Genomic DNA, 41,697 nt, shown 5'->3' on the forward strand with positions numbered 1-41,697 from the left:
ATGCTTGCTCGTGGTCATGGTTTGCCCTCCTTCAGGGTTCAAGGTCGATCTCGCAATCAACCTCTTACCATGACCACCCGCCCGCTTACTACCCCAGGCGATTTTGCACACAAGTCAGCACACTACCGCACGACGCTGGCCATGCAGGCCTACCGCCCCGAAGAGAAGGATCGCGCCCAGGCGGCGATCAACTTCGGCGTCTTCGCCACGATGGCGGTGACGGCCTTCGCCTCCGGGGCGTTGGTGACGACCCAGGGTTGGTGGTGGCTCAACGCCTTGTCCACCATCCCGGTGGGTCTGACGGGGCTGGCGCTGCTGGCGTTGGCGCTGCGGCAGCGTGTCCGCACGGCCGCCTCTGGCGTCTGAAGCGGCGCCGACGGCGCGCCGCAAGGTCACGGCATACGGGCGAGGACTTCGGCCACGGCAGCGGTGAGCCGCTGGGCGTACGGCACGTGCAAAAACTCGTTCGGTCCGTGGGCATTGCTCTTGGGCCCCAGCACGCCGCACACCATCATTTGCGCCTGCGGGAAACCGGCGCTGAGCATATTCATGAGCGGAATCGTGCCGCCCTGGCCGATGGCGCCACACGGCGCGCCGAAATGCGCCCGGCTGGCCGCGTGCAGCGCCTGCTCGAACCACGGTGCAGCGGCGGGCGCATTCCATCCATTGGCCGCCCCTTCGGGCTCGAAGGTCACACGCGCCTGGTAGGGGGCGTTGTCCTCCAGCAGTGCCTTGAGCTGCTGCACCGCCTCGGCGGCATCCACCAGGGGCGGCAGGCGCAGGCTGAGCTTGAAGGCGGTGTAGGGCCGCAGCACATTGCCGGCATCACGCAAGGCTGGCAACCCCTCGGCGCCAGTGACCGACAGCGTCGGCCGCCAGGTACGGTTGAGCAGCGCCTGCACGGGGTCGGTGGTGGTGGGCAGCGCAAACACCGAGCTGCCGGCGCAGTCGTGGTGCGCCCACGGAAAACGCTGCCAGACCGCCTCGCCAAGAATGGCCGCCGTGGCGCGCGCCTGCGCGATGCGCTCGGCCGGAATCTCGCAGTGAAACACGTCGGGCAGCACGCGGCCGGTGGCGCTGTCCTCCAGCCGCTCCAGCACGTGGCGCAGGATGCGAAACGACGACGGCACCACGCCCGAGGCGTCGCCGGAGTGCACGCCCTCGGTCAAGATTTCCACTTTCAGCACGCCGCTGATCATGCCGCGCAGGCTGGTGGTCAGCCACAACTGGTCGTAGTTGCCCGCACCGCTGTCCAGGCAGATCACCAAGCCGACGTCGCCCAAGCGCGCGCGCAGCGCGTCGATGGTGGGCAACAAATCGGGTGAGCCACTTTCCTCGCCGGTTTCGATGAGGCCGACGATGCGCGGATGGGGGCGCCCGCTGGCCTGCAGGGCTTCTACCGCCGCCAGCGCGGCATACACGGCGTAGCCATCGTCGGCGCCACCACGTCCGTACAGCCTGTCATCGATCAGGCGTGGACTCCATGGACCGAGGTCGGCGCGCCAGCCAGAGAACTCCGGCTGCTTGTCCAGGTGGCCGTACATCAGCACCGTCTGGCCGCTGGCGGGCGCTGGGGCGCCGTCAGCACCGGCGCGGGCGGGCACCTCGAACAGCAGCACCGGAGTACGCGGTGTGCCATCGGGCCGTTGCAGGCGCACGATCTCCAGCGTCAATCCGTCGATGGGCTGGCACGCTGCCCAATCCGCCGCTTGACGCAGGACGGTATCCAGGTGGCCATGGGTCACCCAGTCGGGGTCGAATAAGGGCGACTTGGCCGGAATTTCGATATACCGATGCAGCGCGGGCAGAATGTCGCGCTGCCAGCGCTCGTGTACCCGCGCTCGCACGGCTGCGGGGTCGAGCACGGGGGGCTGGGCAGCGGTGGGCAAGGGGGCGTTCATCGGCCCAATTGTGCGCCATTCCGCCCGCTTGTGGGGCATCGGCGGCGCCGTCGGCTTGCCTGCGGTGGCGGCGCCACCGCGCCGCCTCACAGCGGCGCCGGGCGACCGAAGTGGTATCCCTGAAACAGCCGGCAGCCCATGGCGCGTAGGGTATCGAACTGGGCAGCCGTCTCCACCCCTTCGGCCACGACGCTCAGGTCCAGGCTGGCGGCCAGCTGCAAAATGGTGCGGGCAATCGCCGCGTCGTTGGGGTCGTCGAGCACATCGCGCACGAAAGTACGGTCGATTTTGAGCTGCGCCAGCGGCAGCCGCTTCAGATACGCCAGCGACGAGTAGCCGGTGCCGAAGTCGTCCAACGCGAACTGCACCCCCATCTCGGCCAGCGCCTCCATCTTGGAGATCGTGTCTTCCACGTCGTGCAGCAGCTGGCTCTCCGTCAACTCCAGCTTCAGGCGGCGGGGATCGGCGCCACTGGCTTTGAGCGCGGTTCGCACCGTCTGCACCAGGTCGGCTTGGCGCAACTGGCGAGCGCTGAGGTTGACCGCCAGGGTCCACGAGCAGCGGTGCGGATCGTTGGCCCAGGCAGCCAGCAGCTCGCAAGCGCGCTGCAGCACCCACTGCCCCAGCGGCAGGATGAAGCCCGACTCCTCCGCCAACGGGATGAACTGCATTGGCGACACCAGACCGCGCACCGGGTGCAACCACCGCAGCAGGGCCTCTTGTCCACGCACGCGGCCGTGTTCATCGACGATCGGCTGACCGTGCAGCACGAATTCGCCTGCCCGCAGACCGTGGCGCATCTCGCGCTGCAGCGCCACCCGCAGCAGTGCACGCTCCTGCAGCGCCGGGTCGAAGAAGCGCACGGCATTGCGCCCAGCGGCCTTGGATTCATACATCGCCATGTCGGCACGCTGCAAGATGTCCTCGACGGACTCCCCCTCACCGGCGAACAGCGCAATACCGATGCTCGGCGTGGCCACCACCTCCAAATCGCCGATGGTCAAGGGCTGCTCCAGCGCAGCACGGATTTTTTCGCCCACGTGTTGGGCGCGCCAAGCTGCTTGCTCACGATCAGCGGACAAATCCTCCAGCAAAACGATGAACTCGTCACCGCCCAGACGGCCGATGGTGTCCTCGGCCCGCACCGTGGCTTGCAAGCGCCGGGCCGTCTCGCGCAGCACCTCGTCGCCGGTAGCGTGACCGTAGGCGTCGTTGATATCTTTGAAGTTGTCCAGGTCGATGAAACACAACGCCGCCCAGGCGCCGCTGCGCGCCGCCGCCGCCTGTGCCTGTTGCACCCGATCGTGAAAGGCGCGTCGGTTGTACAGCCCGGTGAGGCTGTCGTAGAAGGCCAAGCGGTGCACGGCGGCCTCGGCCTCTTTGCGCGGGGTGATGTCGCGCCCCACGCCGCGGTAGCCCACCAGGCGACCCTCGGCGTCATGCATCGGCATGCCGCTGAGCGCAAACCACGCGGTGCGCCCGTCGGCCAACTTCCGCTGCACCTCCCAGCGCCGAAATACCTCGCCGCGCGCCACCGCCTGCTGCAGCGGGGCCCAGTCCTCGGGGCGCGGCAGATTCAGCGCTGGGACATCCCACGGACGCCGCCCCAGAAAGCGCTGCGCCAATTCGCGCGTCATGTCGTCGTGATCGATCGAGCGCCCTTCGATGCGGGTGTAGCGAAATTCGGCGTCGGCCTCCCAGTACCAGTCAGCCGACAAGGCCGTCAGGCTGCGAAAGCGCGCCTCGCTGTCGCGCAGCGCCGCCAGCGTCTGCGCGTGCTTGCTGATATCGGTGTAGGTGCGCACCCAGCCGCCACCGGGCAGGGCCATCGTCGCCCCTTGCAAGGTGCGTCCGCTGGCGGTGGTGTAGGTATAGACGTGCGGCTCGCCCGTGGCCTGTACCTGCTCGAGGTGGTACCACACCCGCCGCAACAGATGGTCCAGATCCCCCCGCAAATCCCCGCGGGCGTGCTGCCAGCGCACCACTTCGTCGATGGCGGGCTGCGTCACCATCAGGTCTTCGGGCAGCTCCAGCAGCTGCAGCGCCGTGTGGTTGTAGCCGACGACGCGAGCCTGGGCGTCGAGCACCACCAAGGCGTGGCGCAAGTGATCGAACAGCTCCGCCACCGACAGTCGCCCGCTGCGCGCCGCGCCATCGACCGCCTCACTGGCTGCCGACGACCCGGGCAAGGTACTGGCAAAAAACGGCGTCGTCACGATGGGATTTCACAGGCCAAGGCGGCCCGCCCGGCCGATGGGAGCGGGCCGTAGTCGGCATACCCGCAGCGATAGGCGCTGAGGGCGGATATCAAAATAGCGTCATTTTCCCACGAGCAGGGGTACCGCAGCCGAGGCGCCAACTCAGGGAAAACCCGAATGACAGGTGCTGCCCAACGGCCACCCGTACCCAAGCGGGCGCGGGGGCCCCGCCTCAAAAGGTTTCCCAATCGCCATCGTCGGCCGGCGCCGCGGCCGCCTTGGGCGCCGGCCGCGCCGGCGCCCCACCGCCTGCGGCGGCCGCACGGGCTGGCGGCGCGCTGGCAGACACCGCCCCCGCCGCAGCCGGGGCTGTGGCGGCCGGCTTCGCCGACGCCGCCGCACGCGCTGCGTTGGCCGCCGATGCGCCACCGCGGGGCACGGACGCGCCCGCCGGGGTGGCCGCACGCGCCCCCGTCGTGTTGCCCAGCCGCGCCGCCGGTGCCGGCGCAGCCACGCGCGGGGCCGACGCCGGCGCCGGCGGCGCACGGCGCACCGAAGGCGCCGCCGGCGGCAGCACGTCCGCCGCCCCCGTCTTGAAAAAACCCACCGCCTGCTGCAGCCGCGCCGCCTGCTCGCGCAGACTCTGCGCCGCCGCCGTCGCTTGCTCCACCAGCGCCGCATTCTGTTGCGTCATCTGGTCCAGCTGCCCCACCGCCGCATTGACCTGCTCGATGCCTTCGCTTTGCTCCGTCGCCGCCGCCGTCACCTCCCCAATCACGTCGGCCACGCGCTGGATCGACTCCACGATCTGCTCCATGGTGGATCCGGCCTGCTGCACCTGCGCACTGCCCGCTTGCACCTTGCCCACGCTTTCTTCGATCAGCGCCTTGATCTCCTTGGCCGCCTGCGCACTGCGCTGCGCCAGCGAGCGCACCTCCCCGGCCACCACCGCAAACCCACGCCCAGCCTCCCCAGCACGCGCCGCCTCCACCGCCGCATTCAGCGCCAAGATGTTGGTCTGAAACGCAATGCCATCGATCACCTGCGTGATGTCGGCAATCTTTTGGCTGCTGGCCTGAATCGCCTGCATCGAGGCCACCGCCTGCTGCACCGTCTGCCCACCCGTGCGCGCCACATCCGCCGCCTGCATCGCCAGCTGGTTGGCCGTGCGCGCCGACTCCGCACTGTGCCGCACCGCCTCCGTCAACTCCTCCAGGCTGGCAGCCGTCTGCTGCAGGCTCGACGCCGCCGACTCCGTTCGACTCGACAAATCCTGGTTGCCTTGAGCGATTTGCGCCGAGGCGGCGGCCACCTGGTCAGCAGCAGCGCGGATGTCGTCGATGGCGCGGCGCACCGTCTCGACGAATCGCGCCTTGCTGCGCAAGATTTCCCCGAATTCATCGGTCCTCGCGTGGTCGATCTGCACATCCAGCCGCCCTTCGATGAGCCGTTGGTTGAGCGCGACGATGGTCTGCACGGGACGCCGGATGCTGCGCACGATGGAGACCGCCAAGCCGAGGCCGATTATCAAGGCCAGCAAACCGAGGGCGATTTCCACCCCCAGCATGCGCTGATGCAAGGCTTTCAGTTCGGCGCGCTTGGCCTCGGCCGCTTTCTGTACTGCCTGGGTCAGCTTGGCCTGGGCATCGAGGTATGCATCGACCAGCTTGGCCCACGTGCTGTCGCGCAGCGCCCGCGCGCCATCCATGTCGCCTGCGCGCACGCGCGCCATCACTTCGTCCCGCGCTGCGATCTGCTGCTGGCGCAGCGCCATCACGGTGCGCAGCTGCTCGACCAGATCGGCCCGTCCCATCGACTCGATACCCTCAAGCACGGCTTTTTCGTACTCATCCACCTGGGCGCGGGTGGCCTGGATTTGGCGCTGAAAATAGTCCAGCACACCAGGCGTGTCGCCAAACTGCACGATGACCTGGGTACGCTCCGCCTGCAAGGTGGTGGCGCGGTTCCAGCGATCGACGGTCAAGGCCAGTTGATCGAGTCGTGCGCTGTCGGCGGTGGCCGCGTGCGTCACGTGGCCGGCATACCACGCCGCGCCCAGCACGACGAACAACAACGCCAGCACCGCACCAAAGGCGACATAGAGTCGGGCAGTGATCGAGCCAGAAAATAGCTTCATGATGAGGCTCCTTAGACGGTTGGTCGGGTCAAACGATAGAAACGGAATTGCAAATGCGCGCACAGCGAGCTGACACCCAGCGCCGCGCGCACCGCACTGGCAGCAACGGCATACCGCTGCGCCCAAGCGTGCTCACGCCGCCGGGGCACGCCGCCGCTCCGGGCCGTGGTAGCTGGACGGGTCGCCGTGCCCGCGCACGGCCGCCGGCATCAGCGGCGGGTGGCCGGCGCCGTCGGCCAGGCGGAAGACGGCTACCGAGTCGGCCAAGCGCTGCGCCTGCGCACGCAACTGCTCGGCGGTCTGCGCGCTGCGCGCCACCAGGGCGGCGTTTTGTTCGGTCATTTGGTCCACTTCCGCCACCGCGCCATTGACCTGCACCAAGGCCTGCGCCTGCTGCTGCGTGGCGTCGGTGACGCTGCGAATGAAGGCCGAGACTTTGTCGGCGTGGGCCACGATATCGCGGATGGTGGCGCCGGCCTGGTGCACGCGCTGCGTGCCTTCGCTGACCTGTTGCACGCTGTCGGTGATGAGCGCCTTGATCTCGCGCGCCGCCTGCGAGGTGCGCTGCGCCAGCGCCCGCACTTCGCCGGCCACCACCGCAAAACCGCGCCCGGCTTCACCGGCGCGCGCGGCCTCGACTGCGGCATTGAGCGCCAAGATATTGGTTTGAAAGGCGATACCGTCGATGACGCCGATGATGTGTTCGATCTTTTGGCTGGCGGCCTGGATGCCGTCCATGGTGGCCACCACCTGGGCCACCTGGGCACCGCCGCGCTCGGCCGCTTCGGCATTGTGGCGCGCCAGCTCGATGGCGGCCTGCGCCGCTTCGCTGGAGGCGCGCACGTTGCCGGTGATTTGATCGATGCTGGTGGCGGTTTGGCGCAGGTGCGCGGCGGTCTGCTCGGTGCGTGCGCTCAGGTCGGCGTTGCCCGCCGCGATGGCGGCGCTGGTGTGATGGATGGTTTGCGCGGCGGCGCGCACTTCCCCCACGGTGCGGGCGAGCGACGCCTGCATGTCAGCCAAGCAGCGCATCAGCTCGGTGAGCTCGTCTTGTCCGCCGAGGTCGGCGCGGGTGGTGAGGTCACCGCGCGCGATCGCCACCGCCATACCCTGCGCCTGTTGCACCGGCACCACGATGCTGCGCAGATTGGCCCAGGTGGTGGGCGCCACGATCAGCAGGGCCACGAAAGCGGCAGCCAGCAACGCGCCGACCGCCTGCCATTTGATGGTTTCGCCGCGCTCGGTCAGGCGGATCATCTCATTGGCAAACGCCTCACCGGTCTTGCCCGCCGTGGCCTCCCAGGCCAAGGTGAGGGCTTCGTGTTGCGCGATTTGCATGTGGTACACCGCCCACACCCCTACCCCAGCCACGGCCAGCAGCAGCGCCATGACGACGCCTATGGCGCCGAGCATACGCACGCGCACGCTCCAGGCCCGCATCCATCCGGTCATCGTGTCCTCCGGTCTCAGGTTGCGTCCATCAGCCCCATGTCCGGGCTGCTCATCAGCGCTTCGATGTCCATCAGGATCAACATGCGCTCGCCCACGCTGGCGATGCCGGTGATGAAGGCGGTATCGACGGTGCTGGAGGTCATCTCGGGCGCCGGACGGATGTGCTCGCGCGGCAGCTCCAGCACGTCCGACACCGAATCGACGACCACGCCCACCACACGCCCTTTGACATTGAGGACGATGACCACCGTCAGGCCGTTGTACTCGACGCTGGCGCAGCCGAGCTTGATGCGCAGGTCCACCACCGGGACGATGACCCCGCGCAGGTTGACCACGCCCAGCATGTGCCGCGGCGCGTTGGCGATGCGGGTGGGCGCTTCGTAGGAACGAATCTCCTGCACGCGCAGGATGTCGATGCCGTACTCCTCCGCCCCCAGGCGGAAGGTGAGGTATTCGGCACTGGCGGAAGACGCCCCGGCAACAGGCGCGGCGGCAGCGGCGACGACAGACATCGGTTCTCCTTCGGTCATGGGGTCAACCCACCCGCGCGACGGCTGCAGCAACGCTGCGGCATGGGCGAGTGGCGCACCGGTGTGGCCGAAGGTTACCGCAAAATGGCGACAACGCAAGCAAAAAAAGCGCTCAGCGGTGGTTCAGGCAGGCCCCGCGATGACGATGCGCACGCGCAGCGTCAATCTGGCCGCTGCATTCCATGGCGCCGATTCAATGGCCCTCGAAGCTGACCAGGGTGAACAGCGGCAGCCCCGCTTGTTGCAAGCGTTGCACGCCGCCCAACTCCGGCAGGGCGACGATGGCCGCGCCCTCACGCACCGTGGCGCCGAGTTTTTCCAGCAGCTTTTTGCCGGCCATCATGGTGCCGCCGGTGGCGATCAGGTCGTCGATGAGCAGCACGCGGTCGCCGGGCCGCACGGCGTCGGTGTGCAGCTCGACGGTGGCGCTGCCGTATTCGAGTTCGTAGGTCTCCTCCACCGTGGTGAAGGGCAGCTTGCCTTTCTTGCGAATCGGCACGAAGCCCACCCCCAGCTCGTAGGCCACCACCGAGCCGATGATGAAGCCGCGCGCGTCCAACCCGGCAACGACGTCGGGCCGCATGTCACGATCCATGTAGCGGTGGACAAAGGTGTCGATGAGCACCCGAAACACCTTCGGGTCTTGCAACAGCGGCGTGATATCGCGAAATTGCACGCCCGGCGCCGGCCAGTCGGGGACGGTGCGAATGTGCGCTTTGAGGTAGGCAGAGGTGTCCATGGCGCGCATTATCCGGCCAGCAGGCGCGCTTCGGCCAGCGCCAACGCCGCCGGCAGACCGAACAGCACCACCGCGTCACCGCCTTGCAACGTCACGTCGTCCGTGGGGTGCAAGCGCTCGCCGTTGGCGCGCCGCACGCTCATCACCTGCACGCCCAGCGCTTCGAGTGCCAGTTCGCCCAAGCGGCGGCCCACCGTGGGGCCGGCGCGCGGCAGCACCACGGTGGCCAGGCGTTCGTGCTGTGCCTCCTCGCTGTCGTCGTCATCGGCGCCATGGAAGTAGCCGCGCAGCAGTTGGTAGCGCGCATCGCGCTGCTGCTGCACCAGGCGCACCACGCGGCGCAGCGGCACGCCCACCAAGGCCAGCGCGTGGCTGGCCAGCATCAGGCTGGCTTCCAGCGCCTCGGGTACCACTTCGGTGGCGCCCGCGGCTTGCAGGCGGGCCAGGTCGGCATCATCGACCGTGCGCACCACCACCGGCACGTGCGGCGCCTGTTGCCGCACATGGTGCAACACCTTCAGCGCGCTGGGCGTATCCAGGTAGGTGATGACGACCGCCGCCGCCCGTGACAAGCCGGCAGCCTTGAGGGCCTGCAAGCGCGCGGCATCGCCAAATACCACCGAATGCCCGGCAGCAGCGGCCTGCCGCACGCGGTCCGGGTCGAGGTCCAGCGCCATGTAGGGGATGGCCTCGGCGTCGAGCAAGTTGGCCAGATTCTGCCCGCAGCGCCCGTAGCCGCAGATGATGACGTGCCCCTGGGTACCGATGGCCTTGCGCGCGATCTGCGTCATCTGCACCGACTGCAGCAGCCAGTCGCTGCCCACCAGGCGCCCGACGATGGCATTGCTGTGCTGCACGATCAGCGGCGTCAGCAGCATCGACACCACCATCGACGCCAGCGTCGGGTTGAACAGGGCCGGCGGCACCAGACCGTTCTGGTTGGCCAGTTGCAACAACACCAGCCCGAATTCGCCGGCCTGCATCAGGTACAAACCAACGCGTAACGACACCCCCAGCGGCGCCCCAAAGGCGCGCGCCACGGCGGTGATGAGCGCCACCTTGAACAACAGCGACAGCGCCAGCAACAGCAGCACCAGCGGCCAGCGCTCCAGCACCACGCGCCAGTCCAGCATCATGCCGATGGTGATGAAAAACAAGCCCAGCAAAACGTCATGGAACGGGCGGATGTCGGTCTCCACCTGGTGCTTGTACTCGGTCTCGGCGATCAGCATACCGGCCACGAACGCCCCCAACGCCAGCGACAGGCCGGCGTGCTCGGTCAGCCACGCCAGCCCCAGGGTCACCAGCAGCAGGTTCAGCATGAACAGCTCTTGGCTCTTGCGCCGGGCCACCAGCGTCAGCCACCAGCGCATCAGCCGTTGCCCGCCGGTGAGCAGCAGCGCCAACAGCGCCGCCGCCTTCAGCAGCGCCAGCGCCAGCGAAGCCATCAGCGTCTCGGGTGGGGCCCCCAGTGCCGGGATCAGCACCAGCAGCGGCACCACGGCCAGATCCTGGAACAACAGGATGCCGATGATGCGCTGGCCGTGCTCGGACTCCAGCTCCAGCCGGTCGGCCATCAACTTGACCACGATGGCGGTGCTGCTCATGGCCATGACGCCGCCCATGGCCAGCGCCATCTGCCAGTGCATCTGCCACCATTGCGGCAGCAGCCAGCCCAGCAGCAGCGACGCCAGCGTGGTCAACAGCACCGTCAGACCCACTTGGGCCGCCCCCAGGCCAAATACGTGGCGCTTCATCGCGCGCAGCTTGGGCAGGCTGAACTCCAAGCCGATGGCGAACATCAGAAACACCACCCCGAACTCGGCCAAATAGCGCAAACCCGCCGAGTTCTGGGCCAGCGCCAGCGCATGCGGGCCAATGAGCACGCCGACGGCCAGATAGCCGATCATCGCGGGCAGATGCAACAGCCGGCACACCACCACCCCGAGCACGGCAGCCAGCAAATACAACAAGGCCAAGTCGAGGGCGTTCATAGCCGCGATCTTACGGTGCCCGTCAGACACGGATAATGCAGCCTATGCCGCAGCCACACGTTCCCACCGAAGCGCACAGCGCTGCCGCCGCGACCCCGGCCAGCGCCGCGCCCACGCCTGCCCCCGCCGCGGCCACGAACATACCCGCTCCCAACGCAGCGGGCCTTGCCGCACCGTTGCACACGGCGGCTGACGACGACGACGCGCTGCTGGCCCATGGTCGGCAAGCGCTGGCCATCGAAATCGAGGGCCTGCAGGCGCTGGCGGCACGGCTGGATGGGCGCTTTGCGCGCGCGGTGCGCACGCTGCTGCACTGCCGCGGGCGGGTGGTGGTCACCGGCATGGGCAAAAGCGGCCACGTGGGGCGCAAAATCGCCGCTACCTTGGCCTCCACCGGCACGCCGGCGCTGTTCATGCATCCGGCCGAAGCCAGCCACGGGGACTTAGGCATGATCACCCCGAGTGACGCCGTGCTGGCGATCAGCAATTCCGGCGAAAGCGACGAGCTGACCGCCATCGTGCCGCTGATCAAGCGCATGGGCGTGCCGCTGGTGGCGATGACTGGGCGCACCGACTCCACGCTGGCGCGCCACGCCGACATCGTGCTCGATACCGCCGTGGCGCGCGAGGCCTGCCCGCTCAATCTGGCCCCCACCGCCAGCACCACCGCGCAGCTGGCCATGGGGGATGCGCTGGCCGTGGCGCTGCTGAGCGCGCGCGGCTTTCAGCCGGACGACTTCGCGCGCTCGCACCCCGGCGGGGCGCTCGGGCGGCGCTTGCTGACGCTGGTGCGCGACGTCATGCGGCCGCTGGCGGCCACGCCGCGTGTGCCGCCACACGCCACGTTGACCGAGGTGATGCGCGAGATGAGCGCCAAGGGGCTGGGGGCGACCGCCGTGGTCAACGCCGCCGGGCGGCCGATCGGCATCTTTACCGATGGCGATCTGCGCCGCCTCATCGAGCGCCACGTCGGCGAGGATTTACGCTGCCTGACCGCCCAAGCCATCATGCACCCCGACCCACGCACGGTGCGCCCGGGTATGCTGGCGGTGGAGGCGGCCGCCCTGATGGAGCAGCACCGTATCACCAGCGTGCTGGTGGTGGACGACGACGGCGGTTTGGTGGGCGCGCTGAACCACCACGACCTGATGCGCGCGAAGGTGATTTGATGACGCCCGCCCTGAACTTCGCCCCCGAGGTGCTGCTGCGCGCGCAAGACGTGCGGGTGGCGTTTTTCGATATCGACGGGGTGCTGACCGATGGTGGCCTGTACTACGGCCCCGAGGGTGAGCAGCTCAAACGCTTTCATACCCTGGACGGGCACGGACTGAAATTGCTGCTGCGCGCGGGCATCGAGCCGGTGGTCATCACCGGGCGCGACTCGGCCGCACTGCGGCAGCGCCTGCATGCCTTGGGCGTGCGCCATGCGCGTTTTGGCACCGAGGCCAAGCGCGCCGCGGCACAGGCGCTGCTGCAAACGCTCGGCCTGGACTGGTCGCAGGCGGCGGCCATCGGCGACGATTGGCCCGACTTGCCGGTGCTGCGTCGCTGTGCACTGGCTGCAGCGCCGCCCACCGCGCACATCGAGGTGCGCGCGCACGCGCACTACATTACGCACGCGCTGCCCGGGGCCGGCGCGGCACGGGAGTTTTGCGACCTGCTGTTGGTGGCCAGCGGCCACTACCGGCCTTTGCTGCAGGAGGCTCTGGACGCATGAAGGTGGCCCGCCCCGACCTAGGCGCCCGCCTGCGGCGCTTGTGGGACCAGGCGTCGCTGTATTTGCCCGTGTTGCTGATGGGGGCACTGGCGCTGGGCAGTTATGCAATCGTCCAGCGCACCCCCATGCCAGCGGCGCCGACGCCACAGCCGCCGCTGACCCAAGGCCAGCCCGACACCCGGCTGCAACACTTCGAATGGCACCGCTACCGCGCCGACGGTACGCGGGAGCTGACGCTGCGGGGACGCCAACTGGACCATTTCCCGGCCAGCCGCGACACTCGCGTGCTCGACGCCTATTTGCTGCGGCGCGATGCGTCCAGCGGCGTGCAAACCGAGGCATGGGCCCGCACACTGCACACCGACGACGACCGCCGCACCTACCGGCTGGACGGCGCGGTGCGTGTGGTGCGGCAGACTTCGGCGCCCGGCTCGAGCGCATCGCGCGGCGCACACGAAAAAGCCACGCCGCGCCTGACCTTCGAGGGTGAGACGCTGACGTGGCTGACGCAAGAGCGGCTGCTGCGGTCGGATCAGCCGGTGCGCATCACACGCGGGGCCGACACACTGCTCGGCAACCAGTTGCGCTACGACGAAGCGCGCGGAACACTGGATTTGCAAGGACAGGTGCGCGCCACGCTCGTGGCACGCCGCACCGCCGATCAGTAGCTGTCGCGGCGGCGACCCGCGCCATAGGGGCTGCGGAATTGGCCTTCGCCGCCACCGAAGCCGCCGCCATCGCGACGGCCGCTGCCAAACCCACCGCTGCGCGGCGGCCGCGGCTCCATCGGGCGCGCCTCGTTGACGACCAGATTACGCCCGCCCATCGACTGCCCATTGAGGCCGGAAATGGCTGCCTGGGCCTCGGCGTCGCTGCCCATTTCGACGAAACCAAAGCCTTTGGAGCGGCCGGTATCGCGCTCCATCATCACCTTGGCACTGGCCACCTGACCATAGGCGCTGAAAGCTTGCTCGAGATCGCCATCACGCACCGAATACGGCAGATTGCCGACGTACAACTTGTTGCCCATCTGGGACTCCTGAAAACACACGAAACAACGAAACAAGGGACGGAGCCCCGACGGCACACAAGTCAACCAACTGCAGCACGCGAAACCAACCGGTCACCTCACGCCAGATGTCGCGGACATCTGACTGCGCCCATTATGCGCGCTTTCTCACCGTTGTGGGTAGCGACGTCGACGAAAGGCAGCCATGCCTGCACAACTTTGCGCCAAAACAACACTCGGGGGTCAGGGATGCGGCGGCGCAGCGTCGGCGGACGGCGCCGCGCCGCCCAGGCCGCGCCGGTAGATCAGGTGGTAGGTCAACCCCACGAATACACTTCCGCCGACCAAGTTGCCGGCAATCACCGGCACCAGGTTGGCCAACATGCCGCTCACCGTCACCGGCGCGCCCACCGCGGACTCCGCCTGCACCCACATCGCCAAGGGGAAGAAAAACATGTTGGCGATGCTGTGCTCGAAACCCGCCGCCACGAACGTGGCAATGGACGGCACGATCGCCACCGCCTTGTCTACCACGCTGCGGCCGGCCATCGCCATCCACACCGCCAAACAAACCAACACGTTGCACAGCACGCCGCGGAAAAACGCCTGCGTCCACGACAGCTCCTGTTTGGCCTGAGCGATTTGCACCACGCGCGCGCCCAGGGCGCCGCCGTGCAGCTCGGTCTGGCCGCTGAGGTGGATCAGCAGCGCCATCCCAGCGGCACCGGCGAAGTTGGCCATGCACACCAAGAGCCAGTTGCGCAGCACTGCGCGCGTGCCGATCAGCCCCTCTGCCCAGGCCATCGCGAGCAGGTTGTTGCCGGTGAACAGCTCGGCGCCAGCCACCACCACCATCAACAACCCCACGGAAAACACCAACCCGCCCAACCATTGGGAGGCGGCCCAGCCCAGGCTGGCGTCGGCCTTGACGATGAGGAAAGCAAAGCCGCCCAGCGCAATGAAGGCCCCCGCCAAAACCCCCAGCATCAGCAAGGGCAACGTGGCCATGTTGGCCTTGGCCACCCCCACCGTTTCGATCCGGCGCGCGACTTCGCGCGGTGCGTAGGCATCGAACCCCAACAACTCGGACATCTGGCACATCTCCCCGGGCGTGGTGCCCACTGCCGTTATACTGCAGACAGCGCCGATTTGGGTCCCGCTTGCGGGCGCGTAACAAATACCGCTAAAGAGGAAGGGCCACCACCGTGCGGCGGGCCCGCAGGCATCCCTCGATCACGGCGCACTGGAAGGACACCTCCGTGATCGTCGCACCTCAACGCTTGTCATTCACCGAGCCGCTGCCGCTGCAAGGCGGCGCGCAACTGCCGGCCTACGAACTGGTCTACGAAACCTACGGCACGCTGTCGCCCGCGCGCGACAACGCGGTGTTAATCTGCCACGCCCTCAATGCCTCGCATCACGTGGCGGGCCACTATACCGACGCACACGGCCAGCCACTGCCCAAGAGCGAGGGCTGGTGGCACAACATGGTCGGCCCGGGCAAGCCGGTGGACACGAACCGTTTTTTCGTCATCGGCGTCAACAACATCGGCTCGTGCTTCGGCTCCACCGGCCCCACCCACCTCAACCCCGCTACCGGTCAGCCCTGGGGGGCGGATTTTCCGGTGGTCACGGTGGAGGATTGGGTCAACGCCCAGGCGCGGCTACTGGATGCGCTGGGCATCGAGCGGCTGGCCGCGGTGATGGGCGGCAGTTTGGGTGGCATGCAGGCGCTGTCGTGGACGCTGCAATACCCGCAGCGCGTGCGGCACGCCGTCATCATCGCCAGCGCCCCGAACCTGACCGCCGAAAACATCGCCTTCAACGAGGTGGCGCGGCGCGCCATCGTCACCGACCCCGACTTCCACGGCGGCGACTACCTGCGGCACGGCACCAAGCCGCGGCGTGGCTTGCGCATCGCCCGCATGATCGGCCACATCACCTATTTGAGCGACGACGTCATGAACGAAAAATTCGGCCGCCGCCTGCGCCCATTGGTGGAGGCGATGCGCGACGGCGATGTCGAGACCGCCGAGCGGCTGGCGTACCGCTACACCACGCAGGAGGTGGAGTTCGAAATTGAGAGCTACCTGCGCTACCAGGGTGACAAGTTCAGCGAATATTTCGACGCCAACACCTATTTGCTGATCACGCGCGCGCTGGACTACTTCGACCCCGCCCGCGCCTACGACGGCGACCTGAGTGCGGCACTGGCGCGCGCACGAGCCGACTTCTTGTTGGTGTCGTTTAGCACCGACTGGCGTTTTTCGCCGGCACGCAGCCGCGAAATCGTCAAAGCATTACTGGACAACCGGCGCTGCGTCAGCTACTGCGAAATCGACGCCCCGCACGGGCACGACGCCTTTTTGCTCGACGACGCACGCTATCACGCCGCCGTGCGCGCGTACTTCCAGCACCGTGTAGCGGCAGCCTGCCGCGCCCAGGAGTGAAGCCATGAGCGACCGTTTGACCCAGGAACTGATCGCCCAGTGGGTGCCGCGCGGCGCGCGGGTGCTCGACCTCGGCTGTGGTGACGGCGCACTGCTGGCGTATCTGCGCCAGGCGCGCGGCTGCAGTGGCTACGGTATCGAGATCGATGACGCCCAGGTGCTGGCCTGTTTGCAGCGCGGCCTGGACGTACTGCAGCTCAACTTGGAGCAGGGGCTGGCCATCTTTGCCGACGACAGCTTCGACGTGGTGCTACAAATCGACACGCTGCAGCACCTGCGCAATGCCGAGACCATGCTGCGCGAGACCGCGCGCGTGGGCCGCAGCGCCATCGTCGCCTTTCCGAACTTTGCCCACTGGCCCAACCGGCTGCGCGTGCTCGCCGGCCGTATGCCGGTGACCAAGCGCCTGCCCTACCAGTGGTACGACACGCCCAACATCCGCGTGGGCACTTTTGCTGACTTCGAAGTACTGGCGCGGCGTCTGGGCCTGCACATCGAAGACGCCTTCGGGCTGGAGGAAGGCCGCGTGGTGCGCACCTTCCCCAATTTGCTGGCCAGCACCGCGGTGTTCAAGCTGGCCAAGCGCTGATGCCGGCCGGCGCACATCCTTCACGTCAGCTCGCGCAGCGTCTGGCCCAAGGCGTCGCACAGGTCATCGATCTGCGCTTCGGTGCTGATGAAGGGCGGGGCCAATTGCACGGTATCGCCACCGTAGCGCACGTAAAAGCCCTTGGCCCACATGCGCATGGCCACCTCGAACGGGCGCTTGAGCGGCTCGCCGGGCACGGGCGCCAGGGTCAGCCCTGCGGCCAATCCGTAGTTGCGAATATCCGTCACGTGCGGCGACGCCCCGCGCAGCGCATGCACCTTGGCTTCGAACACCGGCGCGAGGGCGCGCACACGCGCCAACGCCTCGTCGTGCTGCAGCAGATGCAATGCCGCCAGGCCCGCCGCACAGGCCACCGGGTGGGCCGAGTAGGTATAGCCGTGCGGCAACTCCAGCGCGTACTCGGGCCCGCCCGCGGCCATGAAGGTGTCGTAGATGTCTTGCCGCACCACCACGCCACCCAGCGGCTGCACGCCGTTGGTCACCTGCTTGGCAAAATTGAGCACGTCGGGCACGACGCCGAAGGCCTCGGCTGCGGTCCAGGCGCCGCAGCGGCCAAAGCCGGTGATGACCTCGTCGAAGATGAGCAGGATGTCGTGCTGGGTACAGATGTCGCGCAGCCGCTGCAGATAGCCCACCGGCGGCACCACCACGCCGGCCGAACCGGAAAACGGCTCGACGATCACCGCGGCGATGGTGGAGGCGTCGTGCAGGGCGATGAGGTCGAGCAGTTGCTCGGCCAGGGTCTGGGCATACGGCGCATCGGCCGGGGGCTGGCCACGGTAGAAGCTGCCCGCCGGCGGCTGGGTGTGTGGCAGGTGGTCGGCCTCCACCGCTTGCCCGAACAGCTTGCGGTTACCGACGATGCCACCCACCGAAATGCCGCCGAAGTTGACCCCGTGGTAACCCTTGACGCGGCCGATGAAGCGCGTCTTGCTGGCTTGCCCGCGCGCGCGCCAATAGGCCCTCGCGATTTTGAGCGCGGTATCCGCCGCTTCGGACCCCGAGCCAGTGAAAAAGACGCGGTTGAGGCCCGCCGGCATGCGCTCGACGATGCGATTGGCCAGTTCGAACGACAACGGATGACCAAACTGAAAGGCGGGGGCGTAGTCCAGTGTGGCGACCTGACGCTGGACAGCCTGGACGATTTCGCGCCGCCCGTGCCCCAGCCCCGTGCACCACAGGCCCGACAAGCCATCGAAGACCCGGCGGCCGTCGGCGTCGATCAGATACGCCCCGTCGGCCGCCACCACCCAGCGCGGGTCGGCCTTGAACTGACGGTTGCCGGTAAAGGGCATCCAGTGCGCAGCCATCCAATCCGCACCGCCGGGGCGTAATTCGGCACTGGTGGGCACGGCAAAGGCAGCGCGGAGCGTTTCGGGGCGATCGGACAAATCCATGGCGCTTGAGAACACAAAATGGGCGACTCATGCCATTATGCGCGCGATGAGCACGCAAAACCACCCCAGCGCAGCCGCCCCGGCCCCAACAACCCCAACGGCCGCGGCGCCAGAGGCCCCTGCCGAAGCGGCCCCGGCACCAGCAGCCCCCCAGGACGCACCACCCACCACACGAGCGGACGCGCCAGCACCACCACCGCTGGGGCTGATTTTGTTCGCCCACGGAGCACGCGACCCGCAGTGGGCGCGCCCGTTCGAGCAGGTGGCGCAAGCGGTGCGGGCGGCGCGCCCCCAATGGGCGGTCACCCTGGCGTTTTTGGAATTCATGGCGCCCGATCTGCCCAGTGCCGGCGACTATTTGAGCGAAGTGGGCTGCCGGCAGGTGGTGGTGCTGCCGCTGTTTTTGGGCGTGGGCGGCCATGTCCGCCACGATTTGCCCCGGCTGCTGGAGGCGCTGCAGCAACGCCACCCGCAGGTGCACTGGTCGCTGGCGCCGCCCATTGGCGAAGACACACGCTTGGTGCAGGCACTGGCCGCCATCGCCCTCGACTGGGGCGAGCGTGTGCCGCCATATGCACCGCAGTTATAGATATAAAACGATCTTTTCGTTTGTTTTTTCATAACTTCCAAACAGAATAGCGGCCATCGACGACCCGATGGCCTGCGATGTACCGCTACTCCGACACCGATCGACGCTTCATCCGCCAGCGCGCGGCGCAGTTTCGTGACCAGCTACAGCGCTACTTGGCTGGGCAGCTCAGCGCCGATGACTTCAAGCCGTTGCGGCTGCAAAACGGCTGGTACCTGCAACGCCACGCCCCCATGCTGCGCGTGGCCATTCCATATGGGGAGCTCAGCAGCGCCCAACTGCGCACCCTGGCGCGGGTGGCACGCGAGTTCGACCGCGTCACCACCGGCCCCTTCGCTGGGCAGGGTGGCTATGGGCACTTCACGACGCGACAAAACATCCAGTTCAACTGGATTGCGCTGGAGCGCGCCGCCGACGTGATGGACGTGCTGGCCGAAGCCGACCTGCACGGCATCCAGACCAGCGGCAACTGCGTGCGCAACATCACCACCGACGCGCTGGCCGGCATCGCGCCCGATGAGGAGGTGGACCCGCGCCCGTACTGCGAACTGCTGCGCCAGTGGAGTACGGTACACCCGGAATTCGCGTTTTTGCCGCGTAAATTCAAAATCGCCGTCACCGGCGCCGAGGACGACCGCGCCGCCACCGCTTGGCACGACATCGGGCTGCAATTGCGCCGCAATGCCGCGGGCGAGGTGGGGTTTCGGGTGTTGGTGGGCGGCGGTATGGGGCGCACACCGCTGATTGCGCCCGAGCTGCACCCGTCCGTGCCCTGGCAAGACATTTTGTTGTATCTGGAGGCCGTGCTGCGCCAGTACAACCTATTTGGGCGGCGCGACAACCTGTACAAAGCGCGCATCAAGATTTTGGTCAAGGCCGAGGGCGACCGCTTTGCCCAGGCGGTGCGCCAGGAGTTCGAGGCCATGCAGCGCGACGATGCGCTGCGCACGGCGCTGCGCCTGACGCCAGCGCAGCTCGAGCGTGTGCAGGCGTGCTTCTCCGCCCCGCCGGCGGCACTGGACACCGCCCCCACACCGCAGCCCAGTGCGTCCGTGGCAGCGTCCGGCCCGAGCGACCCGGCACCCAACTCGCCAGCCTACCAGCGCTGGCGTCAGCGCCAGGTGCATGCGCACCGGCTGCCGGGCTTGTGCGCGGTGACGCTGTCGCTCAAGCGCGTCGGGCAAGCGCCGGGTGACGTCACTGCCGAGCAGCTCGACGCCTTGGCCGCACTGGCCGAGCGCTTCAGCGCCGGCGAGGCGCGCGTGACACACGAGCAAAACGTACTGCTGCCCTGGGTACGCCAGGCCGACTTGCCGGCGCTGTGGCAAGCGGCGCGCGCCGCCGGTTTTGCCTCCCCCAACCATGGGCTGTTGACCGATCTGATCGCCTGCCCGGGCGGAGACCTGTGCGCGCTGGCCAATGCGCGCTCGCTGCCGCTGGCGCAACACATCCTGCAGCGCTTTCAAGACCCGGAGGAACTGGAAGCGATCGGCGAGGTGGCGCTGCACATCAGTGGCTGCATGAACTCGTGCGGTCACCACCACAGCGGCCACATCGGCGTGCTGGGGGTGGACAAGGACGGCAGCGAGTGGTACCAGCTGACCCTGAGCGGCTCCGACGGCCAGCAGCGCCACGGGCCGGCCCAGCCCGGGCGGGTGGTGGGCCCGGCCTTTGCCGCCGATGAAATCGGTGACGCCATCGAGGCCGTGCTCGAGGCCTATCTGCAATGGCGCCAGCCCGGCGAGCGGCTGCTCGACACCGTGCGGCGCGTGGGCATCAGCGCGTTTCGCGAGGTCACCGACGCCGTGCGCACCCACACCGCTGCCCTGAGCTGACCACCATCGATCTCTGCGTCTTGCCCACCATGAGCCTGCATTTCATCGATGTTCACACCGATCCCTGGCGCCGCCCAGCGGCTGATGGCCTGCAGCGGCCCGCGGCGGCCTTGCTGCTCGATGCGCCGCAGTGGCAGGCCTGGCGCCACACCTGGCCCGCGGAGTTGCCGGTGGGCGTGCAGTGGCCCAATGACGGCGACGTCGCGGCTCTGGTGCCCGACCTACCGCGGCTGCGCCTAATCGCGCTGGTGTTCCCGAAGTGGACCGATGGCCGTGCCTACAGCCAGGCGCGGCTGCTGCGGGGCCGCTGGCGCTTTCGTGGCGAACTGCGCGCCACTGGCGATGTGATCGCCGATATGGCGCCGCTGCTGTGGCGCTGCGGTTTCGACAGCGCGCAGCTGCGCCCCGGCGAGTCGGTGGCCGTGGCGCAGCGTGCCCTGACGACCTTCGACACCCACTACCAACCCGACTTACGCCATCACCCGCAGCCCCACCATGCCTGAGACCGCTCTGACCACCTCGACCGTCACCTGGGCGCCAGCCCCGCCGCCCACACCCCAACCGGGGCGTGCCTTCGCCTTGTACGCCCGCCACAGCCCCGGATACGAAGCCCGGCTGGCCAGCGCGCAAGCGCTGCTGGCCACGGCCGCGCACGACTTTGCCGGCTCGATCGTGCAGGCCACCAGCCTGGGGGCCGAGGACATGGTGATCACCGATCTGATCGTGCGCGCGGGGCTGCCGATCGCGCTGGCCACCTTGGACACGGGGCGCTTGCACCCCGAGACCGTGGCCTTGATGGAGCGGCTGCAAATCCACTGGGGCGTGCCGCTGGAGATCTACCGTCCCGATCCACAACAGGTAGCCGATTTCGTGCACACACAGGGGGAGGACGCCATGTACCGCAGCCGTGCGCTGCGCCAGGCCTGCTGCGCGCTGCGCAAGCTGCAGCCGCTGGCGCAGATGCTGCGCGGGCGCCGTGCGTGGATCACCGGTCTGCGGCGTGAACAGTCGGACACGCGCGCGCAAGTGCCATTGATCGACCGCGACGCCGACGGACGCGTCAAATTCAACCCGCTGGCCGAGTGGCACTGGAGCGACGTGTGGCACTACATCGCCACCCACGACGTGCCCTACAACCCATTGCACGACGCCTTCATGCCCAGCATCGGCTGTGCCCCCTGCACGCGCGCCATCGCCGTCGGCGAAGACTTTCGCGCCGGGCGCTGGTGGTGGGAAGACGACGCGCAGCGGGAGTGCGGACTGCACGTTCGGCACGGCGCTCGCCCACTGGCCCCTAACTCCGAGGAACGCACGGCATGAACGCCCCTGTCACAGCCGACCATCTGCTGCCCGAAATCGACTGGCGCCATCTGGATGCGCTGGAAGAAGAAGCGGTCTTTTTGCTGCGCGAGGCGGTGGGTGCCTTCGAGCGCCCGGCGCTGTTGTTCTCGGGCGGCAAAGATTCCTGTGTGGTGGTGCACCTGGCGCGCAAGGCCTTCCAGCGCCGCCGCCCCGACGGCGGCTGGGATGGCGCACTGCCGCTGCCGCTGGTGCACATCGACACCGGGCACAACTTCCCCGAGGTCATCGCCTTTCGCGATGAACTGGTGCGACGGCACGGCGACACGCTCATCGTGGGAGCGGTGGAGGACTCGATACGCCGCGGCACCGTGCGCCCGAGCGATCCACTGGCCTCGCGCAACGCGCACCAGAGCGTGACGTTGCTGGAGACCATCGAAGCGCACCGCTTCGACGTGCTCGTGGGCGGCGCGCGGCGTGACGAAGAAAAGGCACGCGCCAAGGAACGCATCTTCTCGCACCGCGACAGCTTCGGCCAGTGGCAGCCCAAGGCCCAGCGCCCCGAGCTGTGGACGCTGTTCAATACCCGGCTGCAGCCGGGCGAGCACATGCGCGCCTTTCCAATCAGCAACTGGACCGAGCTGGACGTGTGGGCCTACATCGCCCGTGAGGGCATTGCCTTGCCCAGCCTGTACTACGCGCACCCGCGCGCCGTGGTGCAGCGTCACGGCCTGTGGGTGCCCGTCACGCCGGTGACGCCGGCGCGCCCCGGTGAGACGGTGCAGACGCTGCGCGTGCGTTTTCGCACCGTAGGCGACATGACCTGCACCTGCCCCGTGCTCAGTGAGGCCGCCGACGCCGCGGCCATCGTCGCCGAGACACTGCGTGCCGACGTCAGTGAACGCGGCGCCACCCGGGTGGATGACCGCACCAGCGACGCCGCCATGGAACGGCGCAAGCGCGAAGGCTATTTTTGATGGCAGCAACGGAGCACCGCGATATGCACACTCCTTTTTCCGAGCTCGCCCACGGCGCGCTGCGTTTTCTGACGGCCGGCAGCGTCGATGACGGCAAAAGTACCCTGATCGGTCGGCTGCTGTTGGACAGCCAGGCCCTGATGCGCGACCAAGTGGATACGCTGCAGCGGCTGCGCCGTGGCGAGGGCGCACTGGACTTGTCGCTGCTGACCGATGGCCTGGAGGCCGAGCGCGAGCAAGGCATCACCATCGACGTGGCCTACCGCTACTTCGCCACGCCGCGGCGCAAATTCATCATCGCCGATGCACCCGGGCATGAGCAGTACACGCGCAACATGGTCACTGCCGCGGCGGGCAGCCACGCCGCCGTGATCCTGGTGGACGTGACCAAACTCGACCTGAACCAACGCCCCGTGCGCCTGCTGCCACAAACGCGCCGCCACGCCTTGCTGGCGCACCGCCTGGGCGTGCCCCATCTGGTGTTTGCGGTCAACAAAATCGACGCCGTGGCCGACCCCGGCGCCGCCTGGGCCGCGGTATACGATGCGCTGCGAGCCTTCTGCGCCGACGCCGGGCTGCAGCCGGCGGCCATCTTGCCGGTGTCGGCCCTGCGCGGCGACAACGTCACCACCGCGCTGCGCAGCGCGTGGTACGACGGCCCGTCGCTGCTGCACGTGCTCGAAACCCTGCCCCTGCCGCAGCCGCCCCTGTCGTCGCCGTGGCGGCTGGCCGTGCAGTGGGTGCAGCGCACCGGCGACGGCACCGGCGAGCAGCCGCGCGTGCTGTGGGGCCGACTGGCCTGCGGCCGGGTGCACGTCGGCGCTGCGCTGCAGGTCTTCCCCAGCGGCCAGCCGGCGCGTGTGGCGGCGCTGTGGCACCACGCCGGCCGCCCCATCGAAGAAGCCGCGGCAGGCCAATCGGTGGGCGTGCAGCTCGACCGTCAGCTCGACGTCTCACGCGGCGATTGGCTGGGCGCACCCGATGCGTTGACGGGCCAGCGGCGCTTTGCCGCCACCGTCGCGTGGCTGGACACCGATGCGGCAGTGGTGGGACAGCGTTACTGGTTGCGCCATGGGCACCGCTGGGTGCAGGGGCGGATCGCCGCCATCGAGCACCGGCTCGACATTCAAACACTGCAGCCCGTCGACGTGCATGCACTCGGGGCCAACGACATCGGTCGAGCGGTGCTGGAGACGGCCGCGCCGCTGCCCCTGGTGCCGTTTCGGCACGCCGGCCCCGATGGCGGCGCGCTGATCGTCGTCGATCCGCGCACCCACCGCACGGCGGGTGCCGCCTTGGTGGAGTGACCGATGGCAACGGTGGCATTCGTCGGGGCCGGGCCGGGTGCGGCCGACCTCATCACCGTGCGCGGCGCGCGCTGGTTGGCCCGGGCCGACGTGGTGCTGGCCGACGCGCTCGCCGACCCCGCGTTGCGCGAACACGCCCCCGACGCCGACTGGATCGACGTTGGTAAGCGTGGCTATGGTCCCGCAACCGAGCAGGCCGTGATCCACGCCCTGCTGTTGCGTTATGCGGCCCGGTGTGCGTGCGTCGTGCGCCTCAAAGGTGGCGATCCCAGCGTCTTCGGGCGGCTGGAAGAAGAGCTGGCGGTGGTACGCGCCGCCGGGCACGAAACCGTTGTCGTGCCCGGCGTCACCGCGGCGCTGGCCGCCGCCGCCGACGCACAGCGGCCGCTGACCCGGCGTGGGCGCGGACGCAGCGTGGCGCTGACCACGGCCATGACGCGCGAACACGCCCTGTGTGCGGGCCGCCACGCCGACAGCGAGGTGTTTTACATGGCCGGCACACAACTGCCCGCCCTGGCGCGCCAACTGGCGGCAGCCGGTTGGCCCGCCACCACGCCGTTGAGCGTGGTCTCGCGCGCCGGCTGGCCCGATGCGATTCATACGCAGCACACGCTGGCCACGCTGGCGCAGGCCTGCGTGTTGCACCGCGGGCGACCGACCGTGGTGATCGTGGGTGCCGCCGCCAGCGCCCTGGCGCCGGCCCATGCTGGCTCGGCCGCCGCGTGGCAAGCGGCGTCGGCCAGCGCCTGAGCGGTTTTAGCGCAAACGGCCGTGCCGAGGGTGCGCGGGCGTTGCCGCCGCGGCCGCCCCGTCGGGCGCACGCGGCACGAAATCTTCCACACCGCCACCGGCACCCAACTGCACTTGGCACACGCGCAGCATGTGCTCGCGCATGCGCTGGCGCGCGCGTTGCACGCACGACTTGGCCGCGGCCAGAGTCAGACCTTTGGCGCGCGCAAAACTGCCCTGCGTCATGCCCTGCAAGTCGCATGCTTCGATGGCCTCGCGGTCTTGTGCGTCGAGCTCTTGCAACACACGCGGCAGGCACGTTTGCGCGAGCCGGTCCACCGGCGCCAGCTCGACCTCATCGAACGGCAGGGAGGCGAGCAGTTCCTCGGTCAACGGCTCGGGCGCAACGGACTGACGCTGGCGGTCGATGAGCGCGTGACGCGCCACCTCGAACAGCCAAGCGCGCGGCTGGGCCACGTGCGTCAGACGCTCGCCTTGCCGCAGCGCTTTGAGAAACACCTCTTGCAGCACGTCTTCGGCATCCTGCGGCGTGGGCAAACGCGCGACCAGCCAGCGCCGCAATTCGGCCTGATGCAGGGACCACCACTGCGACACCTCAACGGACCCGACCGACGCGCGCGACATCGCTCTTCAACCACCTAACCCCATGGGACAAGTATCGTTTGGGCGGCTCACGCGCGGCGTGGGCATCAGGGGTGCGCCGGTGCCGCTGCGCAGTCACGCAGCAGCGCGGTGGCGGCGCGGTCGAGCGCCTGTGCCCCCAAGTCGGGCAGCGTCACCGTGCACACGGGCGCAGCAGCGGCGCGCGCCAGCGCGCGCTGGTACAGCGGGTCGTAGTGCAACTGCATGAGTTCGGCAAACAAAGGTGGCAGTTGCCCCGCCAAGGCCCATGCCTGCCAGCGCGCCAGTGTCTCGTTGGACTGCAGGCCACGCAAAGCCAGCAGACGCTGCGCCAGGGCGGGCGGGTCGCGTCCCAGCCACGCATAATCCTGCAGCACCAGCGCCAGCCGCGCCGCAAACGGCACCTGCAGCAGCACGCGCGGTGCTGCTTGCAGCGCACGGGTCAAGGATTCGGGCAACTGCACCGCGCCGATCTTGCGGCTTTCGGCCTCCACCCACACCGGCCGTGCGGGGTCGAAGCGCCGCAACGCATCAACCAGCGCGGTGTCGAAGGCCTTCTGGCTGGGCTGCGGCTGCCCGTCGGGCCACGCGCCCAGGATGGAGCCGCGGTGGCGCGCCAGCGCCTCCAGATCCAGCACCTGCGCCCCGCGGGCGGCCAGGGCCTGCAGCAGCCGCGTCTTGCCACTGCCGGTCGGACCGGCGATCACCCGCCAGTCCAGCGTCGGCGGCAGGGCGTCGAGCTGCTCCACGACCCAGCGCCGGTAGCCCTTGTACCCCCCCTGCAACTGCGCCGCGGCCCAGCCGATCTGGCGCAGCCATAGGGCAAACGCGCCGCTGCGCTGCCCGCCACGCCAGCAGTACACCAGCGGGCGCCAGCCGGCCGGCCGGTCCTGCATGACGGCCTCGATGTGGCGGGCGATGTTGCGCGCCACCCAGGCGCCGCCGATGCGCCGCGCCTCGAAAGCGCCGGTCTGTTTGTACAGCGTGCCGACGATGCGGCGCTCCTCGTCGTCGAGCACCGGCAGGTTGATCGCGCCGGGCAGGTGGTCGAGCGCAAACTCCGCCGGGCTGCGGGCATCGATCAGCGTGTCGAACGCACCGATCTGATCCAGGGTGACAATATCCGGTTTGGCGGCCATGGCAAGGCTGCAAATACTGCCGTACGGCAAATGGGACGACGATGAACACCGAGACACGTGACCCGAACCGACTGACCGCCTGGGCCCACGGCGGCGGCTGCGGCTGCAAGATCGCCCCGGCGGTGCTGCAGCGGCTGTTGGCCCAGGTGCCGCCGCACCTGGCGCCCCCCGAGCTGCTGGTGGGCACGGCCACCAGCGACGACGCCGCAGTCTACCGCCTGCGCGACGACCTGGCGTTGGTGGCGACCACCGATTTTTTCACCCCGGTGGTGGACGATGCGTTCGATTTTGGCGCGATCGCGGCCACCAACGCGCTGTCGGACGTGTACGCGATGGGCGGCCAGCCGCTGCTCGCGCTGGCGCTGGTGGGCATGCCCATCCAGCAACTGCCAGAGGCGGTCATCGCCCGCGTGCTGGAAGGCGGGGCGGCGGCCTGCCGTTCGGCCGGGGTGGTGCTGGCGGGCGGCCACTCCATCGACACCGTGGAGCCGATCTACGGCCTGGCCGCCATCGGCACCGTGCACCCCGATCACGTCAAAACCAACGCCGGTGCCCGGCCGGGCGATGTGCTGGTGCTGGGCAAGCCGCTGGGGGTGGGGGTGCTGTCCGCCGCCCTCAAAAAGGGGCTGCTGGAGGCCGACGGCTATACCGAAATGCGGCGTTGGACGACCTTGCTCAACCGCGCCGGAGCGGCGCTGGGCCAGTTGAGCGGCGTGCACGCGATGACGGATGTGACCGGCTTCGGCCTGGCCGGCCACCTGCTGGAGCTGTGCCGGGCGGCCAACCTGCTGGCCCTGTTGGAGACGGCGGCGCTGCCCGTGCTGGAAATCAGCCGCACGCTGCTGCGGCAAGGCATCGCCACCGGCGCCTCGGGCCGCAACTGGGCCAGCTATGGCGACGTGGTGGACCTGTCGGCCTTGCCCGCCGCTGAGCGCGGGCTGTGGCAGACGCTGGTCACCGATCCGCAAACCAGCGGTGGCCTGCTGGTGGCGTGCGCGCCCGATGCGCTGGCGGCAGTGCAGGCGGCGTTCACTGCCGCGCAGGGCAACCCCGGCTGGGTGATCGGCCAGCTGCAGGCCCCCCCAGCGGGCATGCCGCCCGGCGTGCGCCTGCGCTGACTCAACGAGCGGCCGGGGCGCGGTTGCGGGCGGCGGGCACCCGCCGGCAACGGGTGGCGACCGCAACGGTCAGGACGCGAACGGCCACGATGGCTCCATAGTGAAGAATCAACGCAGCCACGATTATCGACACCAGCCACGGCGCAGGCCGCCTGCCCAGCGGCGGGCCACACGCGCGTCGTCTCACTCCACCGTCACGCTCTTGGCCAGGTTGCGCGGTTTGTCGACATCGGTGCCGCGCGCACACGCGGTGTGGTAGGCCAGCAGCTGCAGTGGCACCACATGCAAAATGGGGCTCAGTGGCCCATAGTGCTCGGGCATGCGGATGACGTGCACCCCGTCGTCGCTGCCGATGTGGGTGTCGGCGTCGGCCAGGACGTAGAGCACGCCGCCGCGGGCGCGCACTTCCTGCATATTGCTCTTGAGCTTTTCCAGCAGCGCATCATGGGGGGCGACGGTGACCACCGGCATGGCGTTGGTGACCAAGGCCAGCGGACCGTGTTTGAGCTCGCCGGCCGGGTAGCCTTCCGCATGGATATAGCTGATTTCCTTGAGCTTGAGCGCGCCTTCCAGCGCAATCGGGTAGTGCGGACCACGCCCCAAAAACAGGGCATGCTCTTTGGTGGCGAAGTCCTCGGCCCAGCGGATGATGGCTGGCTCCAGCGCCAGCACCGCCTGCAGCGCCACCGGCAGGTGGCGCATCGCGCGCAAGTGTCTGGCCTCCCGCTCGGCGCTCAACCGTCCCTTGGCCTGCGCCAGCGCCAACGTCAGCAAAAACAGCGCCGCCAATTGGGTGGTGAAAGCCTTGGTGCTGGCCACGCCGATTTCCACGCCCGCGCGCGTCACGTAGGCCAGCTCGCACTCGCGCACCAGGGCACTGGTGGCCACGTTGCAAATGGCCAGCGTGTTGCCCATGCCCAGCGACTGCGCGTGGCGCAGGGCGGCAAGCGTATCGGCGGTCTCGCCGCTTTGGCTGATGGCCACCACCAGCGTGCGCGCATCGGGCACGCTGTCGCGGTAGCGGTACTCACTGGCGATCTCCACCGTGGTCGGCACGCGTGCGATCGACTCCAGCCAGTAGCGTGCCACGCAACCGGCGTAGTAGCTGGTGCCGCAGGCCAGGATGAGCACGCGGTCGGTCTCGGCAAAGACGCGCCACGCGGCGCGCGAGCGCACGCCGTGGTCGTCGAACAGCTCGGGCACGATGCCCTCCACCCCCTGCAGGGTATCGGCCAGCGCCCGCGGCTGCTCGAAGATTTCTTTCTGCATAAAGTGACGGTAGGGCCCCAAAGCGATATCCTGGCTGCCCACCTGCACGGTTTTGACGGGCCGCGCGGCCGCCTCCAGCGCACGGCCGTCGGCGCCGACGATGCGGTAGCGACCGAGCGAAACATCGACCACATCGCCTTCCGCCAAAAAAACGATGCGGTCGGTCACGCCGGCCAGTGCCAGCGCGTCACTGGCCAGATAGTGGGCCGCGGGGCCGTCGAGCGCCGCGCCGATGCCCAGGACCAGGGGCGAGCCGGCACGCGCGCCCACCAAGCGCTGCGGCTCGTCGTGATGCAACACCGCGATCGCGTACGCCCCGTGCAGGCGGGCGGTGGCCGCGCGCACCGCCTCCAGCAGGTCGCCCTCATACACGCTGTCGATCAGGTGCGCGATGACTTCGGTGTCGGTCTGGCTCTCGAACACATAGCCGCGGGCCTGCAGCTCGCCGCGCAAGGCCTCGTGGTTTTCGATGATGCCGTTGTGCACCAAAGCGACGCGGGCTGGCCGCTCACCCACGCGTACCCCCGGCCCACAGCTCACGTGCGGGTGCGCGTTGTGCACGGCGGGCGCGCCGTGCGTGGCCCAGCGCGTGTGGGCAATGCCCGTGGCCGCGCGCAATCCGTCGGCCAGCACCTGCGCCTGCAACTCGGCCACGCGTGCGGTGCTGCGCGCGCGCACCAAGCCGCCGCTGCGCACGACGCCATCCAACGGGCCCGCCATGTGCACCGCCAAACCGCACGAGTCATATCCCCGGTACTCTAGCCGCTGCAATCCCTGCACCAGCGTCGGCACCACATCGCCACTGCTCACCGCCCCGACAATGCCACACATCGCACCGCTCTCCCACGTATCTCTGGTGGATGCCGAGCGTACGACAAAGAAACAAACTTTGGATTTCAAATATCGATACCTTGTGAAATAAAATTACTCCCCAGCGTTGATATCGATATTGATTTCATAATCACCGTCATCGTGAAACTAGATGACACCGATCTGTGCCTGCTGGCCGAGCTGCAACGTGACGCCGCCGCGCCCCTGGCGACACTGGCGGTGCGCTGCCGGGTCTCGGCACCGACGGTGCTGCGCCGCATACGGCGGCTGGAGCAGGCCGGGCTGATCGAACACCGCGTGGCGATCCTGCACCCGCAGCGGCTGGCCGCTGCCGTGGGCGAAGGGCTACAGGCCATCGTGGAGCTGACGCTGGAGCGTCAAGGGGCCGAGTTCTTGCAGGCGTTCGAAGCGCTGGCCGTGGCCGACCCGGCCGTGCAACAGTGCTACCGGGTCAGCGCGGGGCCCGACTTCGTGCTGGTGGTGGCGGTGCGCACCATGGCCGAGTACCAAGCGCTGGCCCAACGCCTGTTCACTGCCCACGACAATGTGCGCACCGTCAAGGCCTATTTTTGCGTGCACCGTGCCAAGTTCGACACCCGGCTGCCACTGCCGAGCACGGCGGCGGCAGCGGGGGAATCCGGCGCCACCGCCGGCCAGCGCTGAGGCCGCCCCCAGCGGGCCTTGGGTTGGCCCCACCACACACGCCCCTCTGGATCCGATCCCTGCTGACGTATGATCTATGGCCATCGGATTGCCGAGGAGGCGCTGCATGGTCCGCTTGTTTCCTTCCGTCGTGCGAGCAGGGCTTGCCCTCGTGCTTGCGCTGGCGACGCTGACGGTTTACGCCCAAGAGCTGGTCAGCGTGCGCGTGCCCACCGCCAACCTGCGTGCGGGCCCGGGCACCGCCAGCGAAGTGCGGTGGCAGCTGCGCCAGGGCTACCCGCTGCTGGTGCTGCAGCGCCAGGGTGATTGGTTGCAGGTGCGCGACTTCGAAGGCGATGAAGGCTGGATCGCGGCCCGTCTGACCGACACACGGCGCCACCACGTGGTGCGGGTGCGCGTGCTCAACCTGCGCAGCGGCCCCGGCCTCGAATGGCAGGTGGTGGGACACGCACGCTATGGCGATGTGCTGGCCACCGTGCGACGCCAAGGCGACTGGGTACAGCTGCGCGCACCCAGTGGCAGCGGCACGGTCTGGGCCGCCAGCGACCACCTGTGGGGATGGTGAGACGGCAGCGCCGCCGGGGCACGCGGCCGCGCCTCGTCAATCGCGCCGTTTGACGGGCCGCTGCCAGTTGGGTATCGACACCGCTTTGGCGCGCGCCACCGTCAAGGCGCCGGGCGGCGTATCCTTGGTCACCGTGCTGCCCGCGCCGATGGTTCCGCCCGCGCCCAGCGTCACCGGCGCTACCAGCACACAGTTACTGCCCACGTGCACATCGGCCTCGATGACGGTGCGGTGCTTGTTGGCGCCGTCGTAATTGGCGGTGATGCTGCCCGCGCCATAGTTGACGCGCTCGCCCACCGTGGCGTCGCCCAGGTAGGCCAGGTGGTTGGCCTTGGCGCCCGCCGCCAGGGTCGTGTTCTTGACTTCGACGAAGTTGCCGATGTGCACCTGCGGCCCCAGTCGCGTGCCCGGACGCAGGCGCGCAAACGGCCCCACGCGCGCTGCGGCGCCGACCACCACCGGTTGGCCCGCGCCATCGATGTGCGTGAAGGGGTGAACGACGGCGCCCGCCTCGATCACCGCATCGGCAATGACACAGTGGGCGCCGATACGCACCCCGTCGCCCAGCACCACCCGGCCTTCGAACACGCAATTGACGTCGATCTCGACATCCTGCCCGCACACCAGCTCACCGCGCACGTCCAGACGCGCCGGGTCCGCCAGACGCACCCCGTGCGCCAGCAACGTCTGCGCCACACGACGCTGATGGGCCCGCTCCAGCTCGGCCAGCTGCGCCGGGCTGTTGACGCCGGCCACCTCGATGGGGTCGGTGATGCGGTGCGCCACCACCGGCGTGCCATCGGCGACGGCGTGGCGCACCACGTCCGTCAGGTAATACTCGCCCTGCGCGTTGCGGTTGTCCAACCGCGCCAACCAGGCACGCAGCCGCGCCGTGGGCGCCGCCATGATGCCGCTGTACACCTCGGTGATCTGGCGTTGCGCCACGCTGGCGTCTTTTTCCTCGACGATGCCACACACCGCGCCGGCAGCGTCACGCAGCACGCGGCCATACCCGTGCGGATCGGGCAGATCCACGGTCAGCAACGCCAGCGCCTGCGGCCCGCCTGCGGCCTGGGCGGCCAGTAGGGCCTGCAGCGTCTCGGGCCGCGTCAACGGCACGTCGCCCGACAACACCAAGGTCAAGCCGTCGTCGGCTAAGCATGGCAGCGCCTGCTGCACCGCGTGCCCGGTGCCCAGCTGCGGGCTCTGGCGCACGGCTTGCACGGACAACCCATGCGCCAAGGCGGGCAAGGCGGCTTCCACCGCCTCGGCCTGGTGACCGGTGACGACCACACAGGTGCGTGCCTGCACACCGCGCGCCGCCGCCAACACGTGGCCCAGCAGGGGCTGCCCCGCCAGCCGGTGCAATACCTTGGGGTGCGCGCTTTTCATGCGCGTCCCCTTGCCGGCGGCCAGTATCACGACGTCCACGGGCTGGGACATGGTTCCTCCTATCGTTTGGGGTCGAATGATCACATCCGGCGCCATTATCGACGCCGCCCTGCCCATACCCCGGACGGCGCCTACCCTGCCCGCGCTGGCGGCCGGCCGAACCGCTGGTGCCAACGCGACGGCGTGCATGGCGGCCCTTGTGCCCGTTGTGCGCCTGCCGTATCGTTGGCGGCATGAGCAACGTCTGCGCCTCGACGCCGCCCGGCGGCGCCACCCACGCCACCCCTGCCACGGTCACCGATCGGCCCGATGGCGGCCACCCGCCGCTGCGCTTTGCCGTGTTTGGCGCCGGCGCGGTGGGCACGTATTACGGCGCCCTGCTGGCGCGTGCCGGCTTCACGGTGACGCTGATCGGCCGCCCCGACCACGTCGCCGCGATCCAGGCACACGGCGTGCAACTGCTCACCGCCGAGGGGTCGATGCACATTGCGGTGGCAGCCCGCACCGAAGCCGCCGCCGTCGCCGACGCCGACGTGGTGCTGGTGTGCGTCAAGTCGGGCGACACCGAAGCCGCCGCCCGTGCCATCGCCGCCCATCTGACGCCGCAGGCGGTGGTACTGAGCCTGCAAAACGGCGTGGACAACGCCGCACTGCTGTCGCGCATTCTCGGGCGCCCCGCCGTGCCGGTGGCGGTGTATGTGGCGGTGGGCCTGGAAGGCCCGGGCGTGGTGCGTCACCACGGCCGTGGTGACTTGGTGTTGGCGCCCTTTCCGCAAGCACCGCAGGTGTTGGCGGCACTGGCCGCCGCGGGCATCCCGGCGGCGGTATCGGACGCTGTGCCGCAGGCGCTGTGGACGAAGCTGGTGATCAACTGCGCCTACAACGCCCTGTCGGCCATCACCGCGCGCCCCTACGGCTGGCTGTGGGCGCAGGACGGCGTGCCCGCGCTGCTGCAACAGGTGGTGCGCGAGTGCGTGGCGGTCGCGGCCGCCGAAGGCATCGTACTCGACGCAGCGGCGCTGGACACGCAGGTGCAGCATATCGCCCACTCGATGGCCACCCAGCGCTCCTCCACCGCGCACGACCTGCTGCGCGGCCGCCGCACCGAAATCGATCACCTCAACGGCGCCGTGGTGGCGCGCGCCCGCGCCCACGGCCTCAGCGCCCCTGCCAATCAAACCCTACACACCCTGGTTCGCCTGCTCGAACACGGCCGCGGCGCCTGAGTGCGCCGCGCGCAGCGCCCGAGCTGCGACAATCACGGGTCATGCAAGACACCTACGTCCTGACCCTGTCCTGCCAGGACAAGCCTGGCATCGTGCACGCCGTCTCCGGCTTTTTGTTGCAGTGGGGCGGCAATATCGAAGAGGCGGCGCAGTTCAACGACCGCGACTCCGGGCGCTTTTTCATGCGCGTGCAGTTCACCTGCCCCGGCCACGACACCGAGGCGCTGCGCGCCGCGCTGCACGACTTCGGTCGGCAGCACGCCATGCACTGCGCCCTGCACCCCTGGGGTGAGCCGATGCGCACCGTGATCTTCGTCAGCCAGCAGGGCCACTGCCTCAACGACCTGCTGTTTCGCTACAAAAGCGGTCTGCTGCGGCTCGACATTCGCGCCATCATCAGCAACCACCGCGACTTCTACCAACTGGCCGCGAGCTACGACATTCCGTTCCATCACATTCCGGTCAGCGCCGCCACCAAGGCGCAGGCCGAGGCGCGTCAGCTCGACATCATCGAGCAAGAGCAGGCCGAACTCGTCGTGCTGGCGCGCTATATGCAAATCCTGTCCGACGGCATGTGTGAGCGGCTGGCCGGGCGCGCCATCAACATCCACCACAGCTTCCTGCCCAGCTTCAAGGGCGCCAAACCCTACTATCAGGCGCACGAGCGCGGGGTCAAGCTGATCGGCGCAACCGCCCACTACGTCACGGCCGACCTGGACGAAGGCCCGATCATCGAGCAGGACGTGGCGCGCGTGGACCACAGCATGACGGTGGAGGATCTGGCCGCCATCGGCCGCGACACCGAAAGTCAGGTGCTGGCGCGCGCCGTCAAGTGGCACAGTGAGCACCGCGTGCTGCTCAATGGCCAGCGCACGGTGGTCTTCCGCTAAAACCGATGGCAGCGCGCATCCCACCCATTCAGTGCTTGCTGACCTTCGAAGCACTGGCGCGCCTGCGCAGCGTCACGCAAGCCGCCGATGAACTGTGTGTCACCCCCAGCGCGGTCAGCCATCGCATCCGCCAGCTGGAGGAACAGCTGGGCGTGAAGCTGTTCGGGCGGGCCGACTTTTCCCTCACCACCGAAGGCAGCGAATACCTGGCCCAGGTGCGCGAGGCGCTGGCGGCCTTACAGCGTTTCCCCAGCCGCGGCGCCACGCCGGGGCGGCGCAAGCTGCGCCTGGCGGTCACGCCCACCTTCGCGCGCTCGATTCTGATGCCGCGCCTGCGCCACTTCGCCGAGGCTTACCCCGAGATCGACCTGACGCTGCAGGTCAGCATTCCGCTGCTGGACGTGGTGGCCGAGGACGCCGACCTGACGATTCGCTTTGGCACCGGGCGCTACCAGGACGTGGAGTTCACCTGCATCCTCAAAGACGAGGTCACGCCCCTGGCTTCGCCCGCCTTCGTGCGCGAGCACGGGCCGTTCGAGCGTCCGGAAGACCTGGACGGCGTGCCGCTGCTGCGCAGCCCACTGGAGCCGTGGCGCACCTGGTTTGCCGCGCACCATCTGGACTGGCCCGAACCCACCGACGGCTCGCAGTTCAACGACATCGGGCTGATGTGCGACGGCGCCGCCGCCGGCATGGGCGTGGCGCTGGTGCGGCTCAAGCTCGGCGCACCGTGGCTGGAAAACGGCACGCTGGTGCGGCTGTATCCGCACACCGTGCCCAGCCCGCACGCGCACTACCTGTGCTGGCGCGCCGGGGCGATGGAGCGCTGGGAGTGCGCCACCTTCGCCGCCTGGTTGCGGCAAGCGGTGGCTTAGTCTCGCGAGCGACAAACGCAGAGGGCAGTTGCAGACCATCTCTGGCGCACACGACGGTCGTCCTTGCGAGCTCGCGCGGGGTGGCCCGCGTGGCACCGTTCCCGGCGCACGCAGCAGCCTCCCCCGCGACCGCGTCCGCGCGCGGCCGATCGCCTTATTCGATGCGGATGCGCTTGCCGGCCACCGCCACTTTCTTCGGCAGCGTCAGCGTCAACACGCCGTTTTCGAACTTGGCGCTAGCCGCGCCTTCGTCCACATCGCCCGGCAGGGCGAAGCTGCGCGATACGGCGCCGAAGTAGCGCTCGCTGTGCAGCACCTTCTCACCCTCGCGCTTGACGTCCTCTTGCTTGACTTCGGCGCTGATGGTGACCACGTTGTTGTCCACTGTGACGTGGATCGCGTCCTTGTTGACACCCGGCATCTCGGCCGAGATGGTGTAGGCGTTGTCGGACTCGGTGATATCGACCTTGATCTGCTGCGGCAGCGGGTCGCCATGCAGCGGCCGGATGTAGAAACCCGGCGCCAGATCGCGGAAAAACTCGTCAAACAGGCTCATGCGGCGCGGAATCAGGTTGCTCATGGGTGCATTCTCCTTGGCTGAACCGTGGAGGCATTTCCGAACCGTCAGCCGCCGCCTCCACATCGGCGCCGACGGCCAGCATGTCGTGCTCTGTCCCCGAGATGAGGATGGGCTGCGGCCCTTTCAAGAGCCTGCGGCCGTTGGGTGGCGCGCGTGGGCGCGCATCCTGGGCCCGCTGCACCGCAGGCACGCCACGATGCCGCCTGCGCTCGCAGCCGACTTTGATCCAGCGCAAAAGACCCGCGCCTTGCGCCGGCGTCCAACGGCGCTGCGCGATTTTTCGCCGGACCAGCGTCGTGCAGGCGTTCGTTGAACGCACGTCACATGACGCTGCGCTTTTTTTTCACCCATCGACAGCGCTCCTGCCCTACACTGTGCCCATGAGCCTGCTCGATGCCACCGCCCACGACGCCGCCGAGCGCGCCGCCCGCCAAGCCGAGGTGGTGCGCGCGCTGGCCGCCGTCCTGCCGCCGCACGCGCTGTTGTGGACGGCGGAAGAGACCACACCCTACGAATGCGATGGACTGACCGCTTACCGCCAGCGGCCGCTGGCGGTGGCCCTGCCGGAAACCGAAGACCAGGTGCAGGCGGTGCTGCGTGCCTGCCACGCGCTGCAGGTGCCGGTGGTGGCGCGCGGCGCCGGTACCGGCCTGTCGGGCGGAGCCATGCCGCACCCACTGGGCGTGACGCTGTCGCTGGCCAAGTTCAACCGCATCGTGCGCATCGATCCACTGGCGCAGACCGCCGTGGTACAAGCCGGCGTGCGCAATTTGGCCATCAGCGAGGCGGCGGCGGCTTACGGTTTGTACTATGCCCCCGACCCGAGCAGCCAGATCGCCTGCACCATCGGCGGCAACGTGGCCGAAAACTCCGGCGGCGTGCATTGCCTCAAATATGGCTTGACGCTGCACAACGTGCTCAAGGTGCGCGGCTTTTTGGCCGATGGTGAGCCCATCACCTTCGGCGGCGACGCGTTGGACGCACCCGGTTTGGATTTACTGCCGCTGGTGGTCGGCTCCGAAGGCATGTTGGCGGTGGTGCTGGAAGTGACCGTGCGCCTGCTGCCGCGGCCGCAGCTGGCGCGCTGCATCATGGCCAGTTTTGCCGACGTGCGCAGTGCCGGTGAAGCGGTGGCGGCGGTGATCGCCGCCGGCATCATCCCGGCGGGGCTGGAAATGATGGACAAGCCGATGACGGCAGCGGTGGAGGACTTCGTGCACGCCGGCTACGACCTGGACGCCGCCGCCATCTTGCTGTGCGAATCCGACGGCACCCCCGAGGAGGTGGCCGAGGAAATCGAACGCATGAGCGCCGTGCTGCGCGCCGCCGGCGCCACGCGCATCGCCGTCAGCCGCGACGAGGCCGAGCGGCTGCGCTTCTGGAGCGGACGCAAAAACGCCTTTCCAGCCAGCGGGCGCATCAGCCCTGACTACATGTGCATGGATTCCACCATCCCGCGCAAACGGCTGGCCGACATCCTGCAGGCCATCGCCTCAATGGAGCAACGCTACGGGCTGCGCTGCGTCAACGTCTTTCACGCCGGCGACGGCAATCTGCACCCACTGATTTTGTTCGACGCCAACGACCCCGACCAACTGGCGCGGGCCGAGCGCTTCGGCGCCGACATCCTGGAGACCAGCGTCGCCATGGGCGGCACGATCACCGGCGAGCACGGCGTGGGCGTCGAAAAGCTCAACAGCATGTGCGTGCAATTCAGCCCCGAAGAGCGCGCGCAGATGATTGCCGTCAAGCACGCGTTCGACCCGGACGGGCGGCTCAACCCCGGCAAGGTGATCCCCACCCAGCACCGCTGCGCCGAGTACGGCCGCATGCTGGTGCGCGGCGGGCAGATACCGCATCCCGAATTGCCGCGCTTCTGAAAAAGCGTTGCGGGCGCGTGCCATGCGCTACAGTTGCAGCCATGCAGCCGCTGCCGCGCGACCCATGGCCCACCCACCTGCCCGCCGCGTTTTTCGACGCGCTCGATAGCGCCGACCCGGCCGCCGCGGCGCTGGCTGCCACAGGCCCGAGCGGCGATGAGACCTGGTGGCAAGCCTTGGTGCACGCCCTGCCCGACGGCGTGTTGGCGCTGGACATGCAATTGCGCTGCCGCTGCGCCAACCCGGCGCTGCAGCCGCTGCTACGGCCTGGTGTGACGTGGCAGACCATCGTGGGACAGTCGTGGCACGACGTGCTGGCCGACGGCGTGCTCGACGCGCTGCTGCCGTGGGTGGCGCTGGCCCAGGGTGGAGAGGCGGGACAGACCACACTGCGATGGCCAGCCGACGACACCGCCCCCCCTTGGACACTGAACGTGCGCCCGCTTTGGGACGTGCGCGGCGCAGCGACGGGTGTACTGGTGCTGGCCCGCCCGGACACCCATGCGCACGCCATGCAGGCCGCCGCCGCGCGCGAGCACGAACTGCGCACGCGCTTGCAGCAGCAAGACGCGGCGCTGGCCACGCAGCAGGCACGCTGGCAGGCGCTGTCCAGCGCGTTGCGTGACGCCGCCATCGTCTTTCTGGACCCCGCCGGCCGCATCAGCGATTGGCCGCCCAGCGCCGAACGCCTGCTTGGTTACCCGGCCGCGGCCGTCGTGGGCGTGGACACCACCGCGGCCGACAGCGCTGCGCCGCAGCCGCTGCCGCCCGACACCCCGCAGGCCCTGGAGCGCGCCGCGCTGCTTGGCCAGGCCGAGTCGACCGGCTGGCTGGCGCGCGCCGACGGCACACAACTGTGGGCCCATATCGTCTACACGGCCTTGCATGACGCCGATGGCCAGCCGCTGGGCACCGCCTGCCTGGTGCGCGATATGAGTGCGGTGCACCGGCTCGAAGCGCTGCTGCGCGAGCTCAACCAGGGACTGGAACGCCAAGTGCAGGAACGCACGCAAGCGCTGCAGGCCGCACTGCACGACCTCGAAGCCTTCGCCTACTCCGTCTCGCACGACCTGCGTGCGCCGCTGCGCCACATCACCGCCTACCTGGGTTTGTTGCGCGAAGATCTCGGCGTCCCCGTGTCCGACGCGGTGCAGGAGGATCTGGCCACCATCGACGAGGCGGCCGCGCGCATGGGGCAACTGATCGAGGGCCTGTTGGCTTTTGCGCGGCTGGGGCGCGCGGCGCTGCAGCGCCAGCCCGTGCCGATGTTGGATTTGTTGCTCAGCAGCATCAACCGCGTCCAGCACGACCCGGCGCTGCGACGCGCGCCCGGGGAGTACGAACTGCACCTGCCGGCCACGCTGCCCGTGGTCGACGGCGATCCGCTGCTGCTGTCGCAGGTGTGGGACAACCTGCTCGGCAACGCCTTCAAATACAGCCGTCCGCGTCACCCTGCGGTCATCCAGGTCGAAGGCGGCGTCCAGCCCGCTGCTGGCGGTGGCCAGGAGGCGATCTTTCGCGTGCGCGACAACGGGGTTGGCTTCGACGACCGTCACGCCTCCAACCTGTTCGGCGTCTTTCAGCGCCTGCACCGCCCGCAGGAATTCGAAGGCACCGGCATCGGGCTGGCCCTGTGTCGGCGCATCGTCGAGCGGCACGGTGGGCGCATCGGCGCGACCGCTCGCCCCGACGCCGGCGCCACCTTCTGGTTTACGCTGCCACTGGCCAGCACCGCCTCGGCTTGAGTGCGTCCCGCTCCGCTGCCCTTGCTGCCCCATCCATCGATGTCGCTGCTCGACGCCTCCACCACCGCCGCCGCCCTGCCCTACCCCCGGCTGGTGCAGGCCGTGGAGGCGCTGCTGCGCGACGACGACGTCCAGGTACCGGCGCGCCTGGTCCACCCCCTGCCCAGTGGTGGCAGTTTGTTCGTCATGCCGGCGACCGACACGCGACTGGCCGTCGTCAAACTGATCACCTTCGTGCCCGACAACCCGTCCCATGGCCGCCCCGCGATCCACGGCGACGTCATCGTCTTCGATGCGCGCAGCGGGCTGCGCCGCTGCGTCCTCGATGGTCCCACGGTGACGGCGCGTCGCACCGCGGCCGTCACCGTGGCCGCGGCACGCCGACTCGCTGCCTGCCCGGCCGGCCCACTGTTGATCGTGGGCGCTGGCGTGCAAGGGCGCGCCCATCTGGAGGCCTTCGTCACCGCGCTTGGTGTGCAGCAGGTCAGCATCGCCTCGCGCAACACCCAAAGCGCCGCGGCGCTGGCCGCACATGCCGCCGCCTTGGGGGCGCGAGCCCGCGTGGTGGACGAGCCCAACGCGGCCCTGGCCGACCATCCGCTGGTCGTCAGCTGCACCACCGCGCACGGCGTGGTGCTGGACGCGTCGCCCCGCCGAGACGCCTTCGTGGCGGCGATCGGCGCCTTCACACCGCAGATGATCGAATGGGCACCTGCGGTCGTGCGCGCCATCGCCGCCGACGGCACCATCGTGGTGGACACGCGCGACGCCGACCACGAGGCCGGCGACCTGCTGCAAGCCGGGGTCGACGTGGCCGCCTGGCCCACCCTGGGCGACGTGATCCGCGACACCCCCCTGTGGCGCCAGCAGCAAGGCAAGCGCCCGGTATTTTTCAAAAGCTGCGGCTGGGCGGGCTGGGACTTGGCCGCCGCACGCTGCGCAGTACCGCCCCTGGCGCACGCAGCGGATGGACGCTCGGGATGAGGCGAGCGCCCCGCCACCCGCTGCATCCAACCCCCGTTATTTCCCGTTGGCACGGACTGCACCCGTCGCCGCCAACCCACGACACAGGAGATTCGATCATGGTGCAACGCTTCGACGTCGGCGCACGCCTGTCGGAGATGGCCATCCACAACGGCACGGTCTATCTGGCCGGTCAGGTGCCAGACGATCCGACCCAGGACATCGAGGACCAAACCCGCCAGGTGCTGGGCATGATCGATGCGCTGCTGGCGCGCGCCGGCACCGACAAGACCCGGCTGCTGATGGTGCAGATCTTCCTGGCCGATCTGGCCGACTTCGACGCCATGAACCGCGTCTGGGACGCCTGGGTGCCCGCCGGCCACACGCCGCCACGCGCCACCGTTGAAGCCAAACTGGCCGACCCGCGCTGGAAGATCGAAATCGTCGCCACCGCGGCGCTCTGATGCCACGCGCGGGCCCGTACCGCGCAGCGACGCTGCCCGGGCCGCGACCCACACTCCGATCCCCCCATCGGCAACCGCACCAGCACACCGTCGGGCACACCGTCGGTGCACCCACTCAACGGTAGGTGCGCAGGTGGATACTGGTTTCGCTGCTGTGGATGCCCTTGATGAGCCGAATGCGCTCCAGGATATCCGAGAGCTCGTGCATCGATGTGGCCTCCAATTCGGCCAACAGGTCCCAGCGGCCGTTGGTATCGTGGAGTTTGACCACGCCCGGCTCACCCAACAGGCTGGCGATCACGGCGCGCGTCTGGTTGCCCTCCACCAAAATGCTCATCCAGGCGCGTGTCGTGTCTCGGATGATTCGTTGACTGGACGACGCCGTGGTTTACTGTTGGCCCGAGAGGTCATGCTGGAGCTGAAACGATGCATCTGAGGCTGCACAAGAACGTCACCACGGGTAGTGTGCTGACTTGTGTGCAAAATCGCCTGGGGTAGTAAGCGGGCGGGTGGTCATGGTAAGAGGTTGATTGCGAGATCGACCTTGAACCCTGAAGGAGGGCAAACCATGACCACGAGCAAGCA

Annotated in this window: 37 protein-coding genes, 2 pseudogenes and 1 riboswitch; of the genes and pseudogenes, 23 read left to right on the top strand and 16 right to left on the bottom strand. The window is 68.8% G+C overall.

Features of this window, described 5'->3' with window-relative positions; genetic code table 11:
- Positions 1-129: 129 nt before the first annotated feature.
- Positions 130-366 (top strand): annotated as a pseudogene (locus tag Tchar_RS07825) (MFS transporter); the annotation flags it as partial.
- Between the two features lie 26 nt (positions 367-392).
- Here Tchar_RS07825 and Tchar_RS07830 read toward each other — a convergent pair.
- The 7 genes from Tchar_RS07830 to Tchar_RS07860 form a co-directional block, all read right to left on the bottom strand.
- Positions 393-1,901: a M20/M25/M40 family metallo-hydrolase gene (locus Tchar_RS07830; RefSeq protein WP_144328508.1), complete on the bottom strand. Its 1,509-nt coding sequence runs from the start codon at positions 1,899-1,901 to the stop codon at positions 393-395.
- An 86-nt stretch (positions 1,902-1,987) separates the two neighbouring features.
- Positions 1,988-4,117, bottom strand: coding sequence for a putative bifunctional diguanylate cyclase/phosphodiesterase (locus tag Tchar_RS07835; RefSeq protein ID WP_144328509.1), 2,130 nt, complete (start codon positions 4,115-4,117; stop codon positions 1,988-1,990).
- A gap of 214 nt (positions 4,118-4,331) precedes the next feature.
- Positions 4,332-6,236 (bottom strand): methyl-accepting chemotaxis protein, encoded by a 1,905-nt coding sequence (locus Tchar_RS07840; protein ID WP_144328510.1) that lies wholly within the window; start codon positions 6,234-6,236, stop codon positions 4,332-4,334.
- A gap of 132 nt (positions 6,237-6,368) precedes the next feature.
- Positions 6,369-7,688 carry a methyl-accepting chemotaxis protein gene (locus Tchar_RS07845; RefSeq protein ID WP_161595481.1) on the bottom strand — a complete coding sequence of 440 codons (1,320 nt, stop codon included), beginning with the start codon at positions 7,686-7,688 and terminating at the stop codon, positions 6,369-6,371.
- A 14-nt stretch (positions 7,689-7,702) separates the two neighbouring features.
- Entirely contained in the window at positions 7,703-8,200 is a 498-nt protein-coding gene (locus Tchar_RS07850; protein WP_236640388.1) for a chemotaxis protein CheW, read from the bottom strand.
- Positions 8,201-8,411: 211 nt separating this feature from the next.
- Positions 8,412-8,957 (bottom strand): adenine phosphoribosyltransferase, encoded by a 546-nt coding sequence (locus tag Tchar_RS07855; RefSeq protein WP_408033544.1) that lies wholly within the window; start codon positions 8,955-8,957, stop codon positions 8,412-8,414.
- A gap of 8 nt (positions 8,958-8,965) precedes the next feature.
- A complete protein-coding gene (locus Tchar_RS07860) occupies positions 8,966-10,951 on the bottom strand; it encodes a monovalent cation:proton antiporter family protein (RefSeq protein WP_144328513.1) in 1,986 nt (661 codons plus the stop codon).
- A 44-nt stretch (positions 10,952-10,995) separates the two neighbouring features.
- Here Tchar_RS07860 and Tchar_RS07865 point away from each other — a divergent pair, with 44 nt between their 5' ends.
- From Tchar_RS07865 to lptC, 3 genes are read left to right on the top strand one after another with little or no spacing between them, the layout of a single operon-like run.
- The gene (locus Tchar_RS07865; protein ID WP_144328514.1) at positions 10,996-12,120 is read left to right on the top strand and encodes a KpsF/GutQ family sugar-phosphate isomerase; all 1,125 of its coding nucleotides are present in this window, start codon (positions 10,996-10,998) and stop codon (positions 12,118-12,120) included.
- Positions 12,120-12,668 carry a KdsC family phosphatase gene (locus Tchar_RS07870; protein WP_144328515.1) on the top strand — a complete coding sequence of 183 codons (549 nt, stop codon included), beginning with the start codon at positions 12,120-12,122 and terminating at the stop codon, positions 12,666-12,668. The genes Tchar_RS07865 and Tchar_RS07870 overlap by 1 nt, the downstream gene beginning before the upstream one ends.
- Positions 12,665-13,336 carry an LPS export ABC transporter periplasmic protein LptC gene (gene lptC, locus Tchar_RS07875; protein WP_144328516.1) on the top strand — a complete coding sequence of 224 codons (672 nt, stop codon included), beginning with the start codon at positions 12,665-12,667 and terminating at the stop codon, positions 13,334-13,336. The genes Tchar_RS07870 and lptC overlap by 4 nt, the downstream gene beginning before the upstream one ends.
- On the opposite strand, the gene Tchar_RS07880 is transcribed toward lptC, so the two are convergent.
- Both Tchar_RS07880 and Tchar_RS07885 read right to left on the bottom strand, forming a co-directional pair.
- Positions 13,330-13,698: an RNA recognition motif domain-containing protein gene (locus tag Tchar_RS07880; protein WP_144328517.1), complete on the bottom strand. Its 369-nt coding sequence runs from the start codon at positions 13,696-13,698 to the stop codon at positions 13,330-13,332. The two genes, lptC and Tchar_RS07880, sit on opposite strands and share 7 nt — an antisense overlap.
- A 222-nt stretch (positions 13,699-13,920) precedes the next feature.
- Entirely contained in the window at positions 13,921-14,769 is an 849-nt protein-coding gene (locus Tchar_RS07885) for a formate/nitrite transporter family protein (protein WP_144328518.1), read from the bottom strand.
- Between the two features lie 39 nt (positions 14,770-14,808).
- Positions 14,809-14,885: riboswitch (SAM riboswitch) on the top strand.
- A gap of 24 nt (positions 14,886-14,909) precedes the next feature.
- Between Tchar_RS07885 and metX the strand changes: the two genes are divergently transcribed.
- A complete protein-coding gene (gene metX, locus Tchar_RS07890; RefSeq protein ID WP_328592039.1) occupies positions 14,910-16,127 on the top strand; it encodes a homoserine O-succinyltransferase MetX in 1,218 nt (405 codons plus the stop codon).
- 4 nt (positions 16,128-16,131) lie between these two features.
- The gene (gene metW / locus Tchar_RS07895) at positions 16,132-16,716 is read left to right on the top strand and encodes a methionine biosynthesis protein MetW (protein ID WP_144328520.1); all 585 of its coding nucleotides are present in this window, start codon (positions 16,132-16,134) and stop codon (positions 16,714-16,716) included.
- A 20-nt stretch (positions 16,717-16,736) separates the two neighbouring features.
- On the opposite strand, the gene Tchar_RS07900 is transcribed toward metW, so the two are convergent.
- A complete protein-coding gene (locus Tchar_RS07900; protein WP_236640391.1) occupies positions 16,737-18,047 on the bottom strand; it encodes an aspartate aminotransferase family protein in 1,311 nt (436 codons plus the stop codon).
- A gap of 133 nt (positions 18,048-18,180) precedes the next feature.
- On the opposite strand from Tchar_RS07900, the gene Tchar_RS07905 reads away from it, so the two are divergent.
- The 7 genes from Tchar_RS07905 to cobA all read left to right on the top strand — a co-directional run bounded on the left by Tchar_RS07905 (position 18,181) and on the right by cobA (position 24,891).
- A complete protein-coding gene (locus tag Tchar_RS07905) occupies positions 18,181-18,723 on the top strand; it encodes a sirohydrochlorin chelatase (protein ID WP_201739333.1) in 543 nt (180 codons plus the stop codon).
- Positions 18,724-18,800: 77 nt separating this feature from the next.
- A complete protein-coding gene (locus Tchar_RS07910) occupies positions 18,801-20,558 on the top strand; it encodes a nitrite/sulfite reductase (protein ID WP_144328522.1) in 1,758 nt (585 codons plus the stop codon).
- A 29-nt stretch (positions 20,559-20,587) separates the two neighbouring features.
- Positions 20,588-21,061, top strand: a complete 474-nt coding sequence (locus Tchar_RS07915) for a DUF934 domain-containing protein (protein WP_144328523.1) — start codon at positions 20,588-20,590, stop codon at positions 21,059-21,061.
- Positions 21,054-21,878: a phosphoadenylyl-sulfate reductase gene (locus Tchar_RS07920; protein ID WP_144328524.1), complete on the top strand. Its 825-nt coding sequence runs from the start codon at positions 21,054-21,056 to the stop codon at positions 21,876-21,878. The genes Tchar_RS07915 and Tchar_RS07920 overlap by 8 nt, the downstream gene beginning before the upstream one ends.
- Positions 21,875-22,834 carry a sulfate adenylyltransferase subunit CysD gene (gene cysD, locus Tchar_RS07925; protein WP_144328525.1) on the top strand — a complete coding sequence of 320 codons (960 nt, stop codon included), beginning with the start codon at positions 21,875-21,877 and terminating at the stop codon, positions 22,832-22,834. The genes Tchar_RS07920 and cysD overlap by 4 nt, the downstream gene beginning before the upstream one ends.
- Positions 22,834-24,141, top strand: a complete 1,308-nt coding sequence (locus Tchar_RS07930) for a sulfate adenylyltransferase subunit 1 (protein ID WP_236640389.1) — start codon at positions 22,834-22,836, stop codon at positions 24,139-24,141. Before cysD ends, Tchar_RS07930 begins: the two co-directional genes overlap by 1 nt.
- A 3-nt stretch (positions 24,142-24,144) precedes the next feature.
- Complete coding sequence (cobA, locus tag Tchar_RS07935) at positions 24,145-24,891, top strand: uroporphyrinogen-III C-methyltransferase (RefSeq protein WP_144328526.1); 747 nt, start codon at positions 24,145-24,147, stop codon at positions 24,889-24,891.
- Between the two features lie 6 nt (positions 24,892-24,897).
- Here cobA and Tchar_RS07940 read toward each other — a convergent pair whose 3' ends face one another.
- On the bottom strand, positions 24,898-25,515 hold the full coding sequence (locus Tchar_RS07940; RefSeq protein ID WP_144328527.1) for a sigma-70 family RNA polymerase sigma factor: 618 nt from the start codon (positions 25,513-25,515) through the stop codon (positions 24,898-24,900).
- A 65-nt stretch (positions 25,516-25,580) separates the two neighbouring features.
- Positions 25,581-26,651: a tRNA 2-selenouridine(34) synthase MnmH gene (gene mnmH / locus Tchar_RS07945; RefSeq protein WP_144328528.1), complete on the bottom strand. Its 1,071-nt coding sequence runs from the start codon at positions 26,649-26,651 to the stop codon at positions 25,581-25,583.
- A 41-nt stretch (positions 26,652-26,692) separates the two neighbouring features.
- Here mnmH and selD point away from each other — a divergent pair, with 41 nt between their 5' ends.
- Positions 26,693-27,769 (top strand): selenide, water dikinase SelD, encoded by a 1,077-nt coding sequence (selD, locus tag Tchar_RS07950; RefSeq protein ID WP_144328529.1) that lies wholly within the window; start codon positions 26,693-26,695, stop codon positions 27,767-27,769.
- A gap of 183 nt (positions 27,770-27,952) precedes the next feature.
- On the opposite strand, the gene glmS is transcribed toward selD, so the two are convergent.
- Positions 27,953-29,869: a glutamine--fructose-6-phosphate transaminase (isomerizing) gene (glmS, locus tag Tchar_RS07955; protein ID WP_144328530.1), complete on the bottom strand. Its 1,917-nt coding sequence runs from the start codon at positions 29,867-29,869 to the stop codon at positions 27,953-27,955.
- A gap of 141 nt (positions 29,870-30,010) precedes the next feature.
- Between glmS and Tchar_RS07960 the strand changes: the two genes are divergently transcribed.
- Positions 30,011-30,532, top strand: coding sequence for an Lrp/AsnC family transcriptional regulator (locus Tchar_RS07960; RefSeq protein ID WP_236640390.1), 522 nt, complete (start codon positions 30,011-30,013; stop codon positions 30,530-30,532).
- A 106-nt stretch (positions 30,533-30,638) separates the two neighbouring features.
- Positions 30,639-31,097, top strand: a complete 459-nt coding sequence (locus Tchar_RS07965) for an SH3 domain-containing protein (protein WP_161595482.1) — start codon at positions 30,639-30,641, stop codon at positions 31,095-31,097.
- A 36-nt stretch (positions 31,098-31,133) separates the two neighbouring features.
- Here the strand turns inward: Tchar_RS07965 and glmU are convergent, their stop codons facing one another.
- Entirely contained in the window at positions 31,134-32,540 is a 1,407-nt protein-coding gene (gene glmU / locus Tchar_RS07970) for a bifunctional UDP-N-acetylglucosamine diphosphorylase/glucosamine-1-phosphate N-acetyltransferase GlmU (RefSeq protein ID WP_144328533.1), read from the bottom strand.
- Between the two features lie 182 nt (positions 32,541-32,722).
- Here glmU and Tchar_RS07975 point away from each other — a divergent pair, with 182 nt between their 5' ends.
- Genes Tchar_RS07975 through Tchar_RS07985 form a run of 3 tightly spaced genes read left to right on the top strand, consistent with a single transcriptional unit; the run spans position 32,723 to position 35,480 of the window.
- Positions 32,723-33,715, top strand: coding sequence for a ketopantoate reductase family protein (locus Tchar_RS07975; RefSeq protein WP_144328534.1), 993 nt, complete (start codon positions 32,723-32,725; stop codon positions 33,713-33,715).
- Between the two features lie 41 nt (positions 33,716-33,756).
- Complete coding sequence (gene purU, locus Tchar_RS07980) at positions 33,757-34,605, top strand: formyltetrahydrofolate deformylase (protein WP_144328535.1); 849 nt, start codon at positions 33,757-33,759, stop codon at positions 34,603-34,605.
- 5 nt (positions 34,606-34,610) lie between these two features.
- On the top strand, positions 34,611-35,480 hold the full coding sequence (locus tag Tchar_RS07985) for a LysR substrate-binding domain-containing protein (RefSeq protein WP_144328536.1): 870 nt from the start codon (positions 34,611-34,613) through the stop codon (positions 35,478-35,480).
- Between the two features lie 154 nt (positions 35,481-35,634).
- Here the strand turns inward: Tchar_RS07985 and Tchar_RS07990 are convergent, their stop codons facing one another.
- The gene (locus tag Tchar_RS07990; protein ID WP_144328537.1) at positions 35,635-36,060 is read right to left on the bottom strand and encodes an Hsp20/alpha crystallin family protein; all 426 of its coding nucleotides are present in this window, start codon (positions 36,058-36,060) and stop codon (positions 35,635-35,637) included.
- 380 nt (positions 36,061-36,440) lie between these two features.
- On the opposite strand from Tchar_RS07990, the gene Tchar_RS07995 reads away from it, so the two are divergent.
- The 4 genes from Tchar_RS07995 to Tchar_RS08010 all read left to right on the top strand — a co-directional run bounded on the left by Tchar_RS07995 (position 36,441) and on the right by Tchar_RS08010 (position 41,112).
- Positions 36,441-37,940: an FAD-linked oxidase C-terminal domain-containing protein gene (locus Tchar_RS07995; RefSeq protein ID WP_144328538.1), complete on the top strand. Its 1,500-nt coding sequence runs from the start codon at positions 36,441-36,443 to the stop codon at positions 37,938-37,940.
- Positions 37,941-37,981: 41 nt separating this feature from the next.
- On the top strand, positions 37,982-39,685 hold the full coding sequence (locus Tchar_RS08000; RefSeq protein WP_144328539.1) for a sensor histidine kinase: 1,704 nt from the start codon (positions 37,982-37,984) through the stop codon (positions 39,683-39,685).
- A gap of 39 nt (positions 39,686-39,724) precedes the next feature.
- Positions 39,725-40,669: a delta(1)-pyrroline-2-carboxylate reductase family protein gene (locus tag Tchar_RS08005; protein ID WP_144328540.1), complete on the top strand. Its 945-nt coding sequence runs from the start codon at positions 39,725-39,727 to the stop codon at positions 40,667-40,669.
- Between the two features lie 98 nt (positions 40,670-40,767).
- The gene (locus Tchar_RS08010) at positions 40,768-41,112 is read left to right on the top strand and encodes a RidA family protein (RefSeq protein ID WP_144328541.1); all 345 of its coding nucleotides are present in this window, start codon (positions 40,768-40,770) and stop codon (positions 41,110-41,112) included.
- Positions 41,113-41,227: 115 nt separating this feature from the next.
- On the opposite strand, the pseudogene Tchar_RS08015 reads toward Tchar_RS08010, so the two are convergent.
- A pseudogene (locus Tchar_RS08015) lies at positions 41,228-41,458 on the bottom strand (Lrp/AsnC ligand binding domain-containing protein); the annotation flags it as partial.
- Positions 41,459-41,697: the final 239 nt, after the last annotated feature.

Origin of the sequence: Tepidimonas charontis (genome assembly GCF_007556685.1) — a bacterium.
GTDB lineage: Bacteria > Pseudomonadota > Gammaproteobacteria > Burkholderiales > Burkholderiaceae_C > Tepidimonas > Tepidimonas charontis.

Coding starts and splice junctions, on each gene's coding strand:
- Tchar_RS07830 (WP_144328508.1), bottom strand. CDS start 1,901: ATGAACGCCCCCTTGCCCACCGCTGCCCAGCCCCCCGTGCTCGACCCC.
- Tchar_RS07840 (WP_144328510.1), bottom strand. CDS start 6,236: ATGAAGCTATTTTCTGGCTCGATCACTGCCCGACTCTATGTCGCCTTT.
- Tchar_RS07845 (WP_161595481.1), bottom strand. CDS start 7,688: ATGACCGGATGGATGCGGGCCTGGAGCGTGCGCGTGCGTATGCTCGGC.
- Tchar_RS07850 (WP_236640388.1), bottom strand. CDS start 8,200: ATGTCTGTCGTCGCCGCTGCCGCCGCGCCTGTTGCCGGGGCGTCTTCC.
- Tchar_RS07855 (WP_408033544.1), bottom strand. CDS start 8,957: ATGGACACCTCTGCCTACCTCAAAGCGCACATTCGCACCGTCCCCGAC.
- Tchar_RS07860 (WP_144328513.1), bottom strand. CDS start 10,951: ATGAACGCCCTCGACTTGGCCTTGTTGTATTTGCTGGCTGCCGTGCTC.
- Tchar_RS07865 (WP_144328514.1), top strand. CDS start 10,996: ATGCCGCAGCCACACGTTCCCACCGAAGCGCACAGCGCTGCCGCCGCG.
- Tchar_RS07870 (WP_144328515.1), top strand. CDS start 12,120: ATGACGCCCGCCCTGAACTTCGCCCCCGAGGTGCTGCTGCGCGCGCAA.
- lptC (WP_144328516.1), top strand. CDS start 12,665: ATGAAGGTGGCCCGCCCCGACCTAGGCGCCCGCCTGCGGCGCTTGTGG.
- Tchar_RS07880 (WP_144328517.1), bottom strand. CDS start 13,698: ATGGGCAACAAGTTGTACGTCGGCAATCTGCCGTATTCGGTGCGTGAT.
- Tchar_RS07885 (WP_144328518.1), bottom strand. CDS start 14,769: ATGTCCGAGTTGTTGGGGTTCGATGCCTACGCACCGCGCGAAGTCGCG.
- metW (WP_144328520.1), top strand. CDS start 16,132: ATGAGCGACCGTTTGACCCAGGAACTGATCGCCCAGTGGGTGCCGCGC.
- Tchar_RS07900 (WP_236640391.1), bottom strand. CDS start 18,047: ATGGCTGCGCACTGGATGCCCTTTACCGGCAACCGTCAGTTCAAGGCC.
- Tchar_RS07905 (WP_201739333.1), top strand. CDS start 18,181: ATGAGCACGCAAAACCACCCCAGCGCAGCCGCCCCGGCCCCAACAACC.
- Tchar_RS07910 (WP_144328522.1), top strand. CDS start 18,801: ATGTACCGCTACTCCGACACCGATCGACGCTTCATCCGCCAGCGCGCG.
- Tchar_RS07915 (WP_144328523.1), top strand. CDS start 20,588: ATGAGCCTGCATTTCATCGATGTTCACACCGATCCCTGGCGCCGCCCA.
- Tchar_RS07920 (WP_144328524.1), top strand. CDS start 21,054: ATGCCTGAGACCGCTCTGACCACCTCGACCGTCACCTGGGCGCCAGCC.
- cysD (WP_144328525.1), top strand. CDS start 21,875: ATGAACGCCCCTGTCACAGCCGACCATCTGCTGCCCGAAATCGACTGG.
- Tchar_RS07930 (WP_236640389.1), top strand. CDS start 22,834: ATGGCAGCAACGGAGCACCGCGATATGCACACTCCTTTTTCCGAGCTC.
- cobA (WP_144328526.1), top strand. CDS start 24,145: ATGGCAACGGTGGCATTCGTCGGGGCCGGGCCGGGTGCGGCCGACCTC.
- Tchar_RS07940 (WP_144328527.1), bottom strand. CDS start 25,515: ATGTCGCGCGCGTCGGTCGGGTCCGTTGAGGTGTCGCAGTGGTGGTCC.
- mnmH (WP_144328528.1), bottom strand. CDS start 26,651: ATGGCCGCCAAACCGGATATTGTCACCCTGGATCAGATCGGTGCGTTC.
- selD (WP_144328529.1), top strand. CDS start 26,693: ATGAACACCGAGACACGTGACCCGAACCGACTGACCGCCTGGGCCCAC.
- glmS (WP_144328530.1), bottom strand. CDS start 29,869: ATGTGTGGCATTGTCGGGGCGGTGAGCAGTGGCGATGTGGTGCCGACG.
- Tchar_RS07965 (WP_161595482.1), top strand. CDS start 30,639: ATGGTCCGCTTGTTTCCTTCCGTCGTGCGAGCAGGGCTTGCCCTCGTG.
- glmU (WP_144328533.1), bottom strand. CDS start 32,540: ATGTCCCAGCCCGTGGACGTCGTGATACTGGCCGCCGGCAAGGGGACG.
- Tchar_RS07975 (WP_144328534.1), top strand. CDS start 32,723: ATGAGCAACGTCTGCGCCTCGACGCCGCCCGGCGGCGCCACCCACGCC.
- purU (WP_144328535.1), top strand. CDS start 33,757: ATGCAAGACACCTACGTCCTGACCCTGTCCTGCCAGGACAAGCCTGGC.
- Tchar_RS07985 (WP_144328536.1), top strand. CDS start 34,611: ATGGCAGCGCGCATCCCACCCATTCAGTGCTTGCTGACCTTCGAAGCA.
- Tchar_RS07990 (WP_144328537.1), bottom strand. CDS start 36,060: ATGAGCAACCTGATTCCGCGCCGCATGAGCCTGTTTGACGAGTTTTTC.
- Tchar_RS07995 (WP_144328538.1), top strand. CDS start 36,441: ATGAGCCTGCTCGATGCCACCGCCCACGACGCCGCCGAGCGCGCCGCC.
- Tchar_RS08000 (WP_144328539.1), top strand. CDS start 37,982: ATGCAGCCGCTGCCGCGCGACCCATGGCCCACCCACCTGCCCGCCGCG.
- Tchar_RS08005 (WP_144328540.1), top strand. CDS start 39,725: ATGTCGCTGCTCGACGCCTCCACCACCGCCGCCGCCCTGCCCTACCCC.
- Tchar_RS08010 (WP_144328541.1), top strand. CDS start 40,768: ATGGTGCAACGCTTCGACGTCGGCGCACGCCTGTCGGAGATGGCCATC.